49 protein-coding genes and 2 pseudogenes (2 of these 51 cut by a window edge) are annotated in these 56,900 nt (G+C 64.1%); 27 read left to right on the top strand and 24 right to left on the bottom strand.

The features are described from left to right. The 5 genes from AC5ZG5_RS22920 to AC5ZG5_RS22900 all read left to right on the top strand — a co-directional run. A protein-coding gene (locus AC5ZG5_RS22920; protein ID WP_028163851.1) for a hypothetical protein crosses the window boundary here: on the top strand, nt 1–113 show its 3' portion. The gene continues 76 nt to the left of window position 1, outside the view; the window shows 113 of its 189 coding nt (coding positions 77–189); its start codon lies off the left edge, out of view; the stop codon is at nt 111–113. Between the two features lie 78 nt (nt 114–191). Continuing rightward, on the top strand, nt 192–1,364 hold the full coding sequence (locus AC5ZG5_RS22915; protein ID WP_456643894.1) for a phosphoserine transaminase: 1,173 nt from the start codon (nt 192–194) through the stop codon (nt 1,362–1,364). Between the two features lie 126 nt (nt 1,365–1,490). Then, nucleotides 1,491–3,080 (top strand): phosphoglycerate dehydrogenase, encoded by a 1,590-nt coding sequence (gene serA / locus AC5ZG5_RS22910; RefSeq protein ID WP_456643893.1) that lies wholly within the window; start codon nt 1,491–1,493, stop codon nt 3,078–3,080. Between the two features lie 259 nt (nt 3,081–3,339). Next, a complete protein-coding gene (locus AC5ZG5_RS22905; protein ID WP_456643892.1) occupies nt 3,340–4,512 on the top strand; it encodes a thiolase family protein in 1,173 nt (390 codons plus the stop codon). Between the two features lie 203 nt (nt 4,513–4,715). Continuing rightward, nucleotides 4,716–6,389, top strand: a complete 1,674-nt coding sequence (locus tag AC5ZG5_RS22900) for a mucoidy inhibitor MuiA family protein (RefSeq protein WP_456643891.1) — start codon at nt 4,716–4,718, stop codon at nt 6,387–6,389. 155 nt (nt 6,390–6,544) lie between these two features. On the opposite strand, the gene AC5ZG5_RS22895 is transcribed toward AC5ZG5_RS22900, so the two are convergent. The 5 genes from AC5ZG5_RS22895 to AC5ZG5_RS22875 form a co-directional block, all read right to left on the bottom strand. After that, nucleotides 6,545–7,900 carry an esterase-like activity of phytase family protein gene (locus AC5ZG5_RS22895; protein ID WP_456643890.1) on the bottom strand — a complete coding sequence of 452 codons (1,356 nt, stop codon included), beginning with the start codon at nt 7,898–7,900 and terminating at the stop codon, nt 6,545–6,547. Between the two features lie 107 nt (nt 7,901–8,007). After that, nucleotides 8,008–8,802, bottom strand: a complete 795-nt coding sequence (locus AC5ZG5_RS22890; protein WP_456643889.1) for a heme ABC transporter ATP-binding protein — start codon at nt 8,800–8,802, stop codon at nt 8,008–8,010. Next, the gene (locus AC5ZG5_RS22885) at nt 8,799–9,896 is read right to left on the bottom strand and encodes a FecCD family ABC transporter permease (RefSeq protein ID WP_456643888.1); all 1,098 of its coding nucleotides are present in this window, start codon (nt 9,894–9,896) and stop codon (nt 8,799–8,801) included. Before AC5ZG5_RS22885 ends, AC5ZG5_RS22890 begins: the two co-directional genes overlap by 4 nt. Beyond that, a complete protein-coding gene (locus tag AC5ZG5_RS22880) occupies nt 9,893–10,843 on the bottom strand; it encodes a heme/hemin ABC transporter substrate-binding protein (protein ID WP_456643887.1) in 951 nt (316 codons plus the stop codon). The genes AC5ZG5_RS22885 and AC5ZG5_RS22880 overlap by 4 nt, the downstream gene beginning before the upstream one ends. A gap of 7 nt (nt 10,844–10,850) precedes the next feature. Then, nucleotides 10,851–11,057 (bottom strand): hemin uptake protein HemP, encoded by a 207-nt coding sequence (locus tag AC5ZG5_RS22875; protein ID WP_028163842.1) that lies wholly within the window; start codon nt 11,055–11,057, stop codon nt 10,851–10,853. Between the two features lie 262 nt (nt 11,058–11,319). Here AC5ZG5_RS22875 and AC5ZG5_RS22870 point away from each other — a divergent pair, with 262 nt between their 5' ends. The 6 genes and pseudogenes from AC5ZG5_RS22870 (at nt 11,320) to AC5ZG5_RS22845 (ending at nt 16,950) form a co-directional block, all read left to right on the top strand. Continuing rightward, a complete protein-coding gene (locus tag AC5ZG5_RS22870; RefSeq protein WP_456643886.1) occupies nt 11,320–13,713 on the top strand; it encodes a TonB-dependent hemoglobin/transferrin/lactoferrin family receptor in 2,394 nt (797 codons plus the stop codon). Between the two features lie 168 nt (nt 13,714–13,881). Further along, complete coding sequence (hmuQ, locus tag AC5ZG5_RS22865) at nt 13,882–14,217, top strand: heme-degrading protein HmuQ (protein ID WP_130227408.1); 336 nt, start codon at nt 13,882–13,884, stop codon at nt 14,215–14,217. A gap of 10 nt (nt 14,218–14,227) precedes the next feature. Further along, nucleotides 14,228–14,725 (top strand): annotated as a pseudogene (gene hutX, locus AC5ZG5_RS22860) (heme utilization cystosolic carrier protein HutX); the annotation flags it as partial. 183 nt (nt 14,726–14,908) lie between these two features. After that, complete coding sequence (gene exbB / locus AC5ZG5_RS22855; protein WP_456643922.1) at nt 14,909–15,664, top strand: tonB-system energizer ExbB; 756 nt, start codon at nt 14,909–14,911, stop codon at nt 15,662–15,664. A 3-nt stretch (nt 15,665–15,667) separates the two neighbouring features. Continuing rightward, nucleotides 15,668–16,114, top strand: a complete 447-nt coding sequence (gene exbD / locus AC5ZG5_RS22850) for a TonB system transport protein ExbD (RefSeq protein WP_456643885.1) — start codon at nt 15,668–15,670, stop codon at nt 16,112–16,114. Continuing rightward, nucleotides 16,114–16,950, top strand: coding sequence for a TonB family protein (locus AC5ZG5_RS22845; RefSeq protein ID WP_456643921.1), 837 nt, complete (start codon nt 16,114–16,116; stop codon nt 16,948–16,950). Before exbD ends, AC5ZG5_RS22845 begins: the two co-directional genes overlap by 1 nt. Before the next feature lie 3 nt (nt 16,951–16,953). Here the strand turns inward: AC5ZG5_RS22845 and AC5ZG5_RS22840 are convergent, their stop codons facing one another. From AC5ZG5_RS22840 to AC5ZG5_RS22825, 4 genes are all read right to left on the bottom strand, one after another. Further along, nucleotides 16,954–17,850, bottom strand: a complete 897-nt coding sequence (locus AC5ZG5_RS22840) for a carbohydrate ABC transporter permease (RefSeq protein ID WP_130227405.1) — start codon at nt 17,848–17,850, stop codon at nt 16,954–16,956. Further along, nucleotides 17,843–18,799 carry a carbohydrate ABC transporter permease gene (locus AC5ZG5_RS22835; RefSeq protein WP_130227404.1) on the bottom strand — a complete coding sequence of 319 codons (957 nt, stop codon included), beginning with the start codon at nt 18,797–18,799 and terminating at the stop codon, nt 17,843–17,845. The genes AC5ZG5_RS22840 and AC5ZG5_RS22835 overlap by 8 nt, the downstream gene beginning before the upstream one ends. A gap of 130 nt (nt 18,800–18,929) precedes the next feature. Beyond that, nucleotides 18,930–20,270, bottom strand: coding sequence for an ABC transporter substrate-binding protein (locus tag AC5ZG5_RS22830; protein ID WP_456643884.1), 1,341 nt, complete (start codon nt 20,268–20,270; stop codon nt 18,930–18,932). Between the two features lie 200 nt (nt 20,271–20,470). After that, nucleotides 20,471–21,514, bottom strand: coding sequence for a C-terminal binding protein (locus AC5ZG5_RS22825; RefSeq protein ID WP_456643883.1), 1,044 nt, complete (start codon nt 21,512–21,514; stop codon nt 20,471–20,473). A 239-nt stretch (nt 21,515–21,753) separates the two neighbouring features. Here AC5ZG5_RS22825 and AC5ZG5_RS22820 point away from each other — a divergent pair, with 239 nt between their 5' ends. Beyond that, complete coding sequence (locus AC5ZG5_RS22820; RefSeq protein ID WP_456643882.1) at nt 21,754–23,439, top strand: methyl-accepting chemotaxis protein; 1,686 nt, start codon at nt 21,754–21,756, stop codon at nt 23,437–23,439. A 122-nt stretch (nt 23,440–23,561) separates the two neighbouring features. On the opposite strand, the gene AC5ZG5_RS22815 is transcribed toward AC5ZG5_RS22820, so the two are convergent. Further along, nucleotides 23,562–24,545 (bottom strand): Bug family tripartite tricarboxylate transporter substrate binding protein, encoded by a 984-nt coding sequence (locus AC5ZG5_RS22815; RefSeq protein WP_130227400.1) that lies wholly within the window; start codon nt 24,543–24,545, stop codon nt 23,562–23,564. 91 nt (nt 24,546–24,636) lie between these two features. Next, nucleotides 24,637–25,587 carry a DMT family transporter gene (locus AC5ZG5_RS22810; protein ID WP_456643881.1) on the bottom strand — a complete coding sequence of 317 codons (951 nt, stop codon included), beginning with the start codon at nt 25,585–25,587 and terminating at the stop codon, nt 24,637–24,639. Nucleotides 25,588–25,724: 137 nt separating this feature from the next. On the opposite strand from AC5ZG5_RS22810, the gene AC5ZG5_RS22805 reads away from it, so the two are divergent. Then, nucleotides 25,725–26,126 (top strand): DUF1330 domain-containing protein, encoded by a 402-nt coding sequence (locus AC5ZG5_RS22805; protein ID WP_456643880.1) that lies wholly within the window; start codon nt 25,725–25,727, stop codon nt 26,124–26,126. 177 nt (nt 26,127–26,303) lie between these two features. On the opposite strand, the gene AC5ZG5_RS22800 is transcribed toward AC5ZG5_RS22805, so the two are convergent. Both AC5ZG5_RS22800 and AC5ZG5_RS22795 read right to left on the bottom strand, forming a co-directional pair. Beyond that, nucleotides 26,304–27,458: an alpha-hydroxy acid oxidase gene (locus AC5ZG5_RS22800; RefSeq protein ID WP_456643920.1), complete on the bottom strand. Its 1,155-nt coding sequence runs from the start codon at nt 27,456–27,458 to the stop codon at nt 26,304–26,306. Nucleotides 27,459–27,557: 99 nt separating this feature from the next. After that, nucleotides 27,558–28,445 (bottom strand): MlaD family protein, encoded by an 888-nt coding sequence (locus AC5ZG5_RS22795; protein WP_456643879.1) that lies wholly within the window; start codon nt 28,443–28,445, stop codon nt 27,558–27,560. A 112-nt stretch (nt 28,446–28,557) separates the two neighbouring features. On the opposite strand from AC5ZG5_RS22795, the gene AC5ZG5_RS22790 reads away from it, so the two are divergent. Beyond that, complete coding sequence (locus tag AC5ZG5_RS22790; RefSeq protein ID WP_456643878.1) at nt 28,558–30,222, top strand: GMC family oxidoreductase; 1,665 nt, start codon at nt 28,558–28,560, stop codon at nt 30,220–30,222. A 152-nt stretch (nt 30,223–30,374) separates the two neighbouring features. After that, nucleotides 30,375–31,736, top strand: a complete 1,362-nt coding sequence (locus AC5ZG5_RS22785; protein ID WP_456643877.1) for an FAD-dependent monooxygenase — start codon at nt 30,375–30,377, stop codon at nt 31,734–31,736. A gap of 64 nt (nt 31,737–31,800) precedes the next feature. On the opposite strand, the gene AC5ZG5_RS22780 is transcribed toward AC5ZG5_RS22785, so the two are convergent. The 3 genes from AC5ZG5_RS22780 to AC5ZG5_RS22770 all read right to left on the bottom strand — a co-directional run bounded on the left by AC5ZG5_RS22780 (nt 31,801) and on the right by AC5ZG5_RS22770 (nt 36,564). Then, on the bottom strand, nt 31,801–35,169 hold the full coding sequence (locus AC5ZG5_RS22780) for an adenylate/guanylate cyclase domain-containing protein (RefSeq protein ID WP_456643876.1): 3,369 nt from the start codon (nt 35,167–35,169) through the stop codon (nt 31,801–31,803). Between the two features lie 322 nt (nt 35,170–35,491). Beyond that, a complete protein-coding gene (locus AC5ZG5_RS22775; RefSeq protein ID WP_456643875.1) occupies nt 35,492–36,325 on the bottom strand; it encodes a DUF2066 domain-containing protein in 834 nt (277 codons plus the stop codon). Between the two features lie 92 nt (nt 36,326–36,417). Beyond that, nucleotides 36,418–36,564 carry a hypothetical protein gene (locus AC5ZG5_RS22770; RefSeq protein WP_155255165.1) on the bottom strand — a complete coding sequence of 49 codons (147 nt, stop codon included), beginning with the start codon at nt 36,562–36,564 and terminating at the stop codon, nt 36,418–36,420. 965 nt (nt 36,565–37,529) lie between these two features. Here AC5ZG5_RS22770 and AC5ZG5_RS22765 point away from each other — a divergent pair. The 3 genes from AC5ZG5_RS22765 to AC5ZG5_RS22755 all read left to right on the top strand — a co-directional run bounded on the left by AC5ZG5_RS22765 (nt 37,530) and on the right by AC5ZG5_RS22755 (nt 41,388). After that, nucleotides 37,530–37,799 (top strand): hypothetical protein, encoded by a 270-nt coding sequence (locus AC5ZG5_RS22765; RefSeq protein WP_456643874.1) that lies wholly within the window; start codon nt 37,530–37,532, stop codon nt 37,797–37,799. Nucleotides 37,800–39,255: 1,456 nt separating this feature from the next. Then, nucleotides 39,256–40,125, top strand: a complete 870-nt coding sequence (locus AC5ZG5_RS22760; protein WP_456643873.1) for a GNAT family N-acetyltransferase — start codon at nt 39,256–39,258, stop codon at nt 40,123–40,125. Between the two features lie 174 nt (nt 40,126–40,299). Beyond that, nucleotides 40,300–41,388, top strand: a complete 1,089-nt coding sequence (locus AC5ZG5_RS22755; protein ID WP_028163820.1) for a TRAP transporter substrate-binding protein — start codon at nt 40,300–40,302, stop codon at nt 41,386–41,388. Between the two features lie 56 nt (nt 41,389–41,444). Here the strand turns inward: AC5ZG5_RS22755 and AC5ZG5_RS22750 are convergent, their stop codons facing one another. From AC5ZG5_RS22750 to AC5ZG5_RS22740, 3 genes are all read right to left on the bottom strand, one after another. Beyond that, entirely contained in the window at nt 41,445–42,374 is a 930-nt protein-coding gene (locus AC5ZG5_RS22750) for a DMT family transporter (protein WP_456643872.1), read from the bottom strand. Between the two features lie 215 nt (nt 42,375–42,589). After that, nucleotides 42,590–42,994, bottom strand: a complete 405-nt coding sequence (locus tag AC5ZG5_RS22745) for a helix-turn-helix domain-containing protein (RefSeq protein ID WP_130227391.1) — start codon at nt 42,992–42,994, stop codon at nt 42,590–42,592. An 8-nt stretch (nt 42,995–43,002) separates the two neighbouring features. Further along, a complete protein-coding gene (locus tag AC5ZG5_RS22740; RefSeq protein WP_028163817.1) occupies nt 43,003–44,052 on the bottom strand; it encodes a LysR family transcriptional regulator in 1,050 nt (349 codons plus the stop codon). Nucleotides 44,053–44,146: 94 nt separating this feature from the next. Here AC5ZG5_RS22740 and AC5ZG5_RS22735 point away from each other — a divergent pair, with 94 nt between their 5' ends. The 4 genes from AC5ZG5_RS22735 to AC5ZG5_RS22720 are packed head-to-tail and all read left to right on the top strand — an operon-like array spanning nt 44,147 to nt 47,369. After that, entirely contained in the window at nt 44,147–45,364 is a 1,218-nt protein-coding gene (locus AC5ZG5_RS22735) for a GNAT family N-acetyltransferase (RefSeq protein WP_245287274.1), read from the top strand. Nucleotides 45,365–45,369: 5 nt separating this feature from the next. Continuing rightward, a complete protein-coding gene (locus tag AC5ZG5_RS22730; RefSeq protein ID WP_051396697.1) occupies nt 45,370–45,963 on the top strand; it encodes a cysteine hydrolase family protein in 594 nt (197 codons plus the stop codon). Next, nucleotides 45,956–46,174 (top strand): hypothetical protein, encoded by a 219-nt coding sequence (locus AC5ZG5_RS22725; RefSeq protein WP_051396696.1) that lies wholly within the window; start codon nt 45,956–45,958, stop codon nt 46,172–46,174. Before AC5ZG5_RS22730 ends, AC5ZG5_RS22725 begins: the two co-directional genes overlap by 8 nt. A gap of 13 nt (nt 46,175–46,187) precedes the next feature. Further along, nucleotides 46,188–47,369, top strand: a complete 1,182-nt coding sequence (locus AC5ZG5_RS22720) for an MFS transporter (RefSeq protein ID WP_456643871.1) — start codon at nt 46,188–46,190, stop codon at nt 47,367–47,369. Nucleotides 47,370–47,582: 213 nt separating this feature from the next. Here the strand turns inward: AC5ZG5_RS22720 and ybaK are convergent, their stop codons facing one another. Further along, entirely contained in the window at nt 47,583–48,056 is a 474-nt protein-coding gene (gene ybaK / locus AC5ZG5_RS22715; protein ID WP_456643870.1) for a Cys-tRNA(Pro) deacylase, read from the bottom strand. 286 nt (nt 48,057–48,342) lie between these two features. Here ybaK and AC5ZG5_RS22710 point away from each other — a divergent pair, with 286 nt between their 5' ends. Together AC5ZG5_RS22710 and AC5ZG5_RS22705 are read left to right on the top strand one after the other, a co-directional pair. Next, complete coding sequence (locus AC5ZG5_RS22710) at nt 48,343–49,635, top strand: adenylosuccinate synthase (protein WP_456643869.1); 1,293 nt, start codon at nt 48,343–48,345, stop codon at nt 49,633–49,635. 36 nt (nt 49,636–49,671) lie between these two features. Further along, nucleotides 49,672–51,258: a hypothetical protein gene (locus AC5ZG5_RS22705; RefSeq protein WP_456643868.1), complete on the top strand. Its 1,587-nt coding sequence runs from the start codon at nt 49,672–49,674 to the stop codon at nt 51,256–51,258. A gap of 35 nt (nt 51,259–51,293) precedes the next feature. On the opposite strand, the pseudogene AC5ZG5_RS22700 reads toward AC5ZG5_RS22705, so the two are convergent. Both AC5ZG5_RS22700 and AC5ZG5_RS22695 read right to left on the bottom strand, forming a co-directional pair. Next, nucleotides 51,294–51,485 (bottom strand): annotated as a pseudogene (locus AC5ZG5_RS22700) (IS630 family transposase); the annotation flags it as partial. After that, nucleotides 51,473–52,366, bottom strand: a complete 894-nt coding sequence (locus AC5ZG5_RS22695; protein ID WP_456643867.1) for a LysR family transcriptional regulator — start codon at nt 52,364–52,366, stop codon at nt 51,473–51,475. The gene AC5ZG5_RS22695 and the pseudogene AC5ZG5_RS22700, both read right to left, overlap by 13 nt. Nucleotides 52,367–52,463: 97 nt before the next feature. Between AC5ZG5_RS22695 and AC5ZG5_RS22690 the strand changes: the two genes are divergently transcribed. The 3 genes from AC5ZG5_RS22690 to AC5ZG5_RS22680 all read left to right on the top strand — a co-directional run bounded on the left by AC5ZG5_RS22690 (nt 52,464) and on the right by AC5ZG5_RS22680 (nt 54,637). Then, nucleotides 52,464–53,297 carry an SDR family oxidoreductase gene (locus tag AC5ZG5_RS22690; protein WP_456643866.1) on the top strand — a complete coding sequence of 278 codons (834 nt, stop codon included), beginning with the start codon at nt 52,464–52,466 and terminating at the stop codon, nt 53,295–53,297. A gap of 97 nt (nt 53,298–53,394) precedes the next feature. Further along, nucleotides 53,395–53,892: a lipocalin-like domain-containing protein gene (locus AC5ZG5_RS22685; protein WP_456643865.1), complete on the top strand. Its 498-nt coding sequence runs from the start codon at nt 53,395–53,397 to the stop codon at nt 53,890–53,892. Nucleotides 53,893–54,217: 325 nt separating this feature from the next. After that, nucleotides 54,218–54,637 carry a DUF5413 family protein gene (locus AC5ZG5_RS22680; protein WP_130230904.1) on the top strand — a complete coding sequence of 140 codons (420 nt, stop codon included), beginning with the start codon at nt 54,218–54,220 and terminating at the stop codon, nt 54,635–54,637. A 283-nt stretch (nt 54,638–54,920) separates the two neighbouring features. On the opposite strand, the gene AC5ZG5_RS22675 is transcribed toward AC5ZG5_RS22680, so the two are convergent. Then, entirely contained in the window at nt 54,921–55,193 is a 273-nt protein-coding gene (locus tag AC5ZG5_RS22675; RefSeq protein ID WP_456643864.1) for a hypothetical protein, read from the bottom strand. A gap of 144 nt (nt 55,194–55,337) precedes the next feature. Further along, on the bottom strand, nt 55,338–56,900 hold the end of the coding sequence (locus AC5ZG5_RS22670; protein WP_456643863.1) for an autotransporter outer membrane beta-barrel domain-containing protein. Its footprint extends 2,355 nt past the window's final position; the window shows 1,563 of its 3,918 coding nt (coding positions 2,356–3,918); its start codon lies off the right edge, out of view; the stop codon is at nt 55,338–55,340.

Genomic DNA, 56,900 nt, shown 5'->3' with positions numbered 1-56,900 from the left:
CCAGCCGGCGGAAGGCCGTCAAGCTGGTGAACGATGCGGCCGGACTGCTTGATCAGGCGCCATCGCCCGACGAGGCGCCATCAATCGCCTGTGATCATCAGGAAGTTCCTTGACGAGTCTTTACCCTTCCACTATCTCCGACGGCGGGAAACCTCTCCCCACCGAGAGGCAGCTATCTGGAAGGGTAGATCATGACTGCAGCGAAGCCCGCTTCGCGGCCGAACGTGCCGCATTTCTCCTCCGGCCCCTGCGCCAAGCGCCCCGGTTGGACTCCCCAAAATCTCAAGGATGCCGCGCTCGGCCGCTCGCATCGCGCGAAGATCGGCAAGGCCAAGCTCAAGCAAGCTATTGAGCTGACGCGCGAAGTGCTGGAGGTGCCGGCCGACTACAAGATCGGCATCGTGCCAGCCTCCGACACCGGCGCTGTCGAGATGGCGCTGTGGTCGCTGCTCGGTGCGCGGCCCGTCACGACGCTGGCCTGGGAATCGTTCGGCGAGGGCTGGGTCAGCGACATCGTCAAGGAACTGAAGCTCAAGGACGTTACCAAGCTCAACGCCGGCTATGGCGAGATCCCGGATCTCTCCAAGGTCGATCCGGCAAGTGACGTCGTCTTCACCTGGAACGGCACCACCTCTGGTGTCCGCGTGCCGAACGCCGACTGGATCAGCGCGACCCGCGAAGGCCTCACCATCTGCGACGCGACCTCGGCGGCATTCGCGCAGCCGCTCGACTGGCCGAAGCTCGACGTCATCACCTTCTCCTGGCAGAAGGCGCTGGGCGGCGAGGCCGCGCATGGCATGCTGATCCTCTCGCCGCGCGCGGTGGAGCGGCTCGAGACCTACAAGCCGGCCTGGCCGCTGCCGAAGATCTTCCGCATGACCAAGGGCGGCAAACTCAACCAGGGCATCTTCGAAGGCGAGACCATCAACACGCCTTCAATGCTGTGCGTGGAGGACTATCTCGACGCGCTCGCCTGGGCGAAATCGATCGGCGGCCTGAAGGCCCTGATCGCGCGCGCCGACGCCAGCACCAAGGTGCTCGCCGACTGGAAGGCGCGGACGCCGTGGATCGATTTCCTGGCCAAGGATCCCGCGATCCGTTCCAACACCTCGGTGTGCCTGAGGATCACGGATCCCGCGATCACCTCGCTCGCGCCGGACCTGCAGGCCGACTTCTGCAAGAAGCTGGTTGCCCTGGTTGAGAAGGAGAATGCGGGCTTCGACTTCGCGCACTATCGCGATGCGCCGGCAGGCCTGCGCATCTGGTGCGGCGCCACCGTGGAAGCCAAGGACGTCGAGCTGCTCACGCAGTGGATCGACTGGGCCTTCGCTGAGACCAAGGCCTCGCTGCCGAAGGCCGCGTAAGTAACGTCACCTCTTCATCGTCATGGCCGGGCTTGACCCGGCCATCCATCACGAAAAGAAGATGGACTCGCGAGGCAGGTTCGCGGGTGACGCCATCAGTGCATCGTCCATCGAGGGACCACTCCCATGAGCAAACCCAAAGTTCTCATTTCCGACGCCCTGTCGCCCGCGGCCGTGCAGATCTTCAAGGATCGCGGCGTCGAGGTCGACTTCCAGCCCAATCTCGGCAAGGACAAGGAAAAGCTCGCCGAGATCATCGGCAACTATGACGGCCTCGCGATCCGCTCGGCGACCAAGGCGACCGCCAAGATCATCGAGAAGGCCACCAGGCTGAAGGTGATCGGCCGCGCCGGCATCGGCGTTGACAACGTCGAGATCCCGGCGGCGACGGCCAAGGGCATCATCGTGATGAACACGCCGTTCGGCAATTCGATCACGACCGCCGAACACGCGATCACGCTGATGCTGGCGCTCGCTCGCGAGATCCCGCAGGCCGACACCTCGACGCAGGCCGGCAAGTGGGAGAAGAACCGCTTCATGGGGGTGGAGATCACCAACAAGACGCTGGGCGTAGTGGGCTGCGGCAATATCGGCTCGATCGTCTGCGACCGCGCGCTCGGCCTGCGCATGAAGGTGATCGCCTTCGATCCGTTCCTGTCGCCGGAACGCGCCAAGGATATCGGGGTCGAGAAGGTCGAGCTCGACGATCTCTTCAAGCGCGCCGATTTCATCACCCTGCACACGCCGCTCACCGACAAGACCCGCAACATCATCGATGCCGCAGCGCTTGCGAAGATGAAGCAGGGCGTCCGCATCGTCAATTGCGCCCGCGGCGGCCTCGTCGACGAGCAGGCGCTGGTCGACGCGCTCAACTCCAAGCATGTCGCGGGCGCCGCCTTCGACGTGTTCTCCGAGGAGCCGGCGACCTCGAACATCCTGTTCGGCCATCCCAACGTGATCTGCACCCCGCATCTCGGCGCGTCCACCACGGAAGCGCAGGAGAATGTCGCGCTGCAGGTCGCCGAGCAGATGTCGGATTATCTGCTCACCGGTGCGATCTCCAACGCCATCAACTTCCCCTCGATCACGGCCGAAGAGGCGCCGAAGCTGAAGCCGTTCATCGAGCTCGCCGAGAAGCTCGGCTCGTTCGCCGGCCAGCTCACCGAGAGCGGCATCGTCAAGACCCAGATCACCTATGAGGGCCATGTCGCCGAGATGAAGATCAAGGCGCTGACCTCGGCGGTGCTGTCGGGCCTGCTGCGGCCGATGCTGGGCGACGTCAACGTCGTCTCCGCGCCTGTCGTTGCCAAGGAGCGCGGCATGGTGGTCGACGAGGTGACGCGCGCCGCGCAGAGCGACTATGAGAGCCTGATCACCGTGACCGTGACGACGGAGCGGCAGGAACGCTCGGTGTCCGGCACCGTCTATCACGACGGCAAGCCGCGGCTGGTCGACATCAAGGGCATCCGCGTCGACGCCGAGTTCGGCAAGTCGATGATCTATGTGACCAACGAGGATAAGCCGGGCTTCATCGGCAAGTTCGCAAGCCTGCTCGGCGACGCCAAGATCAACATCGCGACCTTCCATCTCGGCCGCGTCGCGCAAGGCGGCGACGCGATCGCGCTGGTCGAGGTCGACGGCCCGGTGCCGGCGGACGTGCTCGCCAAGGTGCAGGCGCTGCCGCAGGTCAAGCAGGTCAAGGCGCTGGTGTTCTAGCTACCATCTTTCGTCATGGCCGGGCTTGTCCCGGCCATCCACGCTTGTCCGCGTTCGCCGAAAGACGTGGATGCCCGGGACAAGCCCGGGCATGACGCGCGTGGATACGGACTCGCACACACCACATATTCCGACCTGCGGAACATGACGCCGCCTCCGGCATCGGAGGCGGCGTTTGTCGTTTGGCACCCGACAAAATCCGTGTACGAATGGGCCAAGACCGGTCATATCAGGCCGTCCGAACAAGGGAGAAAACACAATGCGTGAAGCCGTTATTGTTTCCTATGCACGCACGGGGCTGGCGAAGTCCGCCCGCGGTGGGTTCAACATCACTCCGCCGATGTCGCTGGCGGCGCACGCTATCAAGCATGCCGTCGAGCGCGCCGGTGTCGACAAGGAGTATGTCGAGGACTGCTATCTCGGCAATTGCGCGCACGGCGCGCCGAATATCGGCCGTCAGGCCGCACTGCTCGCCGGCCTGCCGAAGTCAACCGCGGGTGTCTCCGTGAACCGCTTCTGCTCCTCGGGGCTGCAGACCATCGCCATGGCCGCCAACTCGATCCGTTCCGACGGCGCCGAATGCATCGTTGCCGGCGGCGTCGAGAGCATCTCGATTCCCGGCGGCGGCACGCCGAAGGAATCGGTCGATCCGGAGCTGCTCAAGACCGCGCCCGACATCTTCATGGCGATGATCGACACCGCCGACATCGTCGCCGAGCGCTACAAGCTGAGCCGCGAATATCAGGACGAGTTTTCGCTGGAGTCGCAGCGCCGCATGGCGGCCGCACAGCAGGCGAACAAGTTCAAGGACGAGATCGTCCCGATGAAGACCCAGATGAAGGTGGTCGACAAGGTGACGAAGGAAGAGAGCATCAAGGACTATGTCGTCGACCGCGACGAGTGCAACCGTCCCGACACCACGATCGAGGGTCTCGCGAAGCTCGAGCCGGTGAGGGGCGCCGGCAAGTACATCACCGCCGGCAATGCCAGCCAGCTTTCCGACGGCGCCGCCGCCGTGGTGCTGATGGAAGCCAAGGACGCTGAGAAGCGCGGCCTGCAGCCGCTGGGCCGCTTCGTCGCCTGGGCGACCGCCGGCTGCGAGCCGGACGAGATGGGCATCGGACCCGTGTTCGCGGTGCCGAAGCTGTTGAAGCGCCACGGCCTGAAGATCGACGACATCGATCTCTGGGAGCTCAACGAAGCCTTCGCCAGCCAGTGCCTCTACTGCCGCGACCAGCTCGGCATCGATCCCGAGAAGTACAATGTCAATGGCGGCTCGATCGCGATCGGCCACCCCTTCGGCATGACCGGCGCGCGCCTCACCGGCCACCTCCTGCAGGAAGGCCGCCGCCGCAAGGCCAAGTGGGGCGTCGTCACCATGTGCATCGGTGGCGGTCAGGGCGGCGCCGGGCTGTTTGAAATCTATAGCTGAGCCTGGCTCGGCTGAACGCCACATGAACGGAAGCACGGCGCGTTTACGCGCCGTGTTTTTTGTTTCGGGCCACGCCTCACGCAAACCGCAATCGAACCGGTTTCTTTCTCGCTGCGTCTCACCACCGATGGGGGTGTGACATCAGCCACTGTCCGGCAGTGCCGACAGGCTGAAGTCTGCGCGCTATGCAGGAGAGGGATCCAATGCGTTTGATTGCCAATTGTCTTGTCACCACCAGTCTGGTGCTGGTCACCGCGCTTGCCGCTTTGCCGGCGCGCGCGGCTGACGTCGATGCATCTTCGACGGTGGATGCGGTGACCGTCTATCCCGATGGTGCGAGCGTCACCCGCGTCATCACGCTCGATCTGCCGTCCGGCGACAGCACGCTGGTCGCCAGAGATTTTCCGCTGTCGCTCGATCCATCCTCGCTGCGCGTCGAAGGCGACGCCGACGGCAAGCTGACGATCGGCTCGATCGACACGCGCCAGCCGCGCGCGGCGCCGCCGGTCAACCTGCCCGAGCTCGACAAGCGGATCGAGGCGCTGAAGGACGAGCACGCCAATCTGCAAGGGGCGATCGACGCCGCCAGGGCCCGTCGCCAGTTCGCCGCGCGTTTTGCCGAAGCCGCCCCGGTCGGCATCGGCGAGGAGGGCGAGGCGCGGCCGCTGTCCGAATGGCGCGCCGCTTTTGCCGCCGTTTCCGAGGAGATCGCGATCGCCGATACCGCGACCCGTGAAGCCGAGCGCAAGCAGCGCGATCTCGACCGCGAGATCGCGCGGCTGGAATCCGACCGCGCCGCCAAGCCGCCAAGCAAGCTCGAGGTCCGTATCGACCTCGCCGCCGCGACTGCTGCGAAAGCCACCCTGCGCGTCAGCTATTCGGTGCGCAATGCGCGCTGGGCGCCGATCTACGACGCGCGCCTCGATACCGGCGCCAGAGATCGAAAACCCTCGCTGGAACTGGTGCGCCGCGCCGAGATCACGCAGTCGACCGGCGAGGACTGGTCGAACGTCGCGCTCGGCGTCTCCACCGTGCGCATTGCCCGTGGCGACAGCGCGCCCGAATTGAATTCGCTGCTCGTGCAGTATCCTCAGCCTCCGCGCCCGGTGCCGCTGTCAAGCGCCGTGCCGGAGCTGGCGCGGCCGGCGACCGCACTGCGCTCGGCGCCAGCCGCGAAGGCCGCCGAGGCGTTCGATGCGCGCGAGCACGCCGACGAGCAGCAGGCGGTGGCCGAGATCGGCGACTTCCAGGCCACCTTCAAAATCCCCGGCCGCGTCAGCGTTGGCGCCAGCGAGGGAGCCAAGAGCCTGCGCATCGGAAGCCACGTGATCGCGCCCGAGCTGACGATCCGCGCCGTGCCGGTGCTCGATCCGACGGCGTTCCTGGAGGCGAGCTTCAAGCAGGCCGAGGACGCGCCGCTGTTGCCCGGCCGCGTCGCGATCTACCGCGACGGCGTGTTCGTCGGCCGCGGCAAGATCGCTTCCGCCGGCAAGGATGAGACGGTGCGGCTCGGCTTCGGCGCCGACGACAAGGTCAAGGTCGAGCGCTCGGTGGTCAAGCGCAACGAGGGCTCGGCGGGTCTGATCGTGACGACATCGAAGACCGACGAACGCGCGTTCAAGACCAGCATCCGCAACGGCCATGATTTCCCGATCCGCGTCGCGATCGAGGATCAGCTTCCGGTCAGCGAGAGCGAGGAGATCGTGGTCGAGATGCTGCCGCAGACCACGGCGCCGACCGCGACCAATTTGCGCGACAAGCGTGGCGTGCTGCAATGGACGTTCGATGCGAAACCAAGCGAGCTGAAGGAGATCAACTTCGCCTGGCGCATCCGCTGGCCCAAGGACAAGGGCGTCGTGATGACGCCGGCGGGGTAGGTGGTTCTTACCTCGCCCCGCTCTTGCGGGGAGAGGTCGGATTGCGAAGCAATCCGGGTGAGGGGCTCTCTCCGCGAATACATCTGCCACCGTAATCGTGGAGAGAGCCCCTCACCCCGTCCCTCTCCCCGTGAAGAACGGGGAGAGGGAGTCACTCACTTCGCCTTCAGGAACTCACCCACTTCCAGCAGAACGAACTCGTTGTCGTCGGCCTTGTTGGGATCGCGGCTCGAGGAGAACGGCAGGTTGTTGTCGTTGCCGACGATGATGTGGGTGTCGTCGACCTTGTCGACGTTCTCGATGGTGAAGAACGGGAAGGTCAGCACGCCGTCATTGAGCGGCTTCTTCGCCTTCTTGTCGGGATCGCGGATCTTCATCAGGTCGATATAGGCGACCTTGCGCACGGGCTTGCCGACATTGGCATCCGAGAGCTCGACCTTGTAGACGCGCTTGAACTTGGCGAGATCGGGGAAGCAGTTCTCGCCGCGCTGGCCCTGCGGGCAGGCCTTGTCCGCGGTGCCTTCGCCATTGTCGCGCTCGATGATCAGACCATTGGTGGCGTCGATCATGTTGAAGTCGCCGATGGCGTTGCCGTTCTGCTCGAACACATAGTGCCAGTAGCGGCCGGTGAACTTCTCGTTCGCGACGTCGAACTCGAGGATGCGTGAGGCTTCCTTGCCGTCGACCTTCTCCCAGTCCTTCTTCTCGGCATCCCACAGCGGGCCCTCGAGCAGGCCGTACAGGAACTTGCCGTCCTTGGAGGACGCAAAGCCCTCATAGCCCTTGGAGCGGCGCAGGTTGACGGTGGTGTAGCTCGCGCCCGGCGCGCCCGGCGACTGCACCGACCAGTGATCGGGCGAGCGCACCGGCTTGCCGTCGGCGATGCTGTCGAACACGGCCAGCACCTTGCCGGCCTTGTCAGCCTTGATCACGTAGGGCCCGAACTCGTCGCCGATCCAGAAGGTGTCGCCGATGATCTGGAAGCCTTCGGTGTCCAAATCGGCGCCGGTGAGATAGCGCTTGGCAGTATCCTCATGCACGATGCGGAACGGCACCTTCTTGTCGGGGTCGTGCAGGAACACGGTTTCCTGACGCTCGATCTTGCCGCTTGCCCAGTCGATCTTGTGCCGGTTCAGGTACAGCATCGAATCGGCCGAGTTGTAGCGCGAGCCCATGCCGTTGTCGGTGAGCACCCAGAAGGTACCGTCCGCCATCACCTTGATGCCGGAATGGCCCTGCAGCGGCTGACCCTTGAACGGCAGCGAGACGCCGGTCGGCCGCTCGTAGGACTTGCCCATCACGGTGCCGGTGGCGTCGACGCGGCGGCCGGTGGTGTATTTGCCCGAGGTCTTGAGATCGTTCGGTGCATCGGCCGGCGCGTCGATGAAGCTTTCCGCCGGAAGCACGGCGTGGCCCTTGAGGGTCGCCGGATATTCGCCTTCGCCTTGCGCGAAGGCGGCTCCCGACAGCAGCACGATGGACGCGACGGAGCAAAGCAGTGATTTGCGCATGTTGATCTCCCCTGAAGATGAACGCGGCGGAGTTCTGGGAGGCGCGTGTTACAAGCGGCTGACAATTTCGTGACGGCCGGCAATTGCTGCTGGATATGCCTGCGGCGTTACGTCACCGGTCGCATCGTCTGCGGCAGCAGGAAGGGGATGCCGCCGTCGGTATGGTCGATCGTGGCGTCGACCTCGAAGATGGTGCGGATCGTCTCCGCGGTCATCGCCTCGCTGCGGCCGCCGTCGACCGCAAGCCGGCCGCGATGCAGGAGAACGAGACGGTCGGCAAAGCGCATCGCGAGGTTGAGGTCGTGCAGGATCGCGATCACAGCGGTCCCGTTCTGCGCGCGGCGGCGCGCGGTCTCGACCAGGTCGATCTGGTGCCTGAGATCGAGGCTCGAGGTCGGCTCGTCCAGCAGCAACAGGCCCGCACCGTTCTGCGCTTCGCCGCAGGCGAGCTGCACCAGCACGCGGGCGAAATGCGCGCGCTGCTGCTCGCCGCCCGACAGCGTCGGCAATTGGCGATGGCGGAAGCCGCTCAGCCCGACCTCATCCAGTGCGGACTCGACCAGCGGCGCGGCCGTCGCGCGCGAATTGTCGCCCGCGCCCATGTAGACGATTTCCTCTACCGTGAACGGGAAGGTGACGTTGACATGCTGCGACAGCATGGCGCGATGCCGCGCCAATTCGCGCGGCGGATAGGCGCGGAGCGTGCGCTGCTTCAATTCGACCGTGCCGCGCGTCGGTGTGATGTCGCCGGACAGCATGCGCAGCAGCGTCGACTTCCCGGCGCCGTTCGGCCCGACGATCGCGATCATCTCGCCCGGATTGACACGCAGATCGACGGCATCGACCAGCGTGGCGCCACTGACCACGACCGAGACCGAGCTTGCCTGCAGCATCGGAATCATAGCGAAACCAGGCTGCGCTGCCGCAACAGGATGGCGAGGAAGAACGGCGCGCCGACCGCCGCCGTCAGGATGCCGATCGGCATTTCCGCCGGCGACACGATGGTACGGGCCATCGTGTCGGCGCCGACCAGGAGCACGGCGCCCAGCAGCACGGAAGCCGGCAGCAGCAGCCGGTGCGCCGGTCCGATCGCAAGCCGGAGCAGATGCGGCACCACGATGCCGACAAAGCCGACGACGCCGCACACGGAGACCGCGACCCCGGTCATGGCTGAAACCAGGATGATGGAAATCCGTTTCAATCGCTCGACGTCGACGCCGCTGTGAAAAGCCTCGGCCTCGCCGAGCACGAGCACATCGAGCCCGCGCGCGATCGACAGGCACGCGAGCAGCGCAACAGTGAGCACCGGCGCCAGTGTCGCGATCTTGCCCCAGGTCGCGCCGCTCATCGAGCCCAGCATCCAGAAGGTGATGTCGCGGAGTTGGCGGTCGTCGGCGACGAAGACCAGAAGCCCGATGCCGGCATTGGCGATCGCGGCGATCGCAATTCCCGCGAGCAGGAAGATCGCAATCGACGTCCGCCCGGCACGGCTCGCGATGCTGTAGAGGATGATCGTCGTCAGGAGCGAGCCGACGAACGCCGACAGCGGCAGCAATTGGTGCTGCATGAAGCGGACGCTCTCGCCGATATGGCTGTCGGTGAAGACGATCGCGGCGGCTGCAGCAAAGGCGCCGCCGTTGGAGACGCCGACAAGCGCGGGATCGGCGAGGGGATTGCGGAACAACCCCTGCATGATCGCGCCGGACGCCGCCAAGAGGCCACCAACCATCGCGGCGGCGACGATCCGCGGAATCCGGATCGACCACAGCACGAGCTGGTCGCGCGCAACCAGCGGATTGGCCGCTCCGTCGCCCCACAGGCCGAGCGCGGCGGGAAGGCGGGCGAGGGGGATTCCGGCCGCACCCAGCGTCACCGCAATGAGCGCAGTGCCGACGAGCGCGGCGCAAAGGCAAAGCAGCGTCAGCGTTGCCGGCGGCCGCGAGCGCTTGGTACGAGGATCGGCAGTATTGCCACGCGCGTCCGCCAAGGCGCTCATTGCCGGCAATTCGCCGCGAGCGCCGCGGGCACGAACTTCTCTGCCTGAGGCGCCAGCGCCGGGTATAGCTTCGTGGAAAGGTCGCGCGCTGCAGCCGCCGTGCGCGGTCCGAAGCCGAGCAGATAGAGTCCTTCCATCGAGATGAAGCTCTTGTTCGCCGCGACCGGCGTCAGCGCGAAGGCGGGATGCGCATAGATCGCCTCGGCTTCCAGCGAATCCTTGCCGCGCTGGATCGACAGCACGACGTCGGGCTTGGCGGCGACGATCGCCTCGTCGCTGACGATCTTGTAGCCGTCATAGCCCTCGACCGCATTGACGCCGCCGGCGAGCTGGATGATCTCGTTCGCCGCCGTTTTCCGGCCTGCCGCCATGGCGCGGCCGTTGAGCAGCGACATCACGAACATCACCCGCACCGGCTTCGTCACCTTGGCGCGCAGCTCGCGCAATTGCGCGAGATCATGCGCGACGGCGGTGGTCAGGCATTCGGCGCGCGGATCGGCATCCATGGCGTGGCCGACCAGTTTGATCTTGTCGAGCAATCCCTGCTCGGAGAAGGTTTCGGGCACCAGCACCAGCGGCACCTTGGCCGCTTCCAGCACGTCCATGGTTTCCTTCGGTCCCGAACCCTGCACCGCCAGCACCAGCGACGGGTTGAGCCCGAGCACGCCCTCGGGCGAGAGCTGGCGCATATAGCCGACATTGGGTTTGTCGCGCAGCGCGGCGGCCGGATAGAGGCTGGTCGCATCGACGCCGGCGACACGGTCCTCGAAGCCGAGCGCATAAAGGATTTCGGTGATCGCCCCCCCGATCGAGACGATTCGCGAGGGGTTGTCGATGATGACGTCGCGGTCGCGCGCATCATGCACGGTGGTGTTTGCGGCCGGTGCCGCCTCAACGGGCAAGAGGCTGGCGATCAGCAGGATTGCGAGCGTGCGACAAATTGCCATTGAGGGATCACTTGGTCAGGATCAGCTTGTTCTGCGACGTCAGACGCAACCGGTAAATCTCGTTGCCATGCGCGATCATGATCTCCCGTTCGGTCTGAAACAGCTCGCGGCTGTCGATCCGGTTGCCGGTCATCGAGAGGTTTCTCACGGCAGGTGAGGCATTTGCTGCGCGCCCCCCGGCGCCTTCGGTATTGTCTCCGGAAGTTGCCGCCATATCCTCTTTGCTGCGCCCCGAACGTTCTCTGGATGGCTGTTTGTACAGGTCGCCCGCACCGCAATCCAATCGCTGCAGTTTACAATCGATATAAACTGCGCCGTGCCGTTGTTGACCACTTTGTTACCGCGACGTAACGAATGTGAACGTAGCGCGGGCGTGTGACCCGCACTGTGTATTTTGGTAGCCAGCAAGCCGCCCGCATCATTTCGCGAGCGCACGCCAGCCAGACCCAAAAAGCAGATCTTTGGATTGGGGCAATATGGCTGACGGGGCTAGGATTTCGCGCGCCTTTATTTTGGGCGCATCAGTGGTTTCAATCGGGTTGTTGCTTTCGGAGTCCGGGTTCGCCCAGACTGCGGACGCGCAGCCGGCCGGTCGCGCGTCGGAGCGCGCCAAGCAGGCGAAGCGCAAGCCGGCGAAGCCGAAAGTCGAACAGCAGGCGGCCGCGCCCGTGATGAATGCGCGCGCGCAGATCGGTGCCGTGACGGTGCAATCGCTCGACACCATCACCGTTGCCGCATCGAAGATCGAGGAGCGCGCAATCGACGCGCTAGCGCCCGTCAGCGTCGTTACGCTCGAGCAGATCCAGGGCCGCCAGCCCAGCACGATCGGCGATCTCCTCTATAATCTGCCCGGCGTCTGGGTGCAGGATCGCGGCGACGAGCCGTCGACGTCGATCAACATCCGCGGCCTGCAGGACTTCGGTCGCGTTGCGGTGGTGGTCGATGGCGCGCGGCAGAACTACCAGCGCACCGGTCACTTCGCGAACGGCTCCTTCTTCCTCAATCCGGAATTGATCAGCAGCATCGACATCGTGCGCGGCCCGACGGCGAACATCTACGGATCCGGCGCGATCGGCGGCGTGGCCTCGTTTCGCACCAAGGACATCGAGGATGTGGTGCGCCCCGGCGAGCGCTGGGGCGTCGACTACAAGAATGTGTTCGGCAGCAATGAGGGGCGCTGGCTCACCTCGGTTTTCGGCGGCGTTCGTGTCAATCCCAATGTCGACGTGTTCGCCGGCGGCACCTACAGCACGCAGGAGAACTACAAGGACGGCACCGGGTTCGAAGTCGCCAATACCGGCAACCGGCTCTCCAGCGGCATTGCCAAGCTGACGGTGCGCCCGGCCGACGGACACGAAGTCAAGCTCGGCACCATCTTCCAGGAAGACATCTACAGCGTCGGTCAGCCGGCGCGGCGTGCGGGCGATCCCAATTCGACCAATGCGAACGGCACCAACAATCTCTCCGGCACGTCGATCTACGCCAGCAACGTGAAGAACTACACGACGACGCTCGGCTGGACCTATTCGCAGCCTGACGACCGGTTGTTCGACTGGGATGCGAAGGTCTATTGGAATCGCACCGAGAACGACCAGATCAAGACCGCGCATACCAGCACCACGCCGTCGGCCTTCTGCGGCGGCGTGCCCGGCAACGCCGTCTCCGGCTGTATCGGTAGCAATCGCGGCTATCTCCTGGATACCTACGGCGTCGACATCCACAACACCTCACGTTTCGATTTGTTGGATTGGCACAATGCCATCACCTACGGTCTTGATGCGTTCCAGGACGAGGTGAGCACGAACGACAGGAGCGGCACGTCCGAGGTGACGACGCCAGGTGGCCGGCGCACGGTGTCGGGCGGCTTCGTGCAGTGGAAGGCCAATTACCAGAACCTGGTCGAAACCATCTCGGCGCTGCGTTACGACAATTACCAATTGGAATCGGGGACGACGTCCACCAGCGGCGACCGCCTGTCGCCGAAGATCACGGTCGGACTGATGCCTGCCGCGATGCTGACGCCCTATGTCAGCTATGCCGAAGGCTACCGCGCGCCGTCGATCACCGAGACGCTCGTCAACGGCCCGCATTCCGGCGCCACCATCAACGATTCGTTCTTCCGCTGTCCGTCGGGCACGCCGGGGCCCGGCGCCGACTCGACATTCTGCTTCGTCCCCAACCCGAACCTGAAGCCCGAGATCGGCAAGAACAAGGAAATCGGCTTCAACCTGAAGAAGAACGACCTGTTCGTGCCCGGCGACAGCATCCGCGGCAAGTTCAACTTCTTCCGCAACGACATCGAGAACTACATCGATCTGGTGTCGTACGGACCTCCGCTCGTGGTTCCGACCGGTCCGCCGCCCGCACCGCGCATCACCGTATTGCCCTTCGTGCAGTACCAGAACATCGCCGAGGCCCGAATCGAGGGTTTCGAAGCCGAGACGATGTATGATGCCAGAACCTGGTTCGTCGGCATTGCCGGGAGCTACATGCAGGGCAAGAACCTCCAGACCGGCCTCGGGCTCTACAGCATTCCGCCGCAGAAGATCACGACGACGGCCGGCGTGCGCCTGCTCGACAACACGCTGGTGATCTCCGCGATGTGGACGTCGGCGCTGGCCAACAACAATATCCCGCCGACCTTCACGCCGGCGACGTCCTACGATCTCGTGAACCTCTACGTGGCCTATACGCCGACGCGCGATCTGGTGCTCAACTTCTCGGTCGAGAACCTCCTGGATCAATATTACCGTCCCTACGCCATTCCGGTCGGCTCCACCGGCGACACCCAGAACGACGTCAAATGGGCCAGCGCGGGGCCGGGGATCGTCTTCAAGGGCGGCCTCAGATATCACTTTGGAGGGACCTGATCGAGGAACCGGGAGCTCCTTCATCCGTGCCGCGGCCGCGCTGAGGGTCCAGCGCGGCCTGGCACGTTCTTGTTTTCAACCAACTTAACCGGCAGGCTGCGCAAGCGGCGCAGCGCCGAAAACCCGACAAGCGGCCAGCGCCGCGAACGTAGGAAGGAGAATTCGACAATGTTTATCGCCATGAACCGCTTCCAGGTGAAGAAAGGCTCGGAGCAGGCGTTCGAGACCGTCTGGGCCACCCGGGAGTCCTATCTCGGCAACCTGCCGGGCTTCGTCGAATTCCATCTGCTCAAGGGGCCGGAGGCCGAGGACCACACGCTCTATTCGTCACACACCACCTGGGTCGACAAGGCGGCGTTCGAGGCCTGGACGCGCTCGGAAGAATTCCGCCGCGCGCATGCCCGTGCCGACAACAAGACCGGCGAGAGCCTTTATCTCGGTCATCCCAAGTTCGAAGGCTTTGAGGTGATCCAGAGCGAACGCAAGGCGAGCGCCGCGGCGTAAGGAGACCGTTATGTCGAGTACGGAGCTCGCCGATCTCAGGGCCTACATGGCCGACAATCCCGGCGCCGTGATCGAGGACGTCGCGCGCGAGCGAAAGATTTCGCCGCGCGCGGTGATCGAGGCGTTGCCGGGCGAGATGGCGCGGATCGGTGCGGGCGGCGAATTCGCCGCCGCCATGCAGGACATCGCCGGTTGGGGCGAGGTGACGCTGATCGTCCACACCGACGATGCGATTTTCGAGTTCACCGGCGCGATACCAGCGGGCGAGATCGGCCGCGGCTATTTCAACCTGATGCAGCCGAAGGGCCTGCACGGCCATCTCCGCCACGAGCGTTGCGCGGCGATCGCCTTTGTCGAGCGCCCCTTCATGGGCAAGTCGTCAGCCTTCATCGCCTTCATCAATGTCGACGGCGGCATCATGTTCAAGGTGTTCGTCGGTCGCGACGAGACCCGCGCGCTGCGCGGCGACCAGCTCCAGCGCTTCCGTGCACTCGCGGACCGGATCGCGCCCAGCGCGTTTTCGAGCGAAGTGGACACCGGTTCGCGTGAAGAAAACGCGTCAAAACAAGAATCTAGAGCTTCGGTTCTGATTCAATCAGAACCGAAGCTCTAGGAGCGCGGCCTGAGGAAGCAAGGTCGGGAGGCGATCATGCAAGCATGGTTCGATGGATTTTGCCGGCGCCTGATCGTCATGGCGCTGATCGCTTCCAACGCAATGCTGTGGCCGGCCACCTGCTTCGCCGCCGACGACAACGCGCTATTGCCGCGCAACCTCTCGCCCTGGGGCATGTTCCAGAGCGCCGACATCGTGGTGAAGGCGGTCATGATCGGGCTCGCTTTCGCCTCGCTGGCGACGTGGACGATCTGGCTGGCAAAGACCATCGAGATCCGGCGCAAGACGGCGCTGGCGAAACAGCGGCTGCGGCTGCTCGAGAAGGATACGGTGCTGGCCGAGGCGGAGCAGGCGAGCCGCGGCGACGACGACGCGGTGGCGCAGATCATCCAGTCCGCGGCGCGCGAGGCGAGCCTCTCCGGCGGCGTGTTCGATGACGGCTTCAAGGAGCGCACCGCGCTCAGGTTGGAGCGAGTCGAGGCCGCGATGGCGCGGCAGATCGCGCGCGGCACCGGTGTGCTCGCGACCATCGGCGCCACTGCGCCCTTTGTCGGCCTGTTCGGCACGGTGTGGGGCATCATGAATTCCTTCATCGGCATCTCCGAGGCGCATACGACCAACCTCGCCGTAGTCGCGCCCGGCATTGCCGAAGCGTTGCTTGCGACCGCGCTGGGGCTGGTCGCGGCGATCCCTGCGGTTGTGATCTACAATCACCTGACACGGTCGATCGCGGCACATCGCGCGCTGCTTGGAGACGCCTGCGCGATGGTGCTGCTCCTGGTCAGCCGCGAGGGCGATCGCGGCCTGTTTCGCCTCGCCCGCGCCGCGGAGTGAATGATGGGCGTCAGGCTCGGGGCGGGCAGTGCAGGGGGCGGACGGTTTCGCGCCGAGGATGATCTCGTCGAGGCGCATGAGATCAACGTCACTCCCTTCATCGATGTCATGCTGGTGCTGCTCATCATCTTCATGGTTGCGGCACCGCTCGCCACGGTCGATCTCGGCGTCGATCTGCCCGCGAGCACCGCCGAGCCGCAGCCGCGTCCCGACAAGCCGGTGTTTGTCACGGCGAAGCCCGACCTCTCGGTCGCTGTCGGCGAGGACATCGTCGCGCGTGACGCGCTTGCCACGACGCTGGACGGCGCCACCAAGGGCCGCAAGGACGAGCGCATCTTCGTGCGCGCCGACAAGGCGGTGAGCTATGGCGAATTGATGGAGGTGATGAACCTGCTGCGCAACGCGGGCTATCTCAAGATCGCGCTGGTCGGCCTCGACGGCCGAAGCTGATCGCCATGAACGCGTTTGCGCTGCATGACGTTACCGATCAGGCCGCGTTGCGGCGCTGGGGCATCTCGGCGCTCGTGATCCTCGCCACGCATGCAGCGCTAATCGCGGCCGGTATGAAATGGTATCGCGAGCAGCCGCTGCCCGGTGTCTCCCTGCCTGCGATCATGGTCGACATGGCGCCGGCGACCTCAGCGCCGCAATCGACGCCGCTGGATCTCGCGCCGGGCCCCGAGATGCAGGCCGCTGACGCTTCGCCGCCCGAGCCGGTGCCGCAGCAGGCGGTGGAAGAGCTGATCCCGCCGACCCCGCCGCAGGAGAAGCCCGAGGTCGTGGCGCCACCGGAGCAAAAGCTGCAGCCGGCACCACCGGCGCCCGAACCGGCAAAGCCCGTTCCCGACCGCAAGCCCACGCCGGCCAAGCCGAAAGTGGTTCGCCCCGACGCCAAGAAGCCGACGGAGGCACCGCCGGCGCCGCGCACCACCGCGTCACCACGCGTCGAGCGCCAGGGACCGACCATGTCCGCCGTCAGCAGCGGTGCATCTGCTGCCGCGGTTGCCTCCTACAATCAGATCGTCCGCGCCCATCTCTTGCGCTTCAAGCAATATCCGCCGGGCGCCAAGTCCGCCGGACAGCAGGGCATCGCCAGCGTGGTTTTCACGCTCAGTCGCGGCGGACAGGTGACGTCGAGCCGGCTCGGCCGTTCCTCGGGCAATCCCGCGCTGGATGCGGAGGTGGTGGCCATGGTTCGCCGCGCCCAGCCATTTCCGCCGTTTCCATCAGACATGAAGCACCCCGCCATGGGGTTCAACGTCCCGATCTCGTTCTCGCTGCGATAACCGCTACTCCTTCACCGCGCCGGTGAGCGAGGACACGTAGTAGTCCACGAACAGCGAGTAGAAGATCGCAACCGGCAACGAGCCGAGCAGCGAGCCCGCCATCAGCGCGCCCCATTGATAGACGTCGCCGGAGACGAGCTCGGTCAGGATCGCGACCGGCACGGTCTTGTTGGCGCTGCTCTGGATGAAGGCGAGCGCGTAGATGAACTCATTCCATGACAGCGTGAAGGAGAAGATGCCGGCCGAGATCAGGCCGGGCACGGCGAGCGGCAGTGTGATCCGCCGCAGGATCTGCAACCTTGTCGCGCCGTCGACCAGCGCGCATTCCTCGAGCTCATAGGGGATCGACTTGAAATAGCCGATCAGGAGCCAGGTGCAGAATGGCACCAGGAAGGTCGGATAGACCAGGATCAGCGCCAGCGGGCTGTCGAACAGGCCGAACTGCACCACGACAGTTGCGAGCGGAATGAACAGGATCGATGGCGGCACCAGATAGGCGAGGTAGATGCCGAGGCCCACGTAGGGACTGCCGCGGAAGCGCAGCCGCTCGATCGCGTAAGCTGCAAGCGTGCTCGCGAGCAGCGACAGGAAGGTGGAGCCGATCGCCACCAGCATCGTCGTCTTCAGCCAGCGCGGATAGGCGGTGTTGAACAGGAGGTGCTGGATATGCGCCAGCGTCGGCGAGGAGATCCAGAACGGGTTGTGCTCCTTGTAGTTCAACAGCTCCGCGTTCGGTTTGAACGCGGTCACCGCCATCCAGTAGAACGGGAACAGCAGGATGATGACGAAGCAGGCGAGCGGCAGATAGATCATGACCATCCGCCGCGCGCGGGAGTCCCACGCCATGGTATCGGGAGCGGCGCTGGCGACGTTGGTTGGTTGCGCGACCGCGTCAGTCATCGCTCTCTCCCTGCTGCCATTTGCGCCGGGCGAGGCCGAAATAGCTGAACAGCGTCGCGAACACCAGGAACGGCACCATCGATACGGCGATCGCCGCGCCCTCGCCAAGCTCGCCGCCGGCAATGCCGCGCTGGAACGCTAGCGTCGCGAGCAGGTGCGTCGAGTTCACCGGCCCGCCGCGGGTGATGGCATAGACGAGCTGGAAATCGGTGAAGGTGAAGATGATCGAGAATGTCATCACGATCGCCAGGATCGGCATCATCATCGGGAAGGTGATGTAGCGGAAGCGCTGCCAGGATGAGGCACCGTCCAGCATCGCCGCCTCGTACAGCGACGGCGAGATGGTCTGCAGGCCCGCCAGCAGCGAGATCGCCACGAACGGGATGCCGCGCCAGATATTGGCCGCGATCAGCGAGAACCGCGCCGGCCAGGCCGAGCCGAGGAAGTCGATATTGGTGGAGCGCCAGTGCAGCACGTCGACCAGTAGATAGGAAATGATCGAGAATTGCGGATCGTAGATCCACCAGAACGCCAGCGCCGACAGCACGGTCGGCACGATCCAGGGCAGCAGCACGATGGCGCGCAGGATGCTCTTGAACGGGAAGTGGTTGTTGAGCAGCAGCGCCAGCCAGAAGCCGAGCGCGAATTTTCCGAAGGTCGCGACCGCCGTGTAGAACACGCTGTAGAACACCGCGCCCCACCACAGGGGATCGCTGAGGAGGTACTGGAAATTCTCCAGTCCGACATAGATGCCGCGTCGCCCGATAGTGGTGTCGGTGAAGGCGAGCCAGACGCCGAGCCCAAGCGGATAGGTGAGGAACACGGCGAGCAGCCCGATCGCCGGCGCAAGGCAGACGACGATCAGGAACGGCTTGTAGTCGAGCAGGCGCGCGAACCAGTTCGGCTGGCGGAGCGCCAGGCCTCGGGGAGAGAGTGTGGTCACGGACATGAATGCGTGTCCTGTGCTGATCAGAGCCCTACGCCGTCATTGCGAGCGGAGCGAAGCAATCCATCTCACCGCTTGTGGAGACATGAATTGCTTCGTCGCGTTGCTCCTCGCAATGACGGTGTTTGTCGATTTAGCGCCGGAAATAGCGCTTGCAGCGCCGCTCGGCTTCGGCGGCTGCAGCCTCCGGCGTTGCGGCATCGGTCGCGACAGACGCACACATCTGCACCAGCACGTAGTCGGCATTGACGGCGCCGGTCGCGGTCGAGATCGGGCCCTTGTAGCCGGCGTAGTACTGGCTTTTCATGGTGTCCTTGAATATCTTGACCTTGGGATCGCCGGACCACACGGCAGCATCCGCGTAGGCCGCGAGCGGCTGCGACCAGTACCCGCTGTTGGCGTTGAGCCACGGCTCGTACTGCTCCTTCTCCAGCATGAACTGCAGGAAGGCTTTCGCCGCATTCGGATAGGGGCTGTGCTTGAACACCATCGCGTTCAGCGTCAGCCCCGACATCGGCGTGGAGGCTGCCAGGCCCTTCGGCAGGAACTGATGCTCGGTGTCCTCGGCGATCGCAGCGGTCGCCGGATCGTTCTTCAGCGCGAAATAGAGCGAGACGCCGTTGGCCGTCAGCGCGATTTCCTGCGAGGAGTAGGCGCGGTTGTTGGAGACGTCATTCCAGGACGGCGTGCCGGCGATGAAGGTCGGATACAGCTCCTTCAGATATTTCAGCGCGGCCACCGTCTCCTTGCTGTTGATGGTGACCTTGCCCTCTTCATCGAGCAGGGATGCATTGTGCGACCACAGGATCCAGTTGGCAAAGCCGTTGCCGTCGCCGACGGCGTTGCCGAGTGCGTAGCCTGCGGGCTTGCCGGCCTTCTGCAGCTTGCGGCAGACGTCCAGCACGCCCGCATGATCCTCCGGTATCTTGTCGTAGCCGATCGATTGCAGCACCGACTTGCGGTACACCAGCGGGCCGCCGCTGGCGCCGAACGGCAATCCGATCCAGGCGTTGCCCTTGGCGCGCTTGCCGTATTTCTGGGCCAGCGTCTGCCAGCCGCCATAGCGCTTGCCGAGATATTCGGCGACATCGGTGAGTTCGATCAGCTTGTCGGCGTAGATATGCGGCGCGTCCGAGAAGCCGATGATGATGTCGGGACCAGCGCCAGAGTTCGAGGTCACCGCGGTCTGCTGGTTGATGTCCTCCCAGCCGACGAAATCGACCTTGACCTCGACGCCCATCTTCTCGGTGAACTTGGCCGCGTTGGCGCGGAACACGTCCTCGTCAGCCTTGACGAAGCGGACCGGGCGCAGCATCCGCAGGCTTGCGCCCTTCTCGATCGGTAGCGACGGTGCCGCCACGTCGGCCGCCTTGACCAGCGATTCCGTTGATTGTGCCGAAGCGCCGGTTGCCGCCAGCGCCGCGGCCGAGAGGCCAAGCGCCAACGCGTCACGACGGGTGAGGTCGTTCCCCATAGTCTCCTCCCTGTTTTATCGTTCCCGGCGTTACTCGCCGGTGAACGTGAGCTTCAGCCCTCATGGGGCCGAAGCGATCGCCTAATATTGTTTGAGCATGATCTTTTCGAAAAACCGCTTCACACTTTTCCGGATCATGCTCTAGAGACTTTTGCCCCGCACAATTTCCGTTTTCGCGGGAAACGTGCGTTCCCCGCCGGCTAGCTGTTCGGGCCGCGATCCATGCTGACAGGCTGCCAGCGCCGGAGCGAGGTGTTCTGCAGCACCGACGGATTGACGCAGCTTACCGGCCACAGCCCGGAAAGTACCAGTGACAATTCGTAGCCCACGCGCCGCTTGCGCGCTTCATCGAAACGTGCAGATGCGGAGGCGACATGGGCGGTCAGCGTGACGTTGTCCATGCGGAGCAGGGGATTGTTGTGCGACGGCGGCTCCTTCTCCAGCACGTCGAGCGCAGCATGCGCGATCCAGCCTTCCTGCAGCGCCTTGATCAGCCCTTCCTCGTCCACCGTGGCGCCGCGTCCGGTGTTGATGAAGATCGCGCTCTTCTTCATCTGCCGGAAATGCTTCTCGGTGAGCATGTGATGCACCTCGGGCCGCGCCGGCGCGTGCATCGAGACGAAGTCGGATTGCGACAGCACCTCCGACAGCGTCGCCGGCAGCACGTTGTGTTCCGACATCAGCGTCTCCTGGATGAACGGATCGTAGGCGATCATCCGCAGGCCGAAAGGCGCGGCGCGCTTCGCCACCGCGCGTGCCACGCGTCCGAACGAGATGAAGCCGAGCGTCTGTCCCATCAGGCGCGGAATTTTCAGGAGCGCCGGGCGTCCTTCGGTCCAGCGTCCTTCGCGCACCATCTTGTCCTGCTCGACCAGGCGGCGGAAGCCGGCAAGCAAGAGCATCATGGCGTGATCGGCGACTTCCTCGATGAAGGTGTCGGGAATGTTGGTGACGGGGATGCCGCGGGCTGTTGCCGCCTTGACGTCGACGCTGTCGACGCCGACGCTGCCGAGCGTGATCACCTTGCAGTTCTCGAGCGCATCGATGACCGCCTTGGTGATCGGCATGCCCTTGGCGTAGATCGCGTCGGCGGTCTTTGCGGCTGCGATGAATTCCGCCTCGTTGGCGGGAGCCTCGATGATCTCGGCGCCGATCGGATCGAGCGCTTCCTTCTCATAGTCGTAGCCGCCGCCGGCCACCGTGAAGCTTGCGCCCTTCGGCGTCACCACCCTGAACTTCGACATCTCCTGCTCCCGATTTTCTTCTTTGGTTGTTGGTCGTTCTGCCGTCATCCGGCCGCGACAAGTCGTCGCTGCCGCGCCTTCGCGGGGCGAAGCGCCCCGCCCCGTTCCAGGTTGCCTTGAGCGCGGCGTTCCCGGGCTTTTACGGAGAGGTTTCGTAACCGGACGCTAAAGGCTCTCACATTAGGGTAGGCCGAATCAATCCGCCAAACATGCAAGCGCGCCATTCCCGGAGACGCCCTGTGAAGCTGACCAACCTCAAGATCACGCCCAAACTCGGCATTTTGGTGGGGGTGACCATCCTTGGCCTCTGCGCCGCCGGCGTCCTTGCGGGCCATCTGATGCAGCGCGAAATGATGAAGGCGCGCATCGATCAGACCAAGGCGATGGTCGAGATGGCCGTGAACATGGCGGCCGGCTTCAAGAAAGAGGTCGATGCCGGGCGGATGACCAAGGAGGCGGCGCTCGCCGAGCTCGGCAAGCGCGGCAATTCCATGACCTATGACAACGGCTCCGGCTATTTGTTCGGCACCTCCTATGACGGCATCACCGTCCTTGCGCCCGATCCCAAGCAGATCGGCACCAACCGTATGGACGTGGTCACCAACGGCCGCAGGCTGTCCCGCGAATTGATGGATGGCGTGAAGGCGAAGGGCGAAATCCTCCTCACCTACGAATATGTGCGGCCCGGCGAGCAGAAGCCGATCCGCAAGATCGGCTATGCCGTCGCCGTTCCCGGCTTCGACATGTATCTCGGCACCGGGGCCTATATCGACGATATCGATGCCAAGCTGGCGCCGATCGCGTGGCTGCTCGGCCTCTCGATCCTCGGCATCGCCATCATCTCCGGCTCGATCGCCTGGCTGATCGGCCGCAGCATCACCAGGCCGCTCGGCCAGCTCGGCACAAGGATGCGGGAACTCGCCGACGGCAAGCTCGATGGTGATATTCCCGGCGTCGGCCGGGGCGACGAGGTCGGCGCCATGGCGGCGACCGTGCAGATCTTCAAGGACAATGCGGTTCGCATCCGCGGCCTCGAGCAAGCAGAGGCGGAGACGCAGGCCCGCGCTACGGCCGAACGCCGTGCCGCGATGGAGAATATCGCCAACGATTTCGAACGCAGCATCACCGGCGTGGTCCGTTCGGTCGCGACCGCCGCGGCCGGCATGCAGACCACGGCGCAATCGATGACGGCGACCGCGAGCGACGCCAGCGCGCGGGCTGCGACCGTCAGCGCGGCGTCCGAAAGCGCCTCGAACAATGTCGGCACCGTGGCTGCCGCGGCCGAGGAACTGTCGAGCTCGGTGACCGAGATCTCGCGCCAGGTCGCGCGGTCCAGCGAGATCGCGAGCAAGGCGGTGGGCGATGCCGAGCGCACCAACGCCACCGTGCAGGCGCTCTCCACCGGCGCGGAAAAGATCGGCGAGGTGGTGAAGCTGATCCACTCGATCGCCGCGCAGACCAACCTGCTCGCGCTCAACGCCACCATCGAAGCCGCGCGCGCCGGCGAGTCCGGCCGCGGCTTTGCGGTGGTCGCCTCCGAAGTGAAGGCGCTCGCCAACCAGACCGCGAAAGCGACCGAGGAGATCTCCGCCCAGGTCGCCGCAATGCAGGCCTCGACCACGGAGGCGGTCGCCTCGATCGGCGGCATCAGCGAGACGATCGCCCAGATGAGCGAGATCACCGCCAGCATTTCGACCTCGGTCGACCAGCAGGGCGATGCGACGCGTGAGATCGCGCGCAATATCCAGCAGGTCGCGGCAGGCTCCAGCGAGATCTCCACCCATATCGGCGGCGTCACCACGGCCGCCGCCGCCACCGGCACCGCGGCTTCCGACGTGCTGTCGAACGCCCGCGAGCTCGACACCCAGTCCGGAATGCTCCGCAACGCGGTCGACCAGTTCCTGGCCAAGGTGCGGGCGGCGTAGCGCACTCACCGTCATGCCCGGGCTCGTCCCGGGCATCCACGTCTTTGACTGCCTCCGCAAGTGCGTGGATGGCCGGGACAAGCCCGGCCATGACGCAGAACATCAGGAGCGCGGCTTACAGCTCACTGCTTCTCGATCCCGGCGTCTGTGATCAGCCGCTCCCAGAGCACGAGCTGTTCTTTCAGGAATGCGTCGAATTCCTCGGGCGTGCCCGAAAATGCTTCCATGCCGCGTTCGGCGAGCTGGCTCTTGATGTCCGGACGCTCGACGACCTTGCGGATCTCGGCGTTCAGCTTGACCACGATGTCCTTGGGCATGTTGGCCGGGCCGAGATAGCCCTGCCATGAGGTGATGTCGAAGCCCTTCACCGTGTCATCCATGGTCGGCAGCTCCGGCAACAGCGCCGAGCGCCGCTTGGTGGTGACGGCCAGCGCCTTCAGCGCCTTGGCGTTGACATGCGGCAGCCCGGTCGGGACGTCGACGAACATCATGGAGACGCGGCCGGCGATGACGTCGGTGAGCGCGGGCGGCGAGCTCTTGTAGGGGACGTGCAAGAGATCGATGCCGGCGAGGCGGGCAAAGGTCGCGCCCGACACGATCGCCGATGAGCTGCCGCTGGCGTAGGAGTATTTGCCGGGCTCCTTCTTGGCGAGCGCGATCAATTCGGCCACCGAATTTGCCGGGATGTCCGGATTGATCACCAGCATGAATGGCAAGTCGCCGGTGCGCGCGATCGGCGTGAAGTCCTTGACCGGGTCGTAGCTCATGGTCTTGAGCAGGAAAGGATTGGCCGAATGCGTCGTGTTGGTCGTCACGAACAGGGTGTAGCCGTCAGGCGCGGAGCGGGCGACGTAACTTGCCGCGATCGAGCCGTTGGCGCCCGCCTTGTTGTCGACCACCATGGTGACGCCGAGCGCAGTGCCGACCTCCTTCGAGATCAGGCGCGTCGTGGTGTCGGTGCCGCTACCGGCCGCAAACGGTAGCACCAGCGTGATGTTGCGGTTCGGGTAGCCCGGCGCCTGCGCCGTCGCCGCGCCGGATAGCAGCGCGAGCCCCACGGATGCTGCTGCCGCGATGCGCCAATGGTGTTTCAGTCCCGAGATCATATCGTGCTTTCCTCCGCTGGGTTTATGGCAGTTGGTTGCCGGGGAAACTACTCGGTCGCGGCTGAAAGCGGAAGGCGTTGCCGCGCCGCATTCACCGTTTGGCCGAGCCTCGTCGTGAGGCGATCACGACGCCGGCCAGCACCAGCGCGTAGCCGATCAGGTGAAACGGCTGCAGCGCCTCGCCGAGCAGGAAGATCGCCATCGCCGAGCCGAATACCGGCACCAAATGGAAGAACGGCGCGGCCCGGTTCGGTCCGATCAGCGCGATGCCGCGGTTGAAGAACAGATAGGCCATTGCCGACGGGAAGATCAGGACATAGGCCAGCGTTCCCAGCGTCAGCGCGTCGAACTTGAGCGTGGCGCCGGTCAGATATTCCCAGATCGAGCCGGGCACCAGCATCAAGGCGCCGCAGCCGGTGGTGAACGTGATCAGCGAGAGCTGATGCGTCACCGGGCGCCGCATCATCAGCGCGGAGTAAAGTCCGAACGACAATAGCGCGGAGGCGAGCATCACATCGCCGCGATTGAAGCTGATGGAGGCGAGCGCGCCGAGGTCGCCGCGCAGAATGATGGTGAGCACACCGGCCAGCGAGAGGGTGATGCCGGCGAGCTGCGCGCCGGTCAGCCGCACGCCGAACAGCACCAGCGCCCACAGCGCAACGAACAGCGGCCCCGCCGACTGGATCAACAGCGCGTTGAGGGCCTCGGTGTATTGCAGCCCCCAATAGGAGATCGCATTGTTGAAGGCGAAGCCGGTCAATGAGAGCAGCAGCAATAGCGGCAGGCGAGCACGCAGCGCCGGCCAGTCACGCCGCAGATGCGGCCAGGCAAAGGGCAGCAGGATCAGGCTGGTGCCGAGCCAGCGCAGGCAGGACAGCGTCAGCGGCGGCACGTGATTGCCGACATAGCGCGCGATCACGATATTGCCGGCCCAGAACAGCGAGGTCAGGCTGAGCAGCAGATAGGGCTGGTTGTTGAGCCAGCCGATCGCGGAGCGGCGTACGGGAGCGGGTGCGGACGGCAAGGCGCGGAGATCGGTCATGCTGCGGGACCTTTTTGCCGGATTCTCCGCGTGCGACAAGACGCTCCGGAAGAGAGCAGCCATGCGCGCTGCCGCTGGCGCGTCATGGAGGCGACATATGCGATGCTGAACTGCACAAGGAATCATCGGAGAGACGGATGGGCGTGGACCTCTTGAACGTCGAAGGCCTCAAGGCGATGCAGCCGCAGGAGCCGGTCGTGATGATGAACCTGATGCGCTTCCGCGAGCGCTCGCTCGATGGCGACGGCTCGGGCTGGGACGCCTATCTGCGCTACAGCGCGCTCACGGTGCCGATGATCAAGGCGCGCGGCGGCACGCTGCTCTGGACCGGCAACGCCAAGGCGGTCGCGCTCGGCCGGCCAGGCGGCAACCGGTGGGACTATCTGGCGCTGGTCTATTACCCCGCAGTCTCGGCCTTCATCGACATGATGACCTCGGCCGAGTACGAAACCCTCTGCGACCCTCACCGCCGCAACGCCTGCGCCGAGCACGTGATCGTCGCGACCAGCGAGGCCTACAGCAAGTTCAGGATGGGGTAGGGCCGAGCGGCGAGCTCGGATTGCCTCGCCCCGCGTGCGGGGAGAGGCCGGAATTCAAGCGCAGCTTGAATTCCGGGTGAGGGGGAGCCTCCGCGGGTTCGTCTATTTCCGTGCTTGCGGAGAGAGCCCCTCACCCCAACCCTCTCCCCGTAAGAACGGGGAGAGGGAGAAGCGATCTCAAAACTTCCGCACCAGGTCCGGCGTGATCTCGCCGATTGAGCGGATGCCGAGCAGCGCCAGGTCGCGGTCGATCTCGTCACGGAGCAGCGTGATCGCGCGCGTGACGCCCGCTTCGCCGGCGGCGACCGCGGCATACAGGAACGGTCGCCCGACCCATACGAAGTCGGCGCCCAGCGCCAGGGCCTTGATGATGTCGGTGCCGCGGCGGATGCCGCCGTCGACCATCACGGTCATGCCGTTTGCCTTCGCGGCGATCTCCGGCAGCGTGCGCAGTGCGGAGACCGTGTAGTCGAGTTGGCGGCCGCCGTGGTTGGACAGCATCACTCCGTCGACGCCGCTTTCGCGCGCGATCCGCGCATCCTCCGGCGACACCAGGCCCTTGACCACCAGCTTGCCGTTCCAGCGCTTGCGGATCAGCTCGACATGCTTCCAGGCGAGCTGGTCGCGCGCGCCGATATTGCGGATCAGGTTCTTTGAGAGCACCGGCGGGCCGCGCTGCGCGTCCATGTTCTCGAAATGCGGCATGCCGTGATTGAGAACCGTGCGCGCCCAGGTGTTGAGCAGCCAATCCGGATGCGTGATCGTGTCCCAGAACACCCGCGGCGTGATCGCAAGCGGCACCTGGAAGCCGTTGCGGATGTTGTTCTCGCGGTTGGGCGCCACCGGCACGTCGGCGGTGACGACGAAGGTGTCGTAGCCGGCCGCAGCCACGCGGTCGACCAGAGGCTCGATGCGCGCGTCGACCCCGGCGAGATAGGCCTGATACCATGCGGCCTCGTTCGCGCGGCGGACGTCCTCCAGCGTGATCAGCGAGGAGGCGGACAGGATCATCGGCACGTTCGTCGCGGCAGCCGCCCGCGCCAGCACGATGTCGCCGCGATAGGCGCAGAGCGCGGAGGAGCCCATCGGCGGAATCCCGAAAGGCGCAGCGTAGGTCTTGCCGAACAAGGTCGTGGTCTGGTCGCGGCCGGAGACGTCCTTGAGCACGCGCGGCACGAAGCCGTATTCCTCGAAAGCCCTGCGGTTGTCGCGCTTGGCCGCATCGGTCTCGGCGCCGCCGTCGATATAGCCGAACAGGAATTTCGGCAGCAGCCGGCGTGCGGCTGGCTCGAAATCGTCAAGCGTGAGATAGCGCCGCAGATGCCGCGGCACGGCGCTCTGGGCGCGGGTTACCGTGGGCGGCGGCGCGGGCGGGCTGATCGTCTTGTCGTGCACAGCGGGCGTTTCCGTATTTGTTATGGTCGCGCTACGTTAGCGCCCGCCGCCGGTTCCGCCAAATTTCCGGTTCGCCTGGTTCACGGACTGGCTGATATCGCCGAGCATCTTCCTCGTGTCGGCCATCATCGCACCGGACTTCTTGTCGAAGCTCTCGATCAGTTCGCGCAGCGAGATCACGGTCGGCAGCAATTCGCCGCCATATTTGTCGCTGCCGAGGCTCTTCAGGAATGCTTCGGTGCGGCTCATGCCGTCGTCGACGGCACTGACGCCCGCCTCGGCGGTGCTGATGACGCTGCTGATCTTCTCGCCATTGCTCGACAGCGAGGCGGTGAAGGTCTCGAACCCCCGCAACGTGTCCTTGATCGCATCCTCATTGTCGTCGATGACCGTGTCGACATTGCGCAATACGGCACGGATCTTTTCCTGGATGCCCATCGTCCCCAGGGGATCGGCGGTCAATTCCGGAATGCCGTCGGCGCCGGTCGGGGGAAGCGGCGCCTCGTCGGTGCCGCCGGTGAAGGAGATTGCGGCAATGCCGGTCAGGCCCTGGAATTCGAGGCCGACCTGGGTGTCCTTCTTGATCGGCGCCGTTTTGTCGATCCGTGTCATCGCGATCACGCGGTGACGGTCGAGCCTGATCCACTCCACCTCGCCGATGCGCACGCCGGCGAAATTCACGCTGCCGCCGCGGCGCAGACCCGAGGCCGAACCCTCAAAGATCACCCGGAGCGGCACCTGCCGCTGGATTCCGGCATATTTGCGGTAACCGAGCCAACCGCTCAGCGCGCCGGCGATCAACGCCAGCGCCAACGTCCCGATCATTACATTGCTGGCGCGCACCATGTTTCGACCTTCGAAATGGGCTGCAAAAATAGCGGATTTGCGGCGGCCAGTCACCGCGGCGAGCGAACAATTCGGCACGATCGTCGTGATGTTCCGTAACCACTTTGTACCGAGAGGCAAGAAAAGCGTAAAAAGGTTGGTGCAAGGAAGCGAGCTGTGCAGGCCGGCGGGCAGCAGGCGGGGGAGACCAATGTCCAGCATGATCTCAGGAGATCGCGGCGGCGGCGTCACGAGCCGGCAACTCAATCGCCGCGACGCCCTGGCGGCAGCGGTCGGCGGCGGCCTCGCGCTGTCGAGCCTGGCTCGTTCCGCAGGCGCCGGGGCAGGGCCCGCATCCGGCGTCCGCGTATTGCATTCGCCTGAGCAGCTCGCTTCGTCCTACGACCACATCATTGTCGGTGCAGGCTCGTCCGGTTGCGTCATGGCGCATCGACTCGCCGTCGCTGGACGACGGGTGCTCCTCGTCGAGGCCGGCGGAGAAACGAAGCTGGCAGCGGTCAGGGATCCGCAGGAGTGGCCCAAGCTGCAGGGCAGCGAGCTTGACTGGCGTTATTTGACGACCCCACAACCGGGGTTGGGAGGCCGCATCATCCGCTGTCCACGCGGCAGGGTCGTGGGCGGCTCCAGTACGATCAATGCTCTGGCCTATCAGCGCGGCCACGCGGCTGCCTATGACCGCTGGCCCGCCGGGTGGCGCGCGGCGGACCTTTTGCCATACTTCAAGCGCGCCGAGACTTTTTCCGACGGTGCCAGTGCATGGCGGGGAGGCAGTGGTCCTCTCCACGTCCTGTCCCTCGCTGATGTCGGGGATCGCAATCCGGTGGCATCCGCCTTCGTCACGGCGTCACAAGACCTCGGATACCCGATGTCACCGGATATCGGAGGGGAGGTCACGACCGGCGTCGGCTGGAATCAACTCAGTATCAAGGACGGCGCCCGCCACGATGCGGCGACGGCGTATCTCGGAAGTCTCGAAGACGTGAGCGTCGATCTGCTGGTCGACACGGACGTGCTGGGCCTCGCGATCGAAGGCGGACGGTGCATCGGCGTGCGGCTCGCCGAACGCATCTTGCGGGCCGCGAGCGAGGTGCTGCTTTGTGCCGGTGCGATCGATTCGCCACGCCTTTTGATGCTGTCGGGAATCGGCCCGGCCGATCAGCTCCGATCGTTCGGCATTCCCGTTGTCGTGGACCTGCCGGATGTCGGCCGCCATCTTGAGGACCATCCATTGGTCGCGGGCGTAGCGTACGCCGCACGGCGCGAGGTGCCACGCTCGCACTACAACCATGCCGACGCTGTCCTCTACGTGCCGCGCACCGACCCGGGTGAGAGCCCGGAGCACCTTGTGATGTGCCTGTCCTTGCCGTTCGTCCTGCCGAGCGTCGGCCCATTGCCTCCACCGGCTTACGTGCTCGTTTCCTGCCTGATGCGGCCCCGCAGCCGCGGCAGCGTGAAACTCGCCTCCGGCGATCCGCGGGCCTCGGCTCTGATTGATCCGAATTATCTCTCCGAGGCCGCCGACATCGACCTTCTTGTCGAGGGCGTTTCTCTCGCCCGCGAGATCGGTGCCGGTGCAGCCTTTGCCGACTGGCGCGCCCGCGAAGTCTATCCGGGACCCGAGGCAAAGACGAGCGACGACATCCGCAAGTTCATTCTCGGCGCGACAGATTCATTTCATCACCCTGTCGGCACGTGCCGCATCGGGGCCGTCGTCGACGAGGCTTTGCGCGTGAAAGGCGTGGCGAGCCTGCGCGTCATCGATGCTTCGGTGTTCCCCGGGATCCCGCAGGCGATGACCAATGCCGCCGCAATCGCCGTCGCCGAGAAGGCCAGCGATCTGGTGCTCGCCGGGTAGAGCTGTCTCGGATGAACACTTTGTGCACGGATCAGGCGGTCGTCGCCTCGCGGCACTACGATCGTAACGCGCTTCTTCCGCGCTGAAATCACGCTGTAACCCGTTCGTCCCCTCATGATGCGACACCGCTGCGCGAATGAGGAGAGACTGCGATGGTAGGCAGAGCGATCGGTAAACAGGCCGTAGTGATCGGTGCGAGCATGGCTGGTTTGGCCGCAGCGCGTGCGCTGGCCGACCACTTCGAACGGGTGATCGTGCTTGAGCGCGACCGCCTGCCTGAACAGGCAGTGCCGCGAGCGGGCACGCCGCAATCCCGGCATCTGCACGTTCTGCTGCCAGGCGGCCAGCGGGCGCTGACCGATCTGTTTCCGCATTTCGAGCGGGATCTGGCAAATGCGGGCGCGGTGCCGCTTCGAATGTCACGCGACGTGCGTATGGAGATCCCGCGTCTCGGTCCACTCCCGTCGCGTGATTTCGGTTGGTTCCTCTATTGCGCATCCCGTCCGCTGATAGAGCTGATCACGCGCCGACAGGCCGAGAGGCTGACTAATCTGACGATCCGGCCGAGATGCCGGGTGCTCGAGATCACCGCTACATCAGATGGCACCATGGTCACAGGCGTCATATGTGAAGATGCTGATGGGCGGCAGGAAACCCTCGCAGCCGATCTCGTTGTCGACGCTTCCGGACGCGCTGCGCCAACCTTGGCGCTGCTCCGTTCGACCGGCCAGCCGGCGCCGGATGAAATCGTCATTGGTGTCGATCTCCATTATACGACGACCACCTTCGCCATTCCCCAGGATGCATCCACCGATTGGGGAGGCGTCGCCACTCATCCCCACGCGCCGGAACGCAGCCGCGGCGGCTATCTGATGCCGATCGAAGGCAACCGCTGGGTCGTGACGCTCTCGGGACAGCTCGGCGAACAGCCGCCGGCTGAGCCGGACGGCTTCATGGATTATGCCAGGCGACTAGAGACGCAGACGGTCTACAACGCCATTGCGCACGCCGAGCGGCAGGGCGGATTTGAGCGCTATGCCTTTCCAGCCAGCGTATGGCGTCGTTTCGACCGGCTGAGCGCATTCCCGCGCGGCCTGCTGCCGATCGGTGATTCGATCTGCCGCTTCAATCCCGTCTATGGCCAGGGCATGAGCGCGGCAGCGCAGGAAGCTCGGCTTCTGAAGCAGCTTCTGCAGGGGCGCGCGACCAAGGCCGATCCGCTTGCCGGATTGGCGCTGGCGTTCTTTTCCGAAAGCCTGCCGTTGGTCGAGGGTCCCTGGAACATGTCGGCGATCCCGGATCTGGTCTATCCCGAGACACGTGGCGAACGCCCGGCGGATTTCGAGAGCCGGCTCCAATACAACGGAGCCCTGCTTCGGGCCGCGATGCGCGATCCCGCCGTTCACCGGCTGCTCGCAGAGGTTCAGCAATTGCTCAAGCCGCCAAGCGCTCTCCAGGAGCCGGCCGTCGAGCGGCTCGTTCAGCTTGAACTGTCCCAAATGGCTGCCGAATAGCTCAGCCCTCCGCGAGGTTGAAAAGGGCGAAGCTTCGTTGCGGCAGGGCTGTCAATGAAGGCTGTCAATGAAGCTCGCCAAGCAAGGTTCTGGCGTTGCGCAAGTCGCGTGTGTCAAAACCTTCGGTGAACCAATCGTAGACCGGGGCGAGAAGGTCGTGGGCCGTTTCTCTCTTGCCCTGCTCAGCCAAAAGCCGTGCCAGGCTCATGGCTGCGCGCAATTCCCACGACTTGGCCTGCTGTGCGCGCGCAAGAGTGAGGGATCGCTCGAAATATGCTTTCGCTTTCGCCACGTCGGGCTGCAGCGATTTGAGCGCGATTTCGCCGGCAACGCGATGCGCCTCAGCCTCGCACCACTTTTCCTTGGTGGCTTGCATCGCCGCCATTGCCTTGTCGATGCAGCGCCAGGCATCGTCGAATTGGCCCGAATCCGCATGCGCGATTGCCAGCATGAACTGGTGCTCCGGCGTGAATATGGTCGATCCGGCCGATCGCCATAAATCGATGCCCAACGTGACCGTCTCGACTGCCTCCGTGGCTCGTCCCATGAGGGTGAGGACATAGCCTCGCCGCAACACCCCTTCTGCCTTTCGGAATGGCGCGCGCTTCTCCTCCGCCAGGATGGCAAGTTCCTTGAGATACTCGTTTGCCGCGTCATAATTTCCGCAATAGGTGTTGACAAGAATCGGGAAGTTCAGCGTGAACATCAAAGTAGCGGCATGTTCAATCTGGCGCGCTTCCATCAGCGCGCAGTCTGCATCCCTGAGCGCAGCATCGGGATAGCCGAGCTGCCACAACGCCATTGAACGAAAGCCCAGGCACGTCATCCGGAGGTCCTGGCCGAAGCGCGTCATCAATCGCCGGTGCTCGGCCGGACGGTAAAGCGCCAGCGCCTCGTTGTAGTGCGCCAGAGCCTTGACCTGGTCCCCCATGAACGCGAGCGTACTCCCCATGGTGCGGTGTCCGACCATGAGCGGTACCGTCGTCCCGTCCTTCTCACCGAGAGCAAGAAACCGCGCGGCGAGCTCCCGCGCAGCCTCGCCGTCAAAGCTGATGAAATTGACGAGCCATTGCCCGAACAGCGCCGAAAGCAGCAATGAGGCGTCGTCGGGAGATTCTCCGAGCTGTTCCGCCTGCTCGATCAGCGCTCTCACCTGAGCCACGGCAGCTTTGGTTTCGGGCGCGCTATATCCCTTGACATGCATGAGCGTGTTCACGAGCGCGGTTTGCCAAATGATCTGCTCGCGCCGCAGATCGGGCGTGCTGGGCAAGGTCGCGATCTGCGCCAGGGCGTGGGTAAGTTGTTCTGCGGCTTCGGCCAGTGCCGAGCGCTCCTGTGAGCGTTGTCCCGCCTTGCCCCACAGGAACGCGGACTTTTCGATCAGGTCGGCATTCATGTAATGACGCGCCAGCAACTCGGGCTGGCTTTCGGCGATTTCGGGAAACTCTCTCTCGAGGACTTCGGCGATGCGCGCATGCAGCACGCGCCGTGGCTCGCGCAATAGCGTGCTGTAGGCTGCGTCCTGCACCAGCGCATGCTTGAACAGATAGCTCGCATGCGGAGGAATGCCCTGCCGAAACAGCAAACCCGCGCCTACCAGCCGGTCGAGCGCGCCGGCCAATTCCGCCGGCGGCTTTCGCACCACCGCGGCCAGCAACATGTGGGGGAATTCCCGGCCGATTGCCGCGCCAACCTGCGCTATATCTTTCGCCGAGCCGAGCCGGTCGAGCCGCGACATCAACGAGGCCTGCAGGCTGGCCGGGACCGGCACCACCGACTTTGGCTTTGCTGCGGCGGCCGGCTGCGCTTCGTTCTCGCCCTCCGCATCCAGCACCGCCTTGGTCATTTCCTCCGCGAACAGCGGAACGCCGTCGCTGCGCTCGATGATGTCCTGGCGGATGCCTGTCGGCAGCGACCAGATGCCGACGACTTCCTTGATGAGGGAATCGATGTCGCGCCGCGTCAGCCGATTGAGCGTCAGCGCAGCCACATGCGACCGTCCGATCCAGGGCGGGCTGAATTCCGGCCTGAAAGTGACGAGCATCAAGAGCCGGTGTCTGGCGACCAGATCCACCACCCGGGCAAACAATTCGAGGCTGGTTGGATCGGTCCAATGCGCATCTTCGACAATCATCAGCACCGGACTGATCCGCGCCAGCGCCTCGAGCTGCGAACAGAGAGCTGCCAGCGTTTTCTCACGACGGAGCTGCGGCTCGACTTCGACCGGAGGGTAGCGCCCATCGTTGGGCAACGACAGCAATTCGGCGATCAGGGATGCATCCTCAGGCGGCGTCGAGCTCTGCGCCAGCAGCGCGTCGAGCTTGTCCAGTTTCGATTGCGGGCCGTCATCGTCTTCCAATGCGGCGACGCGCATCAACTGGCTGATGATCGGATGAAGCGCGCTGTCGGTGTGTTGCGGCGAACAGACGTAACGCAGGCGTATGTGCGGCTCGAGCGCAAGTTGCTGCAACAGTCCGAAGGTGAGCCGTGATTTGCCGATCCCCGCTTCGCCGGAAATCAGCACCACCTGACCTTCGCCGGCCTTGGCTCTTGACCAGCGCCGAAGCAGCAACTCGAGTTCTTCTTCCCGCCCCACCAGCGGCGTCAGGGCACCCGCGTGCAGTGCCTCAAAGCGGCTCGCCACCGAGCTGGATCGCAGTGCCGCCCAAACGCGCACATCGCCCTGGATACCCTTGAGGTCTCTTGTCCCGAGATCCTGCAGCTCGAACAGATTTCCAAGCAGCCTCCGGGTGCCGTCAGCAATGACCACCATGTTGGGTGACGCGGCCTGTTGCAGCCGCGCGGCCAGGTTTGGAGTTTCACCGACAATGCCGCGCTCCTGAGCGTTGCCCGACCCGCTGAGATCTCCCACGATCACCACCCCGGTCGCAATCCCGATGCGGATTTGCAGAACGACCGGAGCCTTGAGGGCGGAAATCGCCGAGATCAGCTCCAGCCCGGCCCGTACCGCACGCTCCGGATCATCCTCGTGCGCCTCCGGATAGCCGAAATAGATGAGAGCGCCGTCGCCCATATATTTCGCCACGAAGCCGTCGAAGCGTCGCACGGTCTTCGTGACACATTTCTGGTAGGTTGAAATGATGTCTCGCAAATCCTCCGGATCCATGCGCGTCGAAAGTTCCGTCGAGCCCACGAGGTCGACGAACATCACGGTGACCTGACGGCGCTCCGCCGTGTCGGGCGCCTTCGGTTCCACCGAGGCTACGGCGCGCTCGGGTGCAGCCTGCGTGGGGGCTGGCGGCTCGCTGATGGCTGCAAGGATTTTCCGCCGGTGCCCGAGCGGAATTGCGATGTCCTTCAGGTCGTCGTCCGTCAGGTGGGGCAGAACGGACACGTCAATCGCATGGTCGGCAAAACGCTGCGCGTATTGCCCGAGACCAAGTCGATCAAGCCACTGGGCAATCTCCTGCACGTCGCCTCCAGGCTAAGCTGCTGTCAATCATGGCCTTGCCGGCCGACCTGTGTTCCCGCGCGGCAACGGGACAAAAGGTGTGCGCTCGCCATGCCACTATCGACCGGAACGCCGCACTTGCGAGGCAGCCGGCCCATTCGCCGCGCCTCCGAAAGGAAAATGAACTTTGTATCCGGGCTCGTCAGGGCCCCAGGTTGGATTACCGCAGATTACATCGATTGAGAGTGAAATGCCGCACAGATCAGACGGCCAACGTCATTGCGCCGATTGTTCCGCTGGCGGTCAAAAAGCGGCGTCTTGAGCAGTGGCCGGTCGCTTCCGCCTATCCCGAATCACCGTTTCCCGAGAGGATCTGGGCCGCGCCGCCGATGCCGCGGCGGAAGGCTTCATCAAATGTGACGCCGCGAAGCTGCCATCGGTGCGTCCGGCCATTCCAGTCCATCCGCCACTCCGTCGCCCATCCGAGCTCCGAATCGTCCCACTTTAGCCGTCCGACTAGAACGACTTCGCCACCCCGTTCGGCTGCCACAGATGCCAATGTCGAGGATGCCGTCGTCAAGAGCTCAGCGGCATTGATATTGGCTTTCGCCAATGCCGCGACATCGGGCAGCACGATCATCATGCCCCGCTTCAGGGCGGCGGCGAGAAGCGAGTCACGTTGCAGGTCGGACTGCCTTGCATCCGATGTGGCGAAATATTGTTTTGAGCCCTGCTCCATCTCGACAAAAACGCCAAGGATCGGGCGGCGCGAAAGCCAGGGCCTGACGCCGAGCGAGTTGAGAACATCGTTGATCTTCTTGTCATCGAAATCGACGATCAAATCGTACGGCCGGTCGCGGGTGCCCTGCTCGTCGCGCTTCGGCTTGCCGGACATCTGATCGTGGTAGTTATAGGCGCCGACGAAATCAGCCGCGCGCGATTTGTACGCATCTAGCCGAGGATCGCTCTCGAGTTTGAGGGCTCCGGAAACCTTGACGAGAACGTCCTCGAGACAAGCGGCAAAGCCGATGATGCGATTGGCTTCGCCCTGTCCGGTGACGATTGTCTGCGCGCGATAGAGATTCTCCGCCGCGACTGCAGATGTGCCGGCCCAGTTCGCCAAGACAGCCATCAGCGATGTCTTGATGATGAGGGCGATCACACCTGGACATCGCACGATCATCTCTTAACAGCGCCAAGAGTAAGAGAAGGAGGGTTGACGATGCCGAGCCGCTTGGTGGCCACGCGGCGGCAAGACTCCAGCCAGCACTACATTGTAGTGCTGATCGATCCGCAGGGCTTGAAGGTCTGGATCGAGCGCCCGTGCAAGCACCCTTCGTGTTTCTGGGCGAAGGCAAGCAAGCCCATGATAATCAAAGCCACCAAGACACCTCCGGCCACGAGGTTCTGCATCATGGCTGTCACTCCACGGGGTTGGCAGACTACGCATTAGGTGACCGCTGCCACGGATGATGAACACGCCGGGCGCGGCCGTCAATACGCCACACGACCGATCGAGCCTGGTCGACCGGAGGCTGGAAGGCGGGACACGACCCAAAATTCCCGGCGTTCCGAGCGGCCACTTCCGAGGGGCAGATAGCCGAGGTTCGATGATGCAGCCTTGGAAGCTCACTCACATCGGCTCGATCTCTCCGGGACGCCAACTCTTGTCGAGCCAAGGTTCGACCGGCCCGTAAAGGCGCAGCTGCGTGCTGCAGCCCTTCATGCGAGCCTCAGCGTCCAGCGACGGCAAAGGTCGTTCTGATGCGTGGGTTGGGTGAAATCAAAACCGGTGCCGGGCAGCAACGTTGATCAAGATCAACACAAGTCCGCTGTGGGGCAAGGCGGCGCTCGAGGCGTGTGAGTGAGGCGTTTCGCAAGCGACCCCAGCGGCGATCAAATCCATCACAAACTCTTGTTGGACTAAGGCTGCGACGAAATCGATCTGGAAAGATGAGCGAGCCTGTTGGGGTCCGCTCACTCGTTCCTGGTAAACCTCTGCACGGAGAATCGCAATGATGGCCGACAAATCACGACGTGCCGTTCTCGCTTACGCAATGTTGGCCGTGAGGACCATCGCGCTTGGCACTCCCACTGCGCTTGCAGCTAACGCAGTGGATGTCCCTACCAAATATTTGGTTCGTTCGAGCGCGCCCGTGCGCCACGTGGATTGCACCTCTGCCCCGCGAGCCGCTCAACCTGCCAAGAATGCCCATGATCCATTCGCATCCATGTTGTTGGGATGACGAGCCCGTCGAGCTTGGTCGTCACAACATGCTCAACAATTTACCGAGCAGGCTGATTCACACGCTCGGTAACGTTTTCCCATTCTGATGAGCGGCGCTTCTGTCTGAGCCTCGATAGCCGATTGAGAGCGAGCCATGTCAAGAAACATTCTCCTTGGGGTCGCATTGGCTGTAGCGTCGTTAGCGCTGGCAAACATCGGATCTGCAGAGGACGCCCCGCCCGTTCACAAGGAGCCGTGGCCGATTCGCAATGGTCGCAATTACCAGCCAACCGAGCGTGAGCTGAGAGCCTTGCATCAGGAGGATGTCACGCCCAAGCAGGCGCGCGAGATCGACCGATTGTATGATCAACTCCTGGCGAGTAGTGAAAAAGTTCGCAAGCGGCGTCCCGCACCGAAAGAATGATCGCGCTGTTGCCGAAACCGCGCGAGAGCGGCAAGCAGCGCCGCGGCGCCGCCGAAAAGTTTGAGTGTCGACAGGCGTAGACTCCCTACGCAGTCGGGCTGGCGAGGTCTGCCAGCCCGACTCATTGTCGTTATTGGAACGTGCCAGTAGCGGTATTGGGCATGCAGGGGGGTACAATATAGGGATCCGAGGCAAATGCGCCGACGTCTGGAGCCCGCACACAGTCCATAGCGCCCCTATGGGCCTTGGTCGTGGCGTGCCGCGCCGCGACATCGTTGCGTGCAGCCATGGCCTGCGTTGTGAATACGGCGGCTGCGATGAGCGTGGCCGACACGAAGGTCATTTTTGTCATTGGTTTCTCCATATGATGACAGAAGCCAAGGAAGCGCTCGGCTCCTTATTGTGAAGAGCGGCCGGCCTTCGGAAATATTTCATCACGCGCCCTCAACGAAGCGTGACCTTCTGCGCACGCTGCGCGGCGCGCCGAGCACACTTGACGCTGCCGCATCGAGGCTGAGCATCGGCGCTGGCAGACTGCGATCGCATCACTGCTATCGGTCGCCGTCTCGCCGTTACGGAAGTGGCCCAGCCTTGCCGTGAACCCATGCGATGTCTGCCTCATTGAGGCAGACGGCAAACCGCCAAACGTTTGCGTGATCGGGAAATATCGAGGCTCCGATCTCGGTCTCCCTTTCAGAAACGCACATGCTTCCGTTCAAGATAGCTCGCGATCCAGACAGCACGTTCACCTCACGAAGCGGGATCAATTCGTCTCGTCCCTCGCCGGACTACAATCGATCCATGCAGGAGAAACGAAAATGATTTCATTCAAAGCTCTTGCAGCGGCCGCGCTGCTGTCCGTCACCGCAGCGACGTCGGCATCCGCGCAAGCTCCCGCGCCGGGCGCTGCGAGCAGCAGCGCCCTGTATATGAAAAATCGGCGCGACTCCGGGTATAATCCGAGGAACGACTTCAGTCCGGACGGGACCATGAGGGCAGCCATCCAGGAGCCGGGATCATTCTCGTTCTATTATCCCAACCTGGACGTTCTGAATGGAGGGGCGCCAACTCCTGCCGCCAGGATGTCTCCCGGCTGGCCCGCGTTGAAGGGCGCGTGTGCGTCGGCTGGCGGCGGCATCTCTTATTGCGGCCGCCGCTAGAGCATGATCCGGAAAAGTGGAGGCCGGTTTTCCCTCGCGACAAACGCGAAGCGTTTGCGCGGAGATCATGCTCAAACAAAGAGCTAGAGCGGGATGACGATTCGAAGAAAAGTCATCGCGCTCTAGGGTTCTCGTGATTTTGCGCCCGACGCATTCCCGCGTTGTCATGCTCGCCGCCATCACCGGCCGTGACTCGATCGTGCGGCACGGCGGATGTTTTCCAGGGAGCCCCGGGCGCCGCCGCGAGGGCGTTTCTTCGGTTGCCGGTCGCAGCTCACTCGTGGTGATATCGGTTCATGAGCCCATCTGTACGACCGCCCGCCACCAACGGCCTGTGCATCCGGACGATGCGGCCGGACGAAATCTCCATCGCCGTGGACTGGGCGGCGGCCGAAGGCTGGAATCCGGGCCTCGCCGACGCCACCTGCTTCGCCGCAGTTGATCCCGAAGGCTTCTTCATTGGCGAGCTCGACGGCGCGCCGATCGCGACCGTCTCCTGCGTCAATTACGACGAGAGTTTTGCCTTTCTCGGTTTTTACATCGTGCGAAAAGAGCTGCGCGGTCGTGGCTACGGTCTGCGCATATGGAACGCGGCCATCGCGCACGCCGGCCGACGTGTGATCGGGCTCGACGGCGTGGTGGCGCAGCAGGAGAACTACAGGAAGTCCGGGTTCGAATTCGCGTACGCCAACGTCCGTTACGGCGGCACCGTCGCGGCTCCGGATGTGCAGCAGGCTAATATCGTCCCGCTCGCCGACGTCCCATTGGCGAGTGTGGAGGCGGATGACGCGACGGTGTTTCCGGCTCGGCGCACCGCATTCCTGCGCGCCTGGATCGGCTCCCCCGGGCATGTCGGCTGCGCGCTTGTCCGCGACGGCGGCCTTGCCGGCTGGGGCGTGATCCGTCCGTGCCGGAGGGGCTGCAAGATTGGCCCGTTGGTGGCCGACGACCGCGCCAGTGCCGAGGCGGTTCTGTCGGCGTTGCTGGCTCGCGTGGGCGGCGGCGAGATATTTCTCGACGTTCCCAGCATCAACCGCGACGCGGTCGCGTTGGCGCAAGATCTGGGGCTCGCGCCGGTGTTCGAGACCGCGCGCATGTATACCGGCGCAGTGCCGCCGTTGCGATTGGAGCGCGTATTCGGCGTCACCACCTTTGAGCTGGGATAGCGCAAACCCCGCTGCCTCACATAGGCGCGATGGCCAGGGCTCAAGGCTTTGGGCGGGGTCAGTCGTAGGCTGCTCTGGCATCGGCCGGGCGTTTGCGATAGGTCCTTATGTCGTCGGGCCGCCTAACGGAAGCGGCGCCCCAATCGAATTGCAATCCGAAGGAGTGATGACATCATGAAACGCCGTACGTTTCTCAAAGGCGGCGCCGTGACCGGCGCGGCGACGCTGGTTGCGGCACCGGCGATCGCGCAGTCGATGCCCGAGATCAAGTGGCGTTTGACGTCGAGCTTTCCGAAGTCGCTTGATACCATCTACGGCACGGCGCAGACCTTTGCGAAATATGTCGCGGAGGCCACCGACAACAAGTTTCAGATCCAGACGTTTGCGGCGGGCGAGATCGTGCCCGGCCTGCAGGCGCTTGATGCCGTGAGTGTCGCGTCCGTCGAGATCGCGCAGACGCCGCTCTATTTCTACATCGGCAAGGAGCCGGCGCTTGCTTACGCGACGGGCGCGCCTTTTGGCATGAACCATCGCCATCAACATTCCTGGTGGACGTTCGGCGGCGGTGCCGAACTCTGCGACGAAGCGCTGAGGCCTTTCAAGGTGCATGCCATTCTGTGCGGCAACTCCGGCACGCAAATGGGCGGCTGGTTTCGCAAGGAGATCAAGACGGTCGATGATCTCAACGGCCTCAAGTTCCGGATCGCGGGCATGGGCGGTCATGTGCTCGCAAGGCTCGGCGTCGTGCCGCAGCAACTGGCGGGCGGCGATGTGTATTCAGCGCTCGAAAAGGGATCGATAGATGCCGCGGAGTTCGTCGGACCCTATGATGATGAGAAGCTCGGCTTCTACAAGGTGGCGAAGTACTATTACTTCCCGGGCTGGTGGGAAGGCGGAGCCATGCTGCACATGATCGTCAACGACGAGAAGTGGAATGCGCTTCCCAAGCAATACCAGTCGATCCTCACCCAGGCCGGCTCGGCCGCAGGCGCCTGGATGCTCGAGAAATACGACAGCGTGAACCCTGCGGCCCTTAAACGGCTTGTCGCTGGTGGGGCGGAGCTGCGCGCGTTCCCGCAACCGGTCATGGAGGCGAGCTACAAAGCCACCCAGGATCATCTGAACGAGCTTGCCGAGAAGAGCCCGCTCTTCAAGAAAACAAAAGAGAGCCACGACGCGTATATGAAGGACGTGCTCTTCTACACGCAGATCGCGGAAAACTACTACGACAACTATCTGCTGAGCAAAATGCGCAAGGGCTGATTTCGCCCGATCGCGCCAAGAACAGCTTCGGTTCTGATTCAGTCAGAACCGAAGCTCTAGGCCGGCTTCGGCTTGCGCGAGGCGACGAACACGCCTGACAGCACCAACGCAAAGCCGATGAAGTGGAACAGTTGCGGATGCTCGCCAAGGAAGATGATCGAGAGCACAGTGCCGAACACCGGCACCACATGGAAGAACGGCGCCGTGCGGTTGGCGCCGATCAACTGGACGCCGCGGTTGAAGCAGAGATAGGCCAGCGTCGAGGGAAACACCGCGACATAGATCAGTGAGAGCACATTGCCGACGTTAAGCTGCATCACCGGTCGCGCCAGCAATTCCCAGATCAGGAGCGGTATCAGGCATGCCGCGCCGCAGCCGAAGGTGAAGGCGACGAATGACAGGCCATGGATCTCCGGCCGCTTCAGCGACAGCACCGAATAGATCCCGAACATCGTGAGACCGGCGAGGAAGATCAGGTCGCCCTTGTTGAACTCGACCTTCGACAGCGCGGTGAGGTCGCCGTGCAGGATGATCACCAGCACGCCCGCAAGGGACAGCAGGACGCCGAAGGCCTGCGCCACCGTCAGCCGCACGCCGAGCAGGACCAGCGACCACACCGCGATGATCAGCGGCGCCGCCGATTGCAACAGCAGCGTGTTCAGCGCCTGGGTATATTCGAGCGCCCAGTACTGCATGGTGTTGAAGACGCCGATTCCCGTCAGCGAGAGCAACACCATCAGGCCGAGACGGCCGCGGATCGCGGGCCAGTCCCGCTTCAGGTGCGGCCAGGCCCAGGGGAGGATCAACAGGAACGCCAGCGACCAGCGCAGGAAGGAGAGCGTCACCGGCGCAATATGGCCGGCGGCGAGCCGGCCGACGATGGCGTTGCCGGCCCAGAACAGCGCGGTCAAGCTGAGCAGGAGGTAGGGCTGGTTGGCCAGCCAGTTGCCGGAGCCGGCAGGGGAGGTGGTCTCGGAAGCAGACATGCGTCGGGCCCGGTTCATGGCGCCGCGGCCCGCCCGGCGGGTTCACGCGCCGGGCCGGAATGTGAAAGGACCCGGCCGAGGCCACAGACACGCATTTTACGGCGGCGGCAATGGCGCTGGCTGCATCGCGACCATGCGCGGGCTCTATCCCCGGCAAGCCTGCCGGCCAATCTCGGCAACTGCTTGGCGGGGCGCCGGCGCGCCGAGGGATAGCGTCAGCCGGCCTCGCCGGGAGGACCGGCCTGGCGCTTGACGATCTGTGCGGTGAGGTCGATCAGGATCCGTTTCGTATCGGCGTCGTGCAATTCGCGAAACAACCGGAGCAGGCGCAACTCGAGCAGCGACTGCAACGATGCCGAGCCCGGCGCAGGCAGCCGCCGTGCCCGGGCGGCGGCGCTGGTGGCGCGGCCGTTGAAGAGATCGACGGAGACGCCGAGCGCACTCGCCACCTGGCGCAGGCGCTCGATATCAACCGCATCCCGGCCGTTTGTGCGCTCCGACCGTTGTGGGGGCGGGGGCGTTGCTCCCAGCACTTCCGCAAGGTCGGACAGCGACAGTCCGATCTCGCGCCACTTGGCCTGCACCAATTGATCGATGTACCCGTCGGTCGATTTGCTCATTGGGTTGCTCAGCCGATCTTGGAGCGTGTTTCGTTCACGAAGCCTGCGAACAGATTTACCAGTGGCTCCCCCTTGTAGGTTTTCTGCAGATCGTTGGGATGCACGAACTCGTCGCGGAACCAAGGATACTTCCGGCCGTCGAAGGCCTGGATGGTCCAGTCGATCAACTGCTTGACGCGCGGAATCCGCTTGGCGTCGGGATGATAGGCAAGCCAGATGTCGAGCGAGAAGTTGATGCCGATGTCGAGCGGGATCAAAGGCCCCGCCACCGCCGGCACATAGGTCGGCAGCCAGCCGATGCCGGCGCCTTTGGCGACCGCCCAGACATGGGCGCTGCTGACATTGTTGCGCATGGCGACGAAGCCGACCTGCTCGCGGCCGGCATATTGCTCGTACATCTGCTGCGCGCGGGTCTGGTCGGCGTCTTGCAGCACGATGCGGTGGTTCTGCCTTATGTCGTCCTGGTCCTTCGGCATGCCGTAGATCTCGACATAGGACGGGCTGACGAACGGCATGACGTGAAGACGGCCGATCTTGACGCGCTTCAGATCGGGCTTGTCCGGCTCTTCGAGCTGCACCGCGACGTCGGCCTCGAGGCGGAGCACGTCGGCGGAGCGCATCTCGCATTTGAGATCGACGAGCAGCCCCGGATAGACGCGCTGGAATTCGATCAGCCGCGGCGCGACCCAGAAAGTGCCGAGACCTTCGGTGATGGCAAAGCGCACCTCGCCCGAGAGCGCCGGCGTGGTCTGGCTCAGCGCGCGGTCGAGGCCGAAAGCGGCTTCCTCCATCCGCCGCGCCGCCTCCAGCACCTTCTCGCCTTCGGGCGTCAGCCGCACGCCGTCGACATGGCGGGTGATCAATGTCGTTTTATAGGCACTCTCTAGTTGCAGGATCTGCTTCCGCAGGAAGTTGGCCGAAGCGTTCAGCTCGAGGGCTGCAGCGCGGAAGCTGCCGATCCGTGCCACCTCAAGGAAGATCCGCACCGAATCCCACTGGGCGATGCGGCCCGGAGGGTGTGCACGGTGGTGAACACCCCTGCGCTCAGGTGAGTGCATACAAATCGCCTCGTTTGTCGCCTTTTAGCTTAACGGGAACAACCCTCTATTCTTGGCAGAAACGCGGCAAATTCACAACCGCGAGAGATGATCGATGACTGCTCTGGACCTCGATTTTATTCGCAAAGCCGCCACCAGGCGCCAGGGGGCGGGTCCCGCCCGTTCGCTCGACAAGATGACCATGCTGCAATTGGCGAAACGTACGGTGATTTTCACCGTCGATGCCGCCGGGATTGCGGCGCTGATGGATGCGGCGAGGGAAGATATTCCGGGACTGACCACCAACCGCATCGTTCAGACCGTCGCCAACCATAATCCGGATGCGTTCTGGGCGATCGCGCGGCGTGATCAGTTCGACATTGCCGCGCCGAAGGGCGAAGGTTTCCTCGCGGTGCTGCCATTGACGCATGAAGGCACGCGCCGCCTGATCGACGGACGGCTCGATACCAAGAATCCGGATCTCGCCTTCGTCACGCGGCAGTCGGAGCGCCCGGCGGGCATCTATGTCTGGTGCATCCACGCCAAGGGGCCGACGGTCGCCGCGATCCCGCTGGTGCTGCAGAAATTCTCGAGCCCGCTCTACCAGGGCGTCAACATCTATTCGCGCCCGATCACCAAGGAAGGGCTGCGCGTGCTCGAGCCGCTCGGGTTCACCCCGGGCGCCCGCTATGATGGATTGTTCGCGCCGCATCTGCAGATGCTCGATCGCTCGCACGAGATGCCGCCGCCGAAGCCGGTGCCGCCGGATCCGATCTCGGTGCGCGTGGTGCGCTCGATGGACGAGATGGCACGCGTGATGGCGATCCGCAGCGCCGTCTACATGGGCGAGCAGCATTGTCCGTTCGAGGAGGAATTCGACGGCAATGATTTCTCCGCGACGCATCTGATCTGCCATCAGGGCCGCGAGCCGGTCGGCTGCCTGCGGATCCGCTACTTCGCCGATTTCGCCAAGCTGGAGCGGCTGGCCGTGCGCAGCGAAAGCCGCAGCGGCGGCATTGCGGGGCGCATTGTCGATGCCGCGATCGAGCTCTGCCGCAAGAAGGGTTACAACGTCCTCTATGCGCATGCGCAGAAGCGATTGCTTGGCTTCTGGGAGCAGCGCGGCTTCGAGCGCATGTCTGGCTCGCGCGAATTCGTGTTCTCCGATTTCGATTATGTCGAGGTCAAGCTTCAGGCCGAGCGGCATCCGCAGCGCATCACCCTTGGCGAGGATCCTTACGTCCTGATCCGTCCCGAGGGACAGTGGGACGTTCCCGGCATCCTGGAAATGTCCGCCGGCCGCGGCGCGGCCGCGCAGCCGGCCACGATGTGACCGCCATGGCCCCGGTGATCGACCTCAAACCCTATGTTGGCGCTTCCAGCAGCCGTCTGTTGGTCATGGTCGACCTGCAGGAGGAGGCTTATTTCCGCGGGGCGGCGGGTTGCGCTGACGATATCGAGCGTTCGCTGGAAAGCTGCAGGGCCGCGATCCAGCACGCCCGCAATGCCGGGATGCCGATCGCCTTCACGCGGCGGGCTGAAGGCTTGGATCTCGTCGACAGGAAGGCGCAGTCGCCCTGGATCATGGGCCTGGAGCCGAAGCGCGCGGACATGGTGTTCGAGCGCAGGCAGCCTTCCTGCTACGCCAATCCGCTGTTCGAGGACGTCGTCTCGCGGATCGGCAGCTTTGCGATCGGCGGTCTGGCCGCGGAAGAGGTCTGCCTTGCCACCGCCATCGACGCATCACATCGCGGCCATCGCGTCACCTTCCTGACCGATGCCGCCGCGAGCCGGCAGCGGCGCGATGCCGATCCTGGTTCAGTGCACCTTGTCGCGACGAAGGCGATCGAATTGTTCGCCGACGTCGCCACCACCGCCCACTGGCTGGTCGCGACCGCGCAGCGGCCTCTGAGAGGGCATCGCTATGGATGAATTGAGGGCCCGTCGCTTGCGTAACGTGATTCCGGTACTGACCGAACAGCGTAACATTCTGGTTTCCGGCGGGCTGTCCTTTGCGGGCCACCTTGTCGATCTCGCGATCATGCAGCTCCAGCTCTCGCTGCATGAGATTTCCGAAGACGAACTGTCCGAATTCTCAGACGCGGTCAGCCTCAATCTCGCCAGCGGCGACTTCCAGGATTGATCGGGAGGCAGGGATGCCCCGCAGATGGATCGTGCTTGCCGTGCTGTTCGCGGCGCGCGCGGCGACCGGGTTTCAATTCCAGTCGGTCGGATCCACGACCAACGTCCTGATGCACGATCTGGCGCTCAGCTACGTCCAGCTCGGCATGCTGCTCGGCGCTTATCTGTTGCCCGGTATAGTCGTCGCCTTTCCGGCCGGCTTGATCGGCCAGCGGGTGCGCGAGACGACGCTCGGGCTCGGCGGGCTGGCGCTGATGGTGGTGTCGGGCGTTGCTCTGTCCTATTGCGACAGCTTTGCCGCCGCGCTGGTCGCGCGCGTGATCGGTGGCGTCGGCGCCACCATCGTGATCCTGGTCGCCACCAAGATGACGACCGACTGGTTCGCTGGCCGCGAGATCGTGCTGGCGATGTCGCTGTTGCAGATGAGCTGGCCGTTCGGCGCGATGGTCGCGCTGCCGGCCCAGACTTATCTGGCACAATCGCTGGGGTGGCCGGCGGTGATGGCGTCGAGCGCGATGTTGGCCCTGATCGTGCTCGGCGCCTTCGCATTGCTGCCACGAAGTCCCGTTCAGGCCGAGGCCGCAGCGGCCGCGCGCACCGGCCTGCCGGTCAAGATCCTAGTCCCGATCCTGGTCGCGGGCGTCATCTGGGGCGCGATGAATCTCGCCTGCGTGCTGTTCTTCAGCTATGCGCCGCCATTGATGGTGGCGCACGGATCAAGCGCGACGGGCGCGGCCTCGCTGGTCAGCCTCGCGATCTGGTTCACCATCGTGGCCATTCCCGTCGGCGGCTATCTGGTGGAGCGGTCGGGGAGGCCGGTCGCAGCGATCATTGCTTGCGGGCTTGTAGCGGCCCTGGCGCTGGCGCTGTTCGTCGCAAACATCCATCCAGCGATCGCCTGCCTCGTCTTCGGCGTCGCCATCGGTCCATTGTCCGGCGCGATCCTGTCACTGCCGACGCGCGTGCTCGAGCCGCGCGACCGCTCGCTTGGCTTCGGCCTGTTCTTCACCTGTTTCTATCTCCTGATGGCGATCGGGCCCTCCGCCGCCGGCCGGCTGCAGGATGCCTGGGGCAACCCAGCGGCCGCGCTGATCGCGGGCGCCGCGCTGCTGGCCGCGATGGCGCCGCTGTCGCTGCTGTTCTCGCTGCTCTCGAAGCGCGGTGAGGTGCTGACGCTCAAGCCCGCGACGGCCTAGTACGCGATGCTATTTGGTTAAACCGGCCTCGCCGCAAGTTCACCTCTCCCATAGGGAGAGGTCGCGCCGAAGGCGCGGGTGAGGGGTTGCGGTCCCTCGATACAGCAAATCCCCTCACCCGGCGTTACACGCCGACCTCTCCCTACGGGAGAGGTGAAGAGACGCGGCGCACATCGCGGACACAATTCGACCTCATCTCATCAAGCTATAGCCCTACGCCACGAGTGGCCGCACGATCGCAGCCGTCGCCTTCACGGCATCACCGGGCGCCAGCTCGATCTGCAAACCACGCTGGCCGCCGTTGACGAACACGCTTTCCTCGGTGAGCGCCGCCTGCTCGATCGCGATCGGCACGCGCTTCTTCTGCCCGAATGGGCTGATACCGCCGACATGGTAACCGGTCAGCCGCTCGGCATCGGCCGGCCGCATCATCTTCGCGGTCTTGCCGCCGAAGGCGCTCGCGAGCTTCTTCATACTGACCTCGCAGTCCGACGGCACCACGGCGCAGACCGGCTTGCCGTCGACCTCCGCCATCAGCGTCTTGAGCATCCGTTTGGGCGCCACCTCCAGCGCCTCGGCGGCCTGCAGGCCGATGCTGTCGGCGTTAGGATCATAGTCATAAGCGTGCACGGTGAATGTCACGCCGAGCTTTGCCAGTGTCTCGGTGGCGCGGGTACTCTTGGACATCTGGCTGGCTGTTCCCTTAAACCTTGTCCATGATCGAGGCCTGCCTTGCGGCGGCCACAAATTTTCGGGGGATATCAAAGGCTTGGAGATGTCCAATTGGCGCAAAAACTACCCTTCTTGCTTGCTTAAGCGTAGCGCTTCCTTTATCGGGGTTAGCGTCCCGCGTGCGAACGGCTAACGCCGTGATTTCGGCTGGGCAGCTTAAACCATGATCCGGAAAGTTCGGCACCGCTTTTCCGCGTCGATCATGATCGAACCTTGAAGTGTTGCAGGGAACGCTTGCGAAATGGCCAATGTTGTCGTGGTCGGCGCCCAATGGGGCGACGAAGGGAAGGGCAAGATCGTCGACTGGTTGTCGGAGCAGGCCGACATCGTCGTGCGCTTCCAGGGCGGCCACAATGCCGGTCATACCCTTGTCATCAATGGCGAGACCTACAAGCTCGCGCTGCTGCCGTCGGGCGTGCTGCGGCCGTCGAAGCTGGCCGTGATCGGCAATGGCGTCGTGTTCGATCCGCAGGCCTTCCTCGACGAGGTCGAGCGGCTGAAGGCGCAGGGCGTCGCGGTCAGCCCGGACAATCTGCGCATCGCCGAGAACGTCACGCTGATCCTGCCGCTGCACCGCGATCTCGATGCGCTGCGCGAATCATCCAATGCGGTGACCGCGATCGGCACCACTCGCCGCGGCATCGGCCCGGCCTATGAGGACAAGGTCGGCCGCCGCGCCATCCGACTGATGGACCTCGCCGATCTCGACACCTTGCCGCACAAGATCGACCGCCTGCTGGCGCACCACAATGCGCTGCGCCGCGGCCTCAATCTCGAGGAGGTCGACGGCAAGGGCATCCTGCGCGAGCTGACGGTGCTTGCGCCGAAAATCCTGCCCTACGCCGAAACGGTCTGGCGGCTGCTCGACATCAAGCGCCGCGAGGGCAAGCGCATCCTGTTCGAGGGCGCGCAAGGCGCGCTGCTGGACGTCGACCACGGCACCTATCCCTACGTCACCTCCTCCAACACGGTGGCGGCGCAGGCGGCAACCGGCGCAGGCCTCGGCCCCGGCGCGGTCGGTTATGTCCTGGGGATCTGCAAGGCCTACACCACCCGTGTCGGCCAGGGCCCGTTCCCGACCGAGCTGACGAACGAGATCGGCGAGGAAATCGGCCGCCGCGGCAAGGAATTCGGCGTCAACACCGGCCGCAAGCGCCGCACCGGCTGGTTCGATGCGGTGCTGGTGCGGCAGACGGTGCGCACCTGCGGCATCACGGGGCTGGCGCTGACAAAGCTCGATATTCTTGATGGATTCGATACCATACAGGTCTGCACCGGCTATAAGCTCGACGGCAAGGAAATCGACCATCTGCCGGCGGGCGAGGGTGCACAGGCCCGCGTGGTGCCGATCTATGAGACCATCGAGGGTTGGAAGCAGCCGACGGCGAACGCCCGGTCCTGGGCCGACCTGCCGGCACAGGCCATCAAATATGTCCGCCGGGTGGAAGAATTGGTCGGCTGCCCGATCGCGCTTCTTTCCACCAGCCCGGAACGCGAGGATACTATTCTGGTACAAAATCCGTTCGAAGCTTAACGGGATATTACCTATATGCCACCAATTTGACTGGAAATGGCTGATTACTACCCGCTGATTGCCCGCGCCATCGCCGGATTGGACCCCAATGCTCCCGGTGAGAGCCGCCGCGCGCTTTATGAGCGCGCGCGGGCTGCACTGATCCAGCAGCTCCGCAGCGTGCAGCCGCCGCTTTCCGAGTCCGAGATCACCCGCGAGCGCCTGTCGCTCGAAGAGGCCGTGCGCAAGGTCGAATCGGAGGCCGCCCAGCGCGCCCGCGAGACCACCCGTCCTGCCACCGGTTCCCGCAGCGGCGATGCCTTCCGCCGCGCCACTGCCACCGCCGCCACCACCCGCCCGCCGGAAGGCGCTCCGGCCGCAGCAACCACCCCGCCGCGCCCGCGCACTCCACCGCCGCCGCGTCCGTCCGGTGGCGAAGATCGTCCGCCGCGCAATCTCCGTGGCGAGGCGCCGCCGGTCACCCCGCGCCCGCCCGCGCCACCAACGCCCGATCCGCAGCAGCGGCCCCCCGGTGCGCGCCGCGGGCCGGATAACAACGGTGCCGCGAACAATGGCGCGCCGCCGACGCCGCAGCCCCCGGCTCTGCGCGGCTTCCGCGATCTCGCCGCCGACGCCGACGATCTCGGCCGCGCCGCCGCGCAGGCGAACCGCAATGCGCGCAAGACCTACGCCAATGTGCCGTCGCCCTCGCCGGAGTTCGACCGGCTCGAGCCGAACATGGAGAATCGCGGCGCCGATCCGGACGCGCCCTATTCCTATGACGAGTCGAGCGAGGAGGCCGAGCGCTACGGGCCGCAGGGATCGCAGCCGCGGTCGCGGATCGGCAATGGCGGTGATCGCGACGCCAAGAAGGGCGCGCGGCTCGGCTCGGCATTCCCGTTCAAGAGCGCGATTGCGGTCGGCATCATTCTGATTCTGGTCGGCGCCGGCATCCTCTGGGGCAAGCAGGCGGTCACGGTGGTGAGCGGCCTGCTCAAGTCGTCCCCCTCGGTGGAGGCGCCGAAGGATGTCGCGACGCCCGCGACCAAGCCGAAGATTCCAGACCGCGTCGGCCAGCCGTCGTCCAGCGAGCCGGTTGCACCGGTGGCGCAGCGCGTCGTGCTCTATGACGAGGACCCCAGCGATCCCAAGGGCAAGCAATATGTGGGCTCGGTGATCTGGCGCACCGAACCGATCAAGGCTTCGGGCAACGCGGCACCCGACATCGCCGTGCGCGCCGACATCGAGATCCCCGACCGCAAGTTCAAGATGACGATGTCGTTCCGCCGCAACACCGACTCGTCCTTGCCCGCGAGCCACACCGCCGAGCTCACTTTCATCCTGCCGCAGGATTTCCCGAACGGCGGCGTCGGCAATGTGCCGGGCATCCTGATGAAGTCCAACGAGCAGGCCCGCGGCACCCCGCTCGCAGGCCTGGCGGTGAAGGTCACCGACGGCTTCTTCCTGGTCGGCCTCTCCAACGTCGATGCCGACCGCTCGCGCAACCTGCAGCTCCTCAAAGAGCGCTCCTGGTTCGACGTGCCGCTCGTCTACTCCAACCAGCGCCGCGCCATCATCGCGATCGAAAAGGGCGCGCCGGGCGAGCGCGCGTTCAACGACGCGTTTGCGGCGTGGGGGGAGTGAGGGGAGTTCTCTTCGCGTCGGATAATGTCGCCGGTCGTCCAGGTCTCGTCGATGAACACCAGACGAGACCGGAGCGATCCGCTCCCGATATTGGATCCATTGCGGCCGCCGACGCGCAACATCTGGACAGTCCTGCTCGGCAGCACTCAGCGTCTTTTTTTATAACTGAGCTTCTCGGCGTGGACGAAGTCCCACACCGTCCGGTAGTCGACCTTCAGACCTCCGCCGCCTTCAGAGTATCGATGAACGCCCGTAGCGTGGAAGGAACGTGGCGATTGCAGGGGTAATAGAGGGCGAGACCCGGAATCGGAGGGCACCAATCCTCCAGAACGGCGACAAGGTGCCCCGAATCCAGAAGCGTTCGGGCGAAGCTTTCCGGCACATAGGCAATGCCGAGCCCATCCGCTGCTGCTTCGACGATCAGGTCATTGTCGTCCAGGGTCAGAACGCCCGGAACGTCGACCACCACCTCCGCGCCGTGTCTTGAGAATTCCCAGCGATAGCGCTTTCCGCTTGGCAGGCGCTGGCGGATGCACCGGTGGGCGTGCAAATCGTCCGGCGTGATCGGGGGATCTCGACCCTCCAGATAGGCTGGCGAGGCGACTGCAATGAAGCGGGCATCGCCGCCGAACCGGACCGCAACCATGTCCTGCGGCACTGCTTCGGCAAGGCGGACACCGGCATCGAAACCCTGCTCGACGATGTCGACGAGCCGCCCCTCGGAGACAAGATCGATCTCGACCTCCGGATGATGAGCGAGGAAGTGCGGAATGACATCACGCAGCAAGATTGCAGCTCCGCTCTTGTTGGCGTTGATCCGCAGAGTTCCGCTGGGCGTTCCGCGCACTTCGGCGAGCGAGTCGAGAGCCGTATCGAGGTCTTGTAGCACCGGACCCAGGTGCGCGAGCAGCCGGGCGCCAGCCTCGGTGAGCGAAACACTTCGGGTGGTTCGATTGAGCAGGCGGATGCCGAGATTCCTCTCGAGCCCAATCATTGCGTGGCTCAGGGCCGAACGCGATACGCCTATCGTCTCGGCAGCTCTACGGAAGCTGCGAAGGTTGGCGACGGAGGCGAAAGCCGCCAGATCGTTCAGGCTCGGGCGCGGCACTGGTGAATTTGTTTCACTTACTCATCCAATAATGGACGTCTTATAGCACCAATTGGTCCCCTCTACATCATCGGAGTAATTTCAGAGGGAATATCTCATGAGCAAAACCTGGTTCATCACCGGCGCGTCGTCAGGCCTCGGCCGCGAAATGGCGCAACGCCTTCTTGCCCGTGGCGACCGCGTCGTCGGGACGGTGCGACGGCAAAGCGCCCTGGCCGATCTTCAGCAAGCACACGGCGAGAACCTCAGTACGACGATACTTGATGTGACGGATACCGCCGGGCTCCGGGCGGCCATAGACGACGCATTCGAGCGTATGGGGCGGATCGATGTCGTCGTCAGCAATGCCGGCTACGGGCTGTTTGGAGCGGCCGAGGAACTTACCGACCCGCAGATAAACCATCAGATCGCTACCAATTTGACCGGCTCGATCCAGCTCATCCGCGCGGCAGTGCCGCATCTGCGTCGTCAGGGAGGCGGGCGCATCATCCAGGTTTCGTCGGAAGGCGGGCAGATCGCGTATCCGAATTTCAGCCTCTATCACGCGACCAAGTGGGGCATCGAGGGATTCGTCGAGGCCGTGGCGCAGGAGGTCGCGCCCTTCGGAATTGACTTTATCATCGCCGAACCCGGCCCGACGGCCACGAATTTCGGAGCCGGTCTGGTGCGTCCCGCGCCGATGGACGTCTACGAGGACACTCCCGCCGGCGCCGTGCGCCGGGCGATCGACAGCGGGAGCTTCGCGCTGAAGGGTGATGCGGGACGGACTGCGGCAGCGATAATCGCCGCCGCCGACAGCACTAATCCTCCACTGCGTCTTGCGCTGGGCAGCACCGCTTACGATTCGATTTCGAAGGCTTTGACGCAGCGACTCGTCAGGATCGAAGCGCAGCGCGAGGTCGCGTTCTCGGCCGATCGCGAAGACGTTTGACATCTGATGCGGCGGTTGCCCTCACACCCGCGACGTGAGTGCAAGGTTGGCCGCTAGTTACTTATGACGCAGGCAGGTACAAACATAGGCAGGAAAAATGCCAATTCGTTCAATTTTTTTGGCCATCATACTTGGAGCCTCTGTTGTCGGTTCTCATGCCCAAGCAGCTTCTGCAAACCAGGTGGTGGGTACTTGGCGTATGGTATCGGCGCAGATTGATCCAGAAGGAAGAAACCTTCCTGCTTACGGTCAGCGGCCAAACGGCATGCTAGTCTTCACGCCAGATATGCATTTTATCGAAGTTTTGACGGATGCAGATACGCCACGTTTTGCGTCGAATGTGCGTGGTGGGGGCACGGATGCCGAAAATCGAACCGCGATATCTCGAAGCATCGGTTTTTTCGGGACTTACACTGTGGATGAGACAGGTGAGTTCAGCGGCAACCGCGTCGAAGGGGCCACTTTTCCAAACTGGGTTGGGGATACCCGCACTCGGAGGGAGCTGACCCTGAAGGTTTCTGGCGATCAGATGACAGAGCATTTCCAACGCCCGGACGGAACGAGGATCGTCATCGAATGGCAGCGGGTAAGGTAAGTAGCTTCTGGCTTGCCCCTCCTTCCCCCACACTTCGCACCATTGCCTCTCGACCTTTGCGCGTCAAACGCGCATTCTTGTGGCTGTTCATCCGGTCTCTCTCTGGAACACTGAAGCTCCGCAACCTCGGCTTCCTCGGTTCGGACCAGATGGACAACCTCCTGAAAGACCACAGCTAGAGCATGATCCGGCAAAGTGGAAACCGGTTTTCCCTCGCGACAAATGCGAAGCGTTTGCGTAGGAAGGTCATGCTCAGACAAAGAGATGAGATTATGATCCGATTCCGTCTAATCGGATCATGATCTAGTGCAGTGAGTGGGACGCAATGAAACGCTACCTGATCTTCGCCGCTATCGGCCCGTTCATCGGCGGTCTCATTCTGCTGTTCGCGACCTCCTACCAGTCCGGCTATTGGACCGAGACAGGCGCGCACGAGGTCGGAAAGTTCTTCCTGGCGTTCGTCAAGACGCTGCAATACGCGTATCTGTTCGGCATCGTGCCGTCGCTGATGCTGGCGGCGATCGACGACATTCTTATGCATGTGCGGAAGATCAATCCGTTCGCGCGCATGCTGATCGTTGGCGTAATCGGATTCATCGCGGCCGAATTGCTCTACGGCTCGCGCGGCCCGGACTCCGGCGCGGTGCAGTTCATTCTCTATGGGCTCGTCGGCCTGGTGCCGGCAACGCTGTCGTCCTGGCTGGCGCACAAATACGCGGAAGAGCCGCAGCCGGTGACGACTTAACCGCTTTCGCCGTCATTGCGAGCGAAGCGAACCAATCCATGTTTCCACAAGCGGCGCTATGGATTGCTTCGCTCCGCTCGCAATGACGATGTGGTTGGTTTGGGTGCGACAAACAACCCGACGGGCAAACCCGGCGTTCCCTTTTCGCAGCGACGATAACGGTGCGAGGTTCAACCGAATCGTAGGATGGGTAGAGCGAAAGCGAAACCCATCATGGGTGCCGCTTGCTCATCGCGATGGGTTTCGCTTCGCTCTACCCATCCTACGGGAAGGCTGCGATGCTCTATTGCAGGCCGTACTTATGCAACGCGACGAGCAAGAGGCGAATGATGCAGTCCGAGATCGTTTCGCCTCGCAGGCGCAGTTGCTGCAGCCCCGCCAACGTTGCCTCGTTGACCGGTATGAGCCAGTTGCCGTTTGGCAGGCGCCGTCCGGTCGGGGCCCCAGCCGCACTCTCTATCAAGGCGCGGCACTCCTCAGTGATCTCAATATTCGGCATCGCTTTGATCGGAGTCCTCGCGGGATTAAAGCCGCCGGTGTTGGCCTGAGCCAACATCATAGCTCGCGCTGCGCGCGCCCCGGCTACTGCACATCAGAGAATCCATTTCACCGCATGCTCTGCTGTTGGATGGGTTCCGGGCTCGTCCTTCGGACGCCCCCGTCTCGGGGAGGATGGTGGCGATCCCGGCGCGGTTCATGTTCAGAACGCTAAGCGGAACCGGGCGGACAGCCCGTTTTCCTCGGTGTGAGCGCCGAGCCGACCCGTATAGGAAAAACCCAGCGTGGCGTCCTTGCTGAGGGGGATATCGAGCCCGGTCTGGATGAGCGCGGCATCGCGGGCGATCGGCACGCCTGTCACCGTAAAGGCATCGGAGCTGGTCAAGGCGTGGGTGGTCCACGGCGTGACATCGCCGAACGCATGCTGCCAGCCCAGCGTGCCGTAGAGATTGCCGCTGACCGATCCCAGACTGACGGGGAATGCGCCACGCAGGCCGATCGTGGAGTAGGTGACGTTTTGGGTCTCATCGCCGCCGTGCAGGCCGGCGATGCCGTTCTCGTCATAGCCGTTCGTGTGCAGATTGACCCAGGCAAAGCCGGCAAACGGTTCAAGGGCGGCCCCGCCGGCATGGAAGGTGTAGCCGGCATCGCCAAAGATCTGCGTGGTGCGGGCATTGTAGGAGATCCTGTCGATTTCGGCGAAACCGGGGAAGGCGACGTTGCGGCTGGTATCGATCGCATGCCAGGTGTTGGCCACGCCGAGATGCAGGCCGAGATCGTTGATCCGGGCGCCGGCATACGCGCCGATCGTGGACTGGTCGACGTCGGCCGACGAGGCGCGGCCATCGACGCTGTAGAATGAGCGGCCATAGCCGCCCATCACGCCGATCCGCCAGATGTCGTCGATGAGCTTGTCGGCGCCGACGAAGAAACCGCCCGCGGTGCGGTCGAGGCTTGCGGCGTTATGGCCTCCGCCGCCGAGCCGGGCCCAGCTGCCATAGCCGGAACCCCAGACGGCGAGGCCGTCGCTGAGCTTTCGGACATTGTCGGCGGATGATCCGCCCGGCTCGCCGAAGGCGGCGAGCAGCCGGCCGGTGACGGCGTAGCGGGCAAAATGGCTGTCCTCGATCAGGCCGCTCTTCAGACTGGCGTGGATCTCGCCATCGAGAACGTTGTAGGCGCCGCGGGCTTCGCCGGCGTCAAGCAACAGCAGCTTGTTGTAGAGTGCAAGCGACGAGCCGGATTGCGCCAGCGTGTCGAGTGCAACCGCGGTGCGGTACTGATTCGCGGTGTGAGCAACCGTCTCGAAAATGGCCGGGTTGCCCGAGCCATCTGTGTTGGAGGGGACCGGGGCAACGGTGAGATAGGCGTTGTCGGCATCGTAGCTGAGGCTGGTCGCCAGGAAGGCGGAGGAGATGGTGGAGCCGGCGAAGGTGCCGCTCACGCCAGTGCCGGCCCTCAGGATCGTGGCGGTCTGGCCTTTTTGGTAGCTGACCAAGGGATCAAGTGTGGAGACCACCACGGTGCCGCCTTTAAGGGTGGCTCTGCCCGACACCGTGGTCAGGTCGCTGCCGGACCCGGCGATATCCACCGCATAGATCGCGCCGTTCTCGAAGGTGAGGTTGCCGTTGACAGCCAAGCTGCCGGTCGTGCCGGCCCTGCCGGGGGCGAGAATGCCACCGCTGTTGATCGTCGTGGTGCCCACGGTGCCGGTGCCGGCGAGGGTGGCGCCGGCATTGACGATGGTCAGCGCACTCGAGGCGAT

This window comes from Bradyrhizobium sp. Ses1 (assembly GCF_059512365.1).
Note: the sequence above shows the minus strand (reverse complement) of the source record. Positions and strands in the feature narration are given on the sequence as shown.

Excerpts from the sequence above, each read along its gene's own strand:
- AC5ZG5_RS22915 (WP_456643894.1), top strand. The coding sequence starts at position 192 with ATGACTGCAGCGAAGCCCGCTTCGCGGCCGAACGTGCCGCATTTCTCC.
- serA (WP_456643893.1), top strand. The coding sequence starts at position 1,491 with ATGAGCAAACCCAAAGTTCTCATTTCCGACGCCCTGTCGCCCGCGGCC.
- AC5ZG5_RS22905 (WP_456643892.1), top strand. The coding sequence starts at position 3,340 with ATGCGTGAAGCCGTTATTGTTTCCTATGCACGCACGGGGCTGGCGAAG.
- AC5ZG5_RS22900 (WP_456643891.1), top strand. The coding sequence starts at position 4,716 with ATGCGTTTGATTGCCAATTGTCTTGTCACCACCAGTCTGGTGCTGGTC.
- AC5ZG5_RS22895 (WP_456643890.1), bottom strand. The coding sequence starts at position 7,900 with ATGCGCAAATCACTGCTTTGCTCCGTCGCGTCCATCGTGCTGCTGTCG.
- AC5ZG5_RS22890 (WP_456643889.1), bottom strand. The coding sequence starts at position 8,802 with ATGATTCCGATGCTGCAGGCAAGCTCGGTCTCGGTCGTGGTCAGTGGC.
- AC5ZG5_RS22885 (WP_456643888.1), bottom strand. The coding sequence starts at position 9,896 with ATGAGCGCCTTGGCGGACGCGCGTGGCAATACTGCCGATCCTCGTACC.
- AC5ZG5_RS22880 (WP_456643887.1), bottom strand. The coding sequence starts at position 10,843 with ATGGCAATTTGTCGCACGCTCGCAATCCTGCTGATCGCCAGCCTCTTG.
- AC5ZG5_RS22875 (WP_028163842.1), bottom strand. The coding sequence starts at position 11,057 with ATGGCGGCAACTTCCGGAGACAATACCGAAGGCGCCGGGGGGCGCGCA.
- AC5ZG5_RS22870 (WP_456643886.1), top strand. The coding sequence starts at position 11,320 with ATGGCTGACGGGGCTAGGATTTCGCGCGCCTTTATTTTGGGCGCATCA.
- hmuQ (WP_130227408.1), top strand. The coding sequence starts at position 13,882 with ATGTTTATCGCCATGAACCGCTTCCAGGTGAAGAAAGGCTCGGAGCAG.
- exbB (WP_456643922.1), top strand. The coding sequence starts at position 14,909 with ATGGCGCTGATCGCTTCCAACGCAATGCTGTGGCCGGCCACCTGCTTC.
- exbD (WP_456643885.1), top strand. The coding sequence starts at position 15,668 with ATGGGCGTCAGGCTCGGGGCGGGCAGTGCAGGGGGCGGACGGTTTCGC.
- AC5ZG5_RS22840 (WP_130227405.1), bottom strand. The coding sequence starts at position 17,850 with ATGACTGACGCGGTCGCGCAACCAACCAACGTCGCCAGCGCCGCTCCC.
- AC5ZG5_RS22835 (WP_130227404.1), bottom strand. The coding sequence starts at position 18,799 with ATGTCCGTGACCACACTCTCTCCCCGAGGCCTGGCGCTCCGCCAGCCG.
- AC5ZG5_RS22830 (WP_456643884.1), bottom strand. The coding sequence starts at position 20,270 with ATGGGGAACGACCTCACCCGTCGTGACGCGTTGGCGCTTGGCCTCTCG.
- AC5ZG5_RS22825 (WP_456643883.1), bottom strand. The coding sequence starts at position 21,514 with ATGTCGAAGTTCAGGGTGGTGACGCCGAAGGGCGCAAGCTTCACGGTG.
- AC5ZG5_RS22815 (WP_130227400.1), bottom strand. The coding sequence starts at position 24,545 with ATGATCTCGGGACTGAAACACCATTGGCGCATCGCGGCAGCAGCATCC.
- AC5ZG5_RS22810 (WP_456643881.1), bottom strand. The coding sequence starts at position 25,587 with ATGACCGATCTCCGCGCCTTGCCGTCCGCACCCGCTCCCGTACGCCGC.
- AC5ZG5_RS22805 (WP_456643880.1), top strand. The coding sequence starts at position 25,725 with ATGGGCGTGGACCTCTTGAACGTCGAAGGCCTCAAGGCGATGCAGCCG.
- AC5ZG5_RS22790 (WP_456643878.1), top strand. The coding sequence starts at position 28,558 with ATGTCCAGCATGATCTCAGGAGATCGCGGCGGCGGCGTCACGAGCCGG.
- AC5ZG5_RS22785 (WP_456643877.1), top strand. The coding sequence starts at position 30,375 with ATGGTAGGCAGAGCGATCGGTAAACAGGCCGTAGTGATCGGTGCGAGC.
- AC5ZG5_RS22770 (WP_155255165.1), bottom strand. The coding sequence starts at position 36,564 with ATGATGCAGAACCTCGTGGCCGGAGGTGTCTTGGTGGCTTTGATTATC.
- AC5ZG5_RS22765 (WP_456643874.1), top strand. The coding sequence starts at position 37,530 with ATGTCAAGAAACATTCTCCTTGGGGTCGCATTGGCTGTAGCGTCGTTA.
- AC5ZG5_RS22760 (WP_456643873.1), top strand. The coding sequence starts at position 39,256 with ATGAGCCCATCTGTACGACCGCCCGCCACCAACGGCCTGTGCATCCGG.
- AC5ZG5_RS22755 (WP_028163820.1), top strand. The coding sequence starts at position 40,300 with ATGAAACGCCGTACGTTTCTCAAAGGCGGCGCCGTGACCGGCGCGGCG.
- AC5ZG5_RS22750 (WP_456643872.1), bottom strand. The coding sequence starts at position 42,374 with ATGTCTGCTTCCGAGACCACCTCCCCTGCCGGCTCCGGCAACTGGCTG.
- AC5ZG5_RS22745 (WP_130227391.1), bottom strand. The coding sequence starts at position 42,994 with ATGAGCAAATCGACCGACGGGTACATCGATCAATTGGTGCAGGCCAAG.
- AC5ZG5_RS22740 (WP_028163817.1), bottom strand. The coding sequence starts at position 44,052 with ATGCACTCACCTGAGCGCAGGGGTGTTCACCACCGTGCACACCCTCCG.
- AC5ZG5_RS22735 (WP_245287274.1), top strand. The coding sequence starts at position 44,147 with ATGACTGCTCTGGACCTCGATTTTATTCGCAAAGCCGCCACCAGGCGC.
- AC5ZG5_RS22730 (WP_051396697.1), top strand. The coding sequence starts at position 45,370 with ATGGCCCCGGTGATCGACCTCAAACCCTATGTTGGCGCTTCCAGCAGC.
- AC5ZG5_RS22725 (WP_051396696.1), top strand. The coding sequence starts at position 45,956 with ATGGATGAATTGAGGGCCCGTCGCTTGCGTAACGTGATTCCGGTACTG.
- AC5ZG5_RS22720 (WP_456643871.1), top strand. The coding sequence starts at position 46,188 with ATGCCCCGCAGATGGATCGTGCTTGCCGTGCTGTTCGCGGCGCGCGCG.
- ybaK (WP_456643870.1), bottom strand. The coding sequence starts at position 48,056 with ATGTCCAAGAGTACCCGCGCCACCGAGACACTGGCAAAGCTCGGCGTG.
- AC5ZG5_RS22710 (WP_456643869.1), top strand. The coding sequence starts at position 48,343 with ATGGCCAATGTTGTCGTGGTCGGCGCCCAATGGGGCGACGAAGGGAAG.
- AC5ZG5_RS22705 (WP_456643868.1), top strand. The coding sequence starts at position 49,672 with ATGGCTGATTACTACCCGCTGATTGCCCGCGCCATCGCCGGATTGGAC.
- AC5ZG5_RS22690 (WP_456643866.1), top strand. The coding sequence starts at position 52,464 with ATGAGCAAAACCTGGTTCATCACCGGCGCGTCGTCAGGCCTCGGCCGC.
- AC5ZG5_RS22685 (WP_456643865.1), top strand. The coding sequence starts at position 53,395 with ATGCCAATTCGTTCAATTTTTTTGGCCATCATACTTGGAGCCTCTGTT.
- AC5ZG5_RS22680 (WP_130230904.1), top strand. The coding sequence starts at position 54,218 with ATGAAACGCTACCTGATCTTCGCCGCTATCGGCCCGTTCATCGGCGGT.
- AC5ZG5_RS22675 (WP_456643864.1), bottom strand. The coding sequence starts at position 55,193 with ATGTTGGCTCAGGCCAACACCGGCGGCTTTAATCCCGCGAGGACTCCG.